Source organism: Natronorubrum tibetense GA33 (assembly GCF_000383975.1).
Classification (GTDB): domain Archaea; phylum Halobacteriota; class Halobacteria; order Halobacteriales; family Natrialbaceae; genus Natronorubrum; species Natronorubrum tibetense.
Window position 1 is genome coordinate 379,121 of the sequence record NZ_KB913017.1, and the last position, 55,653, is coordinate 434,773.

At 64.3% G+C, this 55,653-nt stretch carries 52 protein-coding genes and 1 pseudogene (1 of these 53 running past the window's edge); 23 read left to right on the plus strand and 30 right to left on the minus strand.

Annotated elements, in window-relative coordinates; all coding sequences use genetic code 11:
- From NATTI_RS25170 to NATTI_RS0102005, 3 genes and pseudogenes are all read right to left on the minus strand, one after another.
- Positions 1-482 (minus strand): annotated as a pseudogene (locus NATTI_RS25170) (Fe-S cluster assembly protein SufB); the annotation flags it as partial.
- A gap of 60 nt (positions 483-542) precedes the next feature.
- On the minus strand, positions 543-1,451 hold the full coding sequence (sufC, locus tag NATTI_RS0102000) for a Fe-S cluster assembly ATPase SufC (RefSeq protein ID WP_006091847.1): 909 nt from the start codon (positions 1,449-1,451) through the stop codon (positions 543-545).
- Positions 1,452-1,682: 231 nt separating this feature from the next.
- Complete coding sequence (locus NATTI_RS0102005) at positions 1,683-5,648, minus strand: intein-containing DNA polymerase II (protein WP_006091848.1); 3,966 nt, start codon at positions 5,646-5,648, stop codon at positions 1,683-1,685.
- Positions 5,649-5,789: 141 nt separating this feature from the next.
- Between NATTI_RS0102005 and NATTI_RS0102010 the strand changes: the two genes are divergently transcribed.
- The 3 genes from NATTI_RS0102010 (at position 5,790) to NATTI_RS0102020 (ending at position 7,157) form a co-directional block, all read left to right on the plus strand.
- Positions 5,790-5,972 (plus strand): DUF7331 family protein, encoded by a 183-nt coding sequence (locus NATTI_RS0102010; protein ID WP_006091849.1) that lies wholly within the window; start codon positions 5,790-5,792, stop codon positions 5,970-5,972.
- A 91-nt stretch (positions 5,973-6,063) separates the two neighbouring features.
- Positions 6,064-6,618: a DUF7322 domain-containing protein gene (locus NATTI_RS0102015; RefSeq protein WP_006091850.1), complete on the plus strand. Its 555-nt coding sequence runs from the start codon at positions 6,064-6,066 to the stop codon at positions 6,616-6,618.
- 68 nt (positions 6,619-6,686) lie between these two features.
- Positions 6,687-7,157: a DUF7346 family protein gene (locus tag NATTI_RS0102020; protein ID WP_006091851.1), complete on the plus strand. Its 471-nt coding sequence runs from the start codon at positions 6,687-6,689 to the stop codon at positions 7,155-7,157.
- An 83-nt stretch (positions 7,158-7,240) separates the two neighbouring features.
- Here NATTI_RS0102020 and rad50 read toward each other — a convergent pair whose 3' ends face one another.
- The 3 genes from rad50 to NATTI_RS0102035 form a co-directional block, all read right to left on the minus strand.
- Positions 7,241-9,934: a DNA double-strand break repair ATPase Rad50 gene (gene rad50, locus NATTI_RS0102025; RefSeq protein WP_006091852.1), complete on the minus strand. Its 2,694-nt coding sequence runs from the start codon at positions 9,932-9,934 to the stop codon at positions 7,241-7,243.
- Positions 9,931-11,421, minus strand: a complete 1,491-nt coding sequence (gene mre11, locus NATTI_RS0102030) for a DNA double-strand break repair protein Mre11 (protein WP_006091853.1) — start codon at positions 11,419-11,421, stop codon at positions 9,931-9,933. Before mre11 ends, rad50 begins: the two co-directional genes overlap by 4 nt.
- Before the next feature lie 720 nt (positions 11,422-12,141).
- A complete protein-coding gene (locus tag NATTI_RS0102035; RefSeq protein WP_006091854.1) occupies positions 12,142-12,411 on the minus strand; it encodes a winged helix-turn-helix domain-containing protein in 270 nt (89 codons plus the stop codon).
- 124 nt (positions 12,412-12,535) lie between these two features.
- Between NATTI_RS0102035 and pan1 the strand changes: the two genes are divergently transcribed.
- Complete coding sequence (gene pan1, locus NATTI_RS0102040) at positions 12,536-13,753, plus strand: proteasome-activating nucleotidase Pan1 (protein ID WP_006091855.1); 1,218 nt, start codon at positions 12,536-12,538, stop codon at positions 13,751-13,753.
- A 207-nt stretch (positions 13,754-13,960) separates the two neighbouring features.
- Here pan1 and NATTI_RS26375 read toward each other — a convergent pair whose 3' ends face one another.
- Complete coding sequence (locus NATTI_RS26375) at positions 13,961-14,098, minus strand: hypothetical protein (RefSeq protein ID WP_006091856.1); 138 nt, start codon at positions 14,096-14,098, stop codon at positions 13,961-13,963.
- An 87-nt stretch (positions 14,099-14,185) separates the two neighbouring features.
- Positions 14,186-14,359 carry a DUF7556 family protein gene (locus tag NATTI_RS26380; protein WP_006091857.1) on the minus strand — a complete coding sequence of 58 codons (174 nt, stop codon included), beginning with the start codon at positions 14,357-14,359 and terminating at the stop codon, positions 14,186-14,188.
- 241 nt (positions 14,360-14,600) lie between these two features.
- Here NATTI_RS26380 and NATTI_RS0102055 point away from each other — a divergent pair, with 241 nt between their 5' ends.
- The 3 genes from NATTI_RS0102055 to NATTI_RS0102065 all read left to right on the plus strand — a co-directional run bounded on the left by NATTI_RS0102055 (position 14,601) and on the right by NATTI_RS0102065 (position 17,786).
- On the plus strand, positions 14,601-15,152 hold the full coding sequence (locus NATTI_RS0102055) for a GMP synthase subunit A (RefSeq protein ID WP_006091858.1): 552 nt from the start codon (positions 14,601-14,603) through the stop codon (positions 15,150-15,152).
- 129 nt (positions 15,153-15,281) lie between these two features.
- A complete protein-coding gene (locus NATTI_RS0102060) occupies positions 15,282-16,595 on the plus strand; it encodes an MFS transporter (RefSeq protein ID WP_006091859.1) in 1,314 nt (437 codons plus the stop codon).
- A 285-nt stretch (positions 16,596-16,880) separates the two neighbouring features.
- Entirely contained in the window at positions 16,881-17,786 is a 906-nt protein-coding gene (locus NATTI_RS0102065) for an NmrA/HSCARG family protein (protein WP_006091860.1), read from the plus strand.
- A gap of 50 nt (positions 17,787-17,836) precedes the next feature.
- Here the strand turns inward: NATTI_RS0102065 and NATTI_RS0102070 are convergent, their stop codons facing one another.
- The gene (locus tag NATTI_RS0102070) at positions 17,837-18,340 is read right to left on the minus strand and encodes a hypothetical protein (RefSeq protein WP_006091861.1); all 504 of its coding nucleotides are present in this window, start codon (positions 18,338-18,340) and stop codon (positions 17,837-17,839) included.
- A 266-nt stretch (positions 18,341-18,606) separates the two neighbouring features.
- Between NATTI_RS0102070 and NATTI_RS0102075 the strand changes: the two genes are divergently transcribed.
- From NATTI_RS0102075 to NATTI_RS0102090, 4 genes are all read left to right on the plus strand, one after another.
- The gene (locus tag NATTI_RS0102075; protein WP_019991563.1) at positions 18,607-18,786 is read left to right on the plus strand and encodes a hypothetical protein; all 180 of its coding nucleotides are present in this window, start codon (positions 18,607-18,609) and stop codon (positions 18,784-18,786) included.
- Positions 18,783-20,102, plus strand: coding sequence for a hypothetical protein (locus NATTI_RS0102080; RefSeq protein ID WP_006091862.1), 1,320 nt, complete (start codon positions 18,783-18,785; stop codon positions 20,100-20,102). Before NATTI_RS0102075 ends, NATTI_RS0102080 begins: the two co-directional genes overlap by 4 nt.
- 130 nt (positions 20,103-20,232) lie before the next feature.
- Complete coding sequence (locus tag NATTI_RS0102085; protein ID WP_006091863.1) at positions 20,233-20,736, plus strand: LUD domain-containing protein; 504 nt, start codon at positions 20,233-20,235, stop codon at positions 20,734-20,736.
- Positions 20,737-20,741: 5 nt separating this feature from the next.
- On the plus strand, positions 20,742-23,090 hold the full coding sequence (locus tag NATTI_RS0102090) for an LUD domain-containing protein (protein ID WP_019991564.1): 2,349 nt from the start codon (positions 20,742-20,744) through the stop codon (positions 23,088-23,090).
- 70 nt (positions 23,091-23,160) lie between these two features.
- Here the strand turns inward: NATTI_RS0102090 and hflX are convergent, their stop codons facing one another.
- The 10 genes from hflX to NATTI_RS0102140 all read right to left on the minus strand — a co-directional run bounded on the left by hflX (position 23,161) and on the right by NATTI_RS0102140 (position 28,810).
- Entirely contained in the window at positions 23,161-24,489 is a 1,329-nt protein-coding gene (gene hflX, locus NATTI_RS0102095; protein WP_006091864.1) for a GTPase HflX, read from the minus strand.
- A gap of 325 nt (positions 24,490-24,814) precedes the next feature.
- The gene (locus tag NATTI_RS0102100; protein WP_006091865.1) at positions 24,815-25,069 is read right to left on the minus strand and encodes a DUF3194 domain-containing protein; all 255 of its coding nucleotides are present in this window, start codon (positions 25,067-25,069) and stop codon (positions 24,815-24,817) included.
- A complete protein-coding gene (locus NATTI_RS0102105) occupies positions 25,070-25,471 on the minus strand; it encodes a prefoldin subunit beta (RefSeq protein WP_006091866.1) in 402 nt (133 codons plus the stop codon).
- 94 nt (positions 25,472-25,565) lie between these two features.
- Positions 25,566-25,829 carry a KEOPS complex subunit Pcc1 gene (locus NATTI_RS0102110; RefSeq protein ID WP_006091867.1) on the minus strand — a complete coding sequence of 88 codons (264 nt, stop codon included), beginning with the start codon at positions 25,827-25,829 and terminating at the stop codon, positions 25,566-25,568.
- A gap of 9 nt (positions 25,830-25,838) precedes the next feature.
- Entirely contained in the window at positions 25,839-25,973 is a 135-nt protein-coding gene (locus tag NATTI_RS0102115) for a DNA-directed RNA polymerase subunit P (RefSeq protein ID WP_006091868.1), read from the minus strand.
- Between the two features lie 14 nt (positions 25,974-25,987).
- Complete coding sequence (locus NATTI_RS0102120; RefSeq protein ID WP_006091869.1) at positions 25,988-26,251, minus strand: 50S ribosomal protein L37ae; 264 nt, start codon at positions 26,249-26,251, stop codon at positions 25,988-25,990.
- 39 nt (positions 26,252-26,290) lie between these two features.
- Entirely contained in the window at positions 26,291-26,503 is a 213-nt protein-coding gene (locus NATTI_RS0102125) for a hypothetical protein (RefSeq protein ID WP_006091870.1), read from the minus strand.
- Positions 26,504-26,612: 109 nt separating this feature from the next.
- Positions 26,613-27,368 carry a DUF2103 domain-containing protein gene (locus NATTI_RS0102130; protein ID WP_006091871.1) on the minus strand — a complete coding sequence of 252 codons (756 nt, stop codon included), beginning with the start codon at positions 27,366-27,368 and terminating at the stop codon, positions 26,613-26,615.
- Between the two features lie 68 nt (positions 27,369-27,436).
- Entirely contained in the window at positions 27,437-28,279 is an 843-nt protein-coding gene (gene surE / locus NATTI_RS0102135) for a 5'/3'-nucleotidase SurE (RefSeq protein ID WP_006091872.1), read from the minus strand.
- Positions 28,280-28,366: 87 nt separating this feature from the next.
- Entirely contained in the window at positions 28,367-28,810 is a 444-nt protein-coding gene (locus NATTI_RS0102140; protein ID WP_006091873.1) for a zinc ribbon domain-containing protein, read from the minus strand.
- Between the two features lie 138 nt (positions 28,811-28,948).
- Here NATTI_RS0102140 and NATTI_RS0102145 point away from each other — a divergent pair, with 138 nt between their 5' ends.
- A complete protein-coding gene (locus NATTI_RS0102145) occupies positions 28,949-29,470 on the plus strand; it encodes a hypothetical protein (RefSeq protein WP_006091874.1) in 522 nt (173 codons plus the stop codon).
- A 41-nt stretch (positions 29,471-29,511) separates the two neighbouring features.
- Here NATTI_RS0102145 and NATTI_RS0102150 read toward each other — a convergent pair whose 3' ends face one another.
- Positions 29,512-29,811 (minus strand): hypothetical protein, encoded by a 300-nt coding sequence (locus tag NATTI_RS0102150; RefSeq protein WP_006091875.1) that lies wholly within the window; start codon positions 29,809-29,811, stop codon positions 29,512-29,514.
- A gap of 130 nt (positions 29,812-29,941) precedes the next feature.
- The gene (gene truD, locus NATTI_RS0102155) at positions 29,942-31,291 is read right to left on the minus strand and encodes a tRNA pseudouridine(13) synthase TruD (RefSeq protein ID WP_006091876.1); all 1,350 of its coding nucleotides are present in this window, start codon (positions 31,289-31,291) and stop codon (positions 29,942-29,944) included.
- A 265-nt stretch (positions 31,292-31,556) separates the two neighbouring features.
- Between truD and NATTI_RS26385 the strand changes: the two genes are divergently transcribed.
- Complete coding sequence (locus tag NATTI_RS26385) at positions 31,557-31,718, plus strand: hypothetical protein (protein ID WP_006091877.1); 162 nt, start codon at positions 31,557-31,559, stop codon at positions 31,716-31,718.
- A 116-nt stretch (positions 31,719-31,834) separates the two neighbouring features.
- Positions 31,835-32,077, plus strand: coding sequence for a hypothetical protein (locus tag NATTI_RS0102165; RefSeq protein WP_006091878.1), 243 nt, complete (start codon positions 31,835-31,837; stop codon positions 32,075-32,077).
- Between the two features lie 24 nt (positions 32,078-32,101).
- Here the strand turns inward: NATTI_RS0102165 and NATTI_RS0102170 are convergent, their stop codons facing one another.
- The 3 genes from NATTI_RS0102170 to pth2 all read right to left on the minus strand — a co-directional run bounded on the left by NATTI_RS0102170 (position 32,102) and on the right by pth2 (position 35,816).
- A complete protein-coding gene (locus NATTI_RS0102170; RefSeq protein ID WP_006091879.1) occupies positions 32,102-32,359 on the minus strand; it encodes a hypothetical protein in 258 nt (85 codons plus the stop codon).
- Positions 32,360-32,515: 156 nt separating this feature from the next.
- Positions 32,516-35,248 (minus strand): hypothetical protein, encoded by a 2,733-nt coding sequence (locus tag NATTI_RS0102175; RefSeq protein ID WP_006091880.1) that lies wholly within the window; start codon positions 35,246-35,248, stop codon positions 32,516-32,518.
- Positions 35,249-35,477: 229 nt separating this feature from the next.
- Positions 35,478-35,816 carry a peptidyl-tRNA hydrolase Pth2 gene (gene pth2 / locus NATTI_RS0102180; protein WP_006091881.1) on the minus strand — a complete coding sequence of 113 codons (339 nt, stop codon included), beginning with the start codon at positions 35,814-35,816 and terminating at the stop codon, positions 35,478-35,480.
- A 91-nt stretch (positions 35,817-35,907) separates the two neighbouring features.
- On the opposite strand from pth2, the gene NATTI_RS0102185 reads away from it, so the two are divergent.
- Complete coding sequence (locus NATTI_RS0102185) at positions 35,908-36,474, plus strand: YIP1 family protein (RefSeq protein ID WP_006091882.1); 567 nt, start codon at positions 35,908-35,910, stop codon at positions 36,472-36,474.
- A 76-nt stretch (positions 36,475-36,550) separates the two neighbouring features.
- Here the strand turns inward: NATTI_RS0102185 and NATTI_RS0102190 are convergent, their stop codons facing one another.
- On the minus strand, positions 36,551-37,366 hold the full coding sequence (locus NATTI_RS0102190) for a hypothetical protein (protein WP_006091883.1): 816 nt from the start codon (positions 37,364-37,366) through the stop codon (positions 36,551-36,553).
- 208 nt (positions 37,367-37,574) lie between these two features.
- Between NATTI_RS0102190 and dcd the strand changes: the two genes are divergently transcribed.
- The 3 genes from dcd (at position 37,575) to NATTI_RS0102210 (ending at position 40,080) form a co-directional block, all read left to right on the plus strand.
- Positions 37,575-38,177 carry a dCTP deaminase gene (dcd, locus tag NATTI_RS0102200; protein ID WP_006091884.1) on the plus strand — a complete coding sequence of 201 codons (603 nt, stop codon included), beginning with the start codon at positions 37,575-37,577 and terminating at the stop codon, positions 38,175-38,177.
- A 303-nt stretch (positions 38,178-38,480) separates the two neighbouring features.
- Positions 38,481-39,380, plus strand: a complete 900-nt coding sequence (locus NATTI_RS0102205; RefSeq protein ID WP_006091885.1) for a thiamine-phosphate synthase family protein — start codon at positions 38,481-38,483, stop codon at positions 39,378-39,380.
- Position 39,381: 1 nt separating this feature from the next.
- Positions 39,382-40,080 carry a class I SAM-dependent methyltransferase gene (locus tag NATTI_RS0102210; protein ID WP_019991566.1) on the plus strand — a complete coding sequence of 233 codons (699 nt, stop codon included), beginning with the start codon at positions 39,382-39,384 and terminating at the stop codon, positions 40,078-40,080.
- A gap of 78 nt (positions 40,081-40,158) precedes the next feature.
- On the opposite strand, the gene NATTI_RS0102215 is transcribed toward NATTI_RS0102210, so the two are convergent.
- The 4 genes from NATTI_RS0102215 to NATTI_RS0102235 form a co-directional block, all read right to left on the minus strand.
- Entirely contained in the window at positions 40,159-40,569 is a 411-nt protein-coding gene (locus tag NATTI_RS0102215; RefSeq protein WP_006091887.1) for an acyl-CoA thioesterase, read from the minus strand.
- Between the two features lie 96 nt (positions 40,570-40,665).
- Positions 40,666-41,427: a DUF7001 family protein gene (locus tag NATTI_RS0102220; RefSeq protein WP_006091888.1), complete on the minus strand. Its 762-nt coding sequence runs from the start codon at positions 41,425-41,427 to the stop codon at positions 40,666-40,668.
- Between the two features lie 79 nt (positions 41,428-41,506).
- Complete coding sequence (locus NATTI_RS0102225; protein ID WP_006091889.1) at positions 41,507-42,397, minus strand: NAD-dependent epimerase/dehydratase family protein; 891 nt, start codon at positions 42,395-42,397, stop codon at positions 41,507-41,509.
- Between the two features lie 479 nt (positions 42,398-42,876).
- Positions 42,877-43,806 carry a sulfide-dependent adenosine diphosphate thiazole synthase gene (locus NATTI_RS0102235; RefSeq protein WP_006091891.1) on the minus strand — a complete coding sequence of 310 codons (930 nt, stop codon included), beginning with the start codon at positions 43,804-43,806 and terminating at the stop codon, positions 42,877-42,879.
- Between the two features lie 193 nt (positions 43,807-43,999).
- On the opposite strand from NATTI_RS0102235, the gene NATTI_RS0102240 reads away from it, so the two are divergent.
- Both NATTI_RS0102240 and NATTI_RS0102245 read left to right on the plus strand, forming a co-directional pair.
- The gene (locus NATTI_RS0102240) at positions 44,000-44,389 is read left to right on the plus strand and encodes an FxLYD domain-containing protein (protein ID WP_006091892.1); all 390 of its coding nucleotides are present in this window, start codon (positions 44,000-44,002) and stop codon (positions 44,387-44,389) included.
- A 106-nt stretch (positions 44,390-44,495) separates the two neighbouring features.
- Positions 44,496-46,136 carry a flippase gene (locus NATTI_RS0102245; protein WP_006091893.1) on the plus strand — a complete coding sequence of 547 codons (1,641 nt, stop codon included), beginning with the start codon at positions 44,496-44,498 and terminating at the stop codon, positions 46,134-46,136.
- A gap of 169 nt (positions 46,137-46,305) precedes the next feature.
- Here NATTI_RS0102245 and NATTI_RS0102250 read toward each other — a convergent pair whose 3' ends face one another.
- Positions 46,306-47,748: an MATE family efflux transporter gene (locus NATTI_RS0102250; protein WP_006091894.1), complete on the minus strand. Its 1,443-nt coding sequence runs from the start codon at positions 47,746-47,748 to the stop codon at positions 46,306-46,308.
- A 415-nt stretch (positions 47,749-48,163) separates the two neighbouring features.
- On the opposite strand from NATTI_RS0102250, the gene NATTI_RS0102260 reads away from it, so the two are divergent.
- From NATTI_RS0102260 to NATTI_RS0102270, 3 genes are all read left to right on the plus strand, one after another.
- Positions 48,164-50,707 (plus strand): DNA topoisomerase I, encoded by a 2,544-nt coding sequence (locus tag NATTI_RS0102260; protein WP_006091896.1) that lies wholly within the window; start codon positions 48,164-48,166, stop codon positions 50,705-50,707.
- 284 nt (positions 50,708-50,991) lie between these two features.
- A complete protein-coding gene (locus tag NATTI_RS0102265) occupies positions 50,992-55,281 on the plus strand; it encodes a HEAT repeat domain-containing protein (RefSeq protein ID WP_006091897.1) in 4,290 nt (1,429 codons plus the stop codon).
- Positions 55,282-55,345: 64 nt separating this feature from the next.
- Positions 55,346-55,653, plus strand: the 5' portion of a protein-coding gene (locus NATTI_RS0102270) for a class I SAM-dependent methyltransferase (protein ID WP_006091898.1). Its footprint extends 307 nt past the window's final position; the window shows 308 of its 615 coding nt (coding positions 1-308); its start codon is at positions 55,346-55,348; its stop codon lies beyond the right edge, outside the window.

Sequence of the window (55,653 nt, forward strand, 5' to 3'; positions counted from 1 at the left end):
TTGACGGCCTGNTCCATGTTGCAGAAGATAACACCCTTCTCCTCCCACTGGTCCTGCATGTTCTGGTAGACGATCTCGGACTCGTACTGCGCGCCGACGCCCGAAAGGGCGTTCTTCTCCGCTTCCGGGATGCCCAGTTTGTCGAACGTGTCCTTGATCTCTTCGGGCAGCTCCGTCCAGTCGTCGACGCCTTCGCGCTTGTCGACGTCCGGGCGGATGTACGGAACGATCTCTTCGACGTCGAGTTCGGAGAGATCCGGCATGCCGGGCCAATCGGTCGGCATCGGCATGTTCTGGTACTGCTTGAGCGCACGTAGGCGTCGCTCGAGCATCCAGTCGGGCTCGTCCTTGTCCTCGGAGATCATGCGGATGACCTCTTCGGTCAGGCCTTTGCCGGATCGGACTGCGGAGTTCTCCTCTTTCTTGAACTCGAACCGGGCTTCAGTGTCTGTCTCTTTTAGGTGGTCTTGATCGGAACTCATGATGTGTTGTGTTTATGGTTACGGCTGTAGCGTTATTACCGTTGTTCTAGCCGAATTCGGTTACGCCGTGCCGTAGACCTCTTCGCGGACCCAGTCGTACCCCTTGTCCTCGAGTTGCTCGGCGAGCTCCGGACCGCCGCTTTTGGCGATTCGACCGTCGATCATCACGTGGACGTGATCGGGTTCGACGTAGTCGAGGATTCGCTGGTAGTGGGTAATCTGGAGGACGCCGGTGCCCTCCTCGTCGCGCAGCGCGTTGATGCCGTTCGAAACGTCTTGCAGGCGGTCGATGTCGAGCCCGGAGTCGATTTCGTCGAGGACGGCGACCGAGGGCTCGAGGATGGCTGCCTGGAGCACTTCGTTCTGTTTTTTCTCGCCGCCGGAGAAGCCGGCGTTGAGGTAGCGCTGGGCGAACTTCTCGTCCATGTCCAGCGCTTCCATCTTCTCCTGGAGGATCTGCTGGAACTCGGCGACGCCGACATCGCCTTCGTCGACGTTGCCTTCCATCGGCGAGGTCTCAAAGCCTGCGTCTTCCGCTTCTTCTTCCTCGGCGTCGTCGTCCTCGAAGAGCTCTTCTCGCTCTTCGATCTTGGCGTTGAGCGCCGTACGCAGGAAGTTCGTCATCGTGACGCCGTCGATCTCGGCCGGATACTGGAAACCGAGGAAGACGCCGAGCGCGGCGCGCTCGTTTGGCTCGAGTTCGAGCAGGTTCCAGGTTCGCTGGTCCTCGTCGATCTCGATCTCGTCACCGAACTCGCCCTCCTCGAGGTGGAGGAGGACCTCGCCTTCGGTCACCTCGTACTCCGGGTGACCGGCGACGACCTTCGCAGTCGTCGACTTCCCGGAGCCGTTCGGCCCCATCAAGGCGTGAATCTCGCCCGACTTGACCTCGAGGTCGACGCCCTCGAGAATCTTCTCGTCGCCCTCAGCCACTTCCGCGTGCAGGTTGCGTAGTTCGAGACGTGCCATAGTACTCTGTCGTCTGAATGGTGGGTCGTATGACTGATAACGGTTTCGTATCCAATTGGATACGGTCTCTCATTGCCAAAATAATTTGCTAAAAGGGAAACGACGGCGGGGGCGATCTGAAGGTGTTGCGAGCGAATTGGCGGGAGTTCTCGGGGCAGTCCAGACCGTGTTTCAACTCCTGTCTGCGTTCTGCGATTGAATTCCCGAAGCGGTCTCAAATCGCTTCAAATGCTACATGAAGCTGTCTAGCCCCTTCTGCTCTTGGCCGCTTTTTACCTCGTCCCACGAGACGCCCAACGCCTCGAGGATCCGCTCGATCGGGCCCTGTAGCGTCTTCTCGAGCATCTTGTCGTAGTCGACCTCGAACTCGTCGGGGATCTGGTCGTCGTACTCGAAGCAAATCACGTCGGGATCGCGTTTGAACGCGCCGTAGAGGGGATCCGTCTGGGGGTTGAACCCTTCCTCGCTCTCCATGCGTCGGAAGAAGGCGGGGTCGACCCGGTCGAGGTAGAGTCGCTTAGGCTTGCTCCCGCGCTGGAAGTTGGTTCCCAGCAGCAGGTTCGCGTACTTCGCACCCCGAACCTGCGCCGTATCGGTGTCGTAGTTGTCCAGTCGCTTGCCGATGCCGCCCGGGATGGCGATCTGCTCGAGCGAGATCTCGCCCGACTGAACGTCCTCGATGACGCCGTTGACGTACTCCTTCGTGCCCTCGATGTCGCCGTCCCTGACGATCATCTCGATAACCTTGTGCTGAACTTCCTTCGTGATCGGGGCGATGTCCGAGCGCTGGTACTCGAAGCCGACGATGTCGATGGTGTCGACGTCCTTCCCCTCCTTCCAGGTAATGTGGCCCGCGTAGCGTTTCTTCTTGCCTGCCTGGAAGAACCGCCGGTAGAGCTTCTCGAACTCGATCTGGAAGCGGTGGAATTCGGCATTGAGTTCGTCGCGCGCGAAGTCGTCGTACCGATCGTTGATGTACTCCTCGATCTCGAAAGACTGCTCGAGGGCGTCTTCTTTCGGGATATCAGGTCCGAGTTCGAGCATGACGCTGTCGGTGTCACCGTAGGCAACCGTATAATCAATCTCGTTTGCGGCGGTTTCCGTGAATTCGATTACTTCTCGGCCAGTTGCAGTAATCGCAGACGCTGCCTCTTTGTCGTAGAGTCGGAACTGCTCCCAGCCCGAGACGCCGTACAATGACTGGCCGACGAACTGGAACTTTCCGTTTCGTCCTGCAAGCAGCGTGTGATTGTCTTCGACGGTGACACAGTAGACGCCATCGTCGGCAGTACTTCGAGACGAACTCCGATGCATCCGAAGCGTGTTCTTCGACTCTTCAGTGACATAAATTCGCCACGAGCCGCTATCTCGGTTATAGTTCGCCGTGAGACCGAGATGTGCACAGAGACGGAGGACATCGTCTCGAAGCCGGTCGCTAGAGGTGGAGTAGCGCCACGAGTTCACCTGCCGATCGCCGTCTCCGTCGATGAGAACCTCGAGGAATCGTCGCTTCTGCCGGCGGCTACAGTCGAAGACGAAATCAGGGATTCGTTTCTCGAAGCTATCTTCGCCACAGATCGACGTTAGAAACTCCCCAAGCAACTTCGACGTGACAGTATAGGACCGATCGTCGACGTAGTAATCGAATCCCATACCGTCGAGCAGTTGACCGATCGTCGCGTGGTGATCGACGCCGCCGTCAGCGATCGGCAGTTTATCCTGGGCTAGTTTCACCGTTGTCGCTGATCCACGGAAGTTCTCGCCGAACTGCTTGTCTTCGGACGTGTAGACGTTCCCTTCAGTCACGAACCACGCGAGCACGTCGAGGAAGTCGTCCCCGTCGTAGGTCCGGGGGATCCATTTTCGGCCGGATTCGCGGTGGATGAAGCTTAGTTCACAGACATCTTCAATATACTCGCGGTGTTCGTCGAACTCCTCGGCGGTGAAGACGTAGCCAACTTTTCCGACATCCGCCTTCGGGACTCGACGTGGCGTCCACCCTAACTCTGCGGTGAACGTCCGGCCGTGAACGGACGGTCGAACCCAAACTTCGTATTCGCCGTCGATCAGTTCCGTTAGGTCGACGCTCTTCAGTTCGTCACCGTCTGGCCCCTCCCAGTCGTGAGGGAGTTCGTAGTTCGTCGCTCGGTCGAGGTTTCCAGCCTCGACGAATCCGTATTCGTCTTCGGTAATGCCGTTCGTCTCGTTCTTCCGGACGAGCATCCGGTGATTCGGGGTGACGCTGAAATCGATCTTGTCCGTCTCGATGTCGATCAGCTCGTCGTCGTAGTCGGGATAGGCATGTGTCTCAACGACGGGTTTAACCTCCATTTCCTCCGTTTCCGGGTCGAGCGAGTATACATCGTCACCGATCTCGAGGTCGGTAATATCCCGGACACCGTCGGGCGTCAGCACCTCCGTATCCGGCGTAAAGCAGTTCATGATGACCTTTACTGCCCCTTGCTGGCGGTCGTACTGCTCGTACTCGAGGCTCCCGGGTTCGTACTCGTTTCGCAGGGATTTCTTCTCCTCGCGCTCGGCGAGCAGTTCCGTGATCATCTCGCGCATGACGCCGTCAGGTTCCTTGCGGAAGTGGATCGGCTCCGGTTTGGTGGGTGCGACGTAGGTCTCCCCGTCGTATGTCTCGGGATCGACCTTCGTCTCCGGTGAGGCGTTGACCGTCGTCATGCACATCGGGTACAAACTTTTCAGGTCGAGCACGGTGACGTTCTCCTTGACGCCTGTGATCGGATCGAAGACGGCCCCGCCCTCGTACTCCTCGCCGGCTTCCTGTTGGCCCTTCGAGGGCAGCGAGAACCGGCCGTGGGCCTCGTGAAGGACGTACATGTCCACTGCGTCGCCCGGCGTGGGGGCGTCCTCTAACTTACAGCCGACGAAGGAACGCACCTCGTCCCAGAAGGTGATGATCTCCTGTTGACGGTCGAGTTCCACGCAGAGTTCGACGTCACGGAGGTTGTACTCGAGCAGTTTCGTGGGGTCGACTTCCCAAAGGTCCCCGATGTCGCCGGTATAGCGCTCCTTTCCGACCCCTAACTCGGACTCGCCGACCGCATCCAGGCGGTAGGAATCGAGTTCGGAGAAGACCATCCGCTGGTAGCCATAGAGCAGGTCGAAGACGACCCGGCCCTTGATGTCGGGGCCGCCCCAGTTGCTGCGCCAGACTTCGTCGACCCGCGAGAGTCGGTCGATCGAAAGGTCGTAGTCGTGGTGGGAGCCGGCGAGTTCCTCGAGGCGGTCTAAGAAGTACGGCGCGTCGAAATCCTCGAAGTTCCAGCCCGTGAGGACGTCGGGATCCGTTTCTCGGATGTAGTCGACGAACGCCTCGAGCATCGCCTCCTCTTCCTCGAATGCCCGAACCTCGTGATCGATTTCGCCCTCGATCGGTTCGTACTCCTCGATCTCGGTGGGTATCTCCCCGTCGCCGACAGGAGCCTCGTAGAGCCACATGATGTACTCGTCGCGGTAGGAGTCGTGGCTGGTGAGACAGACGATCGGCTCCTCGCCGTCTTCGGGAAAGCCCGCGCGGTCGTTGACCTCGATGTCGAAGGTGTTGACGCGCGGATCGGCGTCGACGTCAACTGCCTCGAGTTCGTCGTGGGGGACGACCAGCGAGCCGTCGTCGGCCCGCCGTTCCGGCACCCGAACACCGCTGCGGATGTCCTTGTCGATCAGGAGCCGATTTGGAAAGAGAATGTCGGCCTCGAAGTGCTGAAACTCGTCGCGCACCTGTCCGACGTCGCGGGGCGTCTGACCGAAGATTTTGGTCAATTTCTCGCCGCGGATACTCTCGTAGGGCTCGCCGTCCTCGCCGACCTCGCGGCTGCCGGTCAGCCGGTCGTACTGTTCTTCGGGTGGTCGCTCGAGGGTGTCAGTCGGCGCGTAGAAGTACGGCCGGAAGCCGACGACCTGCACGTGCTCGAGTTCGCCGTCGACCGTTCGGCCGAAGACGTGCACGATCGGTCGCTCTTCGTCGCCGTAGCCGGCGATGGTGTAGTCGACCTGCATGACGGCGAGTTCGAGTTCGCCGTCGGCCTCGGGAACCGCCTCCTCGACGACGTCGATCACGTCGGTACCGCTCGAACCGCCGTTGCCGGCGATGGCTTTCGCTTCCTCTACCGGTCGCTCGGCGGACTCGTCGGAAAATGCCTCGAGTCCAGTTTGGCCCGCCTCAGTCATGGTATCGGGGTTCGAAGCGGTCGAATAAAAACCCCCATACTTCGGCTGGTCGGCCCGCTCGCCACAGACTGATGGGTCGCGCCGAGTTTTGCAGGGGCAACAAGACATATAATGTGGTAACACATACCATAGCATCAGGTGATGAAAGTGTCCACCGAAGTAAACGACGATACGACGGATCGGAGCGAGCCGCGTAGTGAACCCGAGGGCACCGCGACAGTCGAGTCCTACGAGACGGAAGACGGTGTCGTGTTCTATGACGCCGAGAATCCGCTCGCGTGGGTGGAGACCTCCCAGACGCTCACGCTCACGGAACTCGCCTGATCGATCTATCGACTGCACTGAACGCCGCCGAACGCGAACCGCCCCGCCCCGAACGCGAACGTTTTTTGACTTACTCGCCGACAATTCGAGTGTGGGACTCGACCGGAGCGAACACGAACCCGATGAGTACGACCCCGAAGAGGAGTTCAGGGATCCGGACAGTGACTCCCTGACGATTCCACAGGTCCCGACTGAGAACGCGGGGTCGGATCTGCGCTCCGATCTGAAATCGGAGTTCGAGGAGGACGCGATCCCGGAGCCCGAGTTTTCGGCAGCGGAAACCGACGTCGACGGAGAGACGCTCAAGAACTTCTGGGCGCTCGTGCTCGTCATCAACGCTGCCGTACTAGCGTACGCGCTCGGAGTGCTGTTCCTGGTCTTCGAAGGGGCGACGACCTACGCAAGCTACCTGTTCGCCGCTGGACTCGTCCTCACCGGGTTCTGTATTCAACGATATCGAGCCTTTCGGCGCGATGTCGGGTCCGACTCGAGCACGACCGATCCAGTGGGCGACTCGGCCGAGGGATCGTCGACAGACGACAGAACCGATGAGACGACGACAAACAGTAGAGGCAGGGAGTCGACGGCGGCTATCGACGCCGATCAAACGGACGAAACGACGGACGACGACGCCGACCCGAAATAGTTGATGGCAGGCGAAACTACTTCACGATCAGTCACGCAACAACAATCATCGGCCGATCACGACCGATCATGAAAACCGTCCAAGACGACACCGGCAAACGATATCTGCTTCTCAAACGGTCCGAACACGCGAGCCTCGTCCGTGATCCACAGAACGGCAACGAGTGTTACGTCCAGAACGATCGTCTCGAGGATCTCGAGAGCGAATCCGCACTGGAGACGGCCGCAGGTTGCGTGAGCGATCCGGTCAAAACGCTCCTGACAAACGTCCACGACGAGACAACGCTCGGGCTGCTCGTCGAACTCGAGGAGCGCGGCCCGCTCGGTGTTCGTACCCTCCTCGACGCCTACGACTTCTGCGAGAGCGATCTCCACGGGCGACTTACCGTATTGACGGCGGCCGGGCTGCTCGAGGAGACCGAGGTCGCCGGCGAGCGCGGCTATCGCGTCACGGAGACCTGTGGACGTGCACTCGAGGTGATCCGCGTCGACGAGGGCGACGAACCGACCGCTACAGCGGAGACGTCCGACGTCTCGTAGAGTGAACTGAACGAAAGCCAATCCTGACGCGCCCTACGATCCACTCCTCGCTTAGGGAAGACCAACCCTCGAGCAGCTCACTCTCAGTCGGAGGCGAGCAGTTCGATCTCCGGCGGCGCACCGCGCTCGAGGCGCGAACGGTTCGACGTCGCGTCCTTTTCGACGCTGACCAGCGAGTCGGCCGCGCCGACGAGTTCCTCGTCGTGGCTGACGACCACGATCTGTTCGACGCCCAGGTCGCGCATGGATTCGACCAGCGAGACGAGTTGCGTGACGTGGCCCGAGTCGAGGAAGACCGTGGGCTCGTCCAGAATCAGCGGTGGCATCGGCGCCGCACCCTCGACCCCCTCGGCGAGGAGCCGATAGATCGCACAGCGCAAGCTGAGGTTGAACAGCGCGCGTTCGCCGCCCGATAACTGTTCGGGCTCGAGCGCTTCACCGTCTTTCTGATAGACGGTCAGTCGGTACTCGCCGTCCAGATCGATCGCCGCGTAGGAGTCGTTCTGGTAGACCAAATCGAACGTCTCGTTGAGCAACCGCTCGAGGGTCTCGACGTTGTGTTGGCGCAGTTCCGACCGCAGGTCGGCGTAGGTCGCCTGTAGCGTCTCGGCCTCGTCGTACAGCGACTCGAGGCGCTCACAGCGCTCCTCGAGTCCCGCCAGCTCTTCGCGTCGCTCCTCGAGTTCCTCGAGTTCGCGTTCGACGGCTCCGATGGCGTTCTGGAGGTTCGTCCGCTTCGCCTCGAGGTCCTCGAGCTTTGCGTCGACCTTCTCGAGGTAGTTCTCGGCGTTTTGCTTGTCCTCACGGGCGGTCTCGACGCGCTCCTCGTCGAACTCGGACTCGAGGTCGCGCTTGCGCTCGCGTTTGCTCGAGAGCGTCTCGCGGCGCTCGTCGTTCATCGTCTGCCAGTCCTGACGCCGTTCGCGGCGGTTCTCGACGTTCGTCGCGAGATCGGCGCGTTCGGCGTCGATCTCGGCGACGCGGCGCAGCGACTCGAGCGTCTCCTTGATCTCGCCGCGCTCGCTGTTGATCGCACCGAGTTCGGATCGAATGTCGTCGACCTCGCTCTCGAGTTCGTTGGCTTTCGCGCGGTTTTCTTCGGCGTCGGTCTCGTACTCCTCGGCGTCCTCGCGCAGTCGGTCGCGCTGCTCGCGTCGATCCGTGAGGGTCTCGCGCTTTTCGGCGACCAGCGTCTCGATGTTGTCGCGGTTCTCCTCGAGTCGGTCGACCGTTCGTTCGGCCTCGCGGAGTTCCTCAGCGTGCTCGATCCGCTCGTCGAGGTCGTCGCGCTCGGCCTCGAGATCCTCGCGTCGCTCCTCGAGGTCGGCGAGTTCCTCCCGCTTCTCGTCGAGTACGTCGACGTGCGGCGAGTCCTCGACGGGCTGACCACACTCCGGACACTTCCCCTCCTCGAGCAGCCGTTCGCCCTCCTCGATCGCGTTCTCGACGGTTCGGATGTCAGCCGTGATGTCGCCGATATCGTTCGTTAGTTTCTGGCGGTCAGTCTCGAGGGAGTCGAGATGGTCGGCTGCCTCGCCGAACTCGATCGGCGCGCTGTCGAACTGTTCGCGTGCGGTCTCAATCTGCTCCTCGAGATCGTCGAGGTCCGATTCGCGGTCCTCGATCGCTTCTTCGTCGGTCTCGAGCGTCGCTTCGAGTTCGTCGGCCTCCTCGCGTGCAGCTTCGGCCTGAATCTCGAGGTCGTCGGCCTCCTCGCGAAACCGTTCGATCTCCCCGTTAGTCTCCGTGATCGAGACGCGAACGTCCTCGAGGTCGTCCCGCAGTTCCTCGTCACGAGCTTCGAGATCCGCGATGCGTTCGTCGACCGCGTCCGCTCGGTCGCCGCCGTCCGATCCGGCGTCGAGGTCGACCTCTATCAGCAGTTCCTCGCGCTCGGCCGCGAGTTCCTCGCGTTGCTCCTCGAGTTCGCGTATCTCCGCTTTCGCGTCTTCGCGCTCGCGTTCGGTCTCCTCGATCTTCGATCGGAGATCGTCGATATCCGTTTCGAGCGTTTCGATCTCCTCGCGCGTCTCCTCATGGCGCTCGAGGACGTCTTCGGCGGTCTCGAGCGTTTTTCGAGCCTGTTCACGCTGGTCTTCGAAGCGATCGATATCTTCGGTCACGTCGGCCTGATTGGACTCGAGGCTGTTGAGGCGCTCGTGGAGGTCCTTGTCTTCCTTCTGTTCGACCTGCTGGCGGACGTTCTCGAGGACCTCCCGCTGGCCGTCGAGCACCGATTTGACGCCTAGCCTGGCCTTACTGGCCCGTTCGCGGTAGTCCTCGAGGGCCCCCAGCTGGAGGAGATCGTCGATCATGTCCTGGCGGTCGCTCGGCGAGGCGTGGATCAGTTTGTTCACCTCGCCCTGACGGACGTACGCACAGTTGACGAACGCCTCGGCGTCCATTCGCAGGAGTTCGGTGATCTCCCGGCGAACGTCGCGTGCACCCTCGATCGTCTCGCTTGGTGTCTCGAGGACGCATTTCGTGGTCGTCGCCCGATCGCCCCGGAGTTTGAGGTGGCGCTCGATGTGGTACTCGCGGCCGTCGTGGGTGAAGTGGAGTTCGACCTCCGCCTCCTCCTCGCCGGTCGTGATCACGTCGTCGAGTGTTCGGTCGTCCAGCGCCTTCGAACCGTAGAGGGCGAAGAAGACGGCCTCGAGCAGCGTCGACTTCCCGCTGCCGTTGACGCCGTGGACGACGGTGACGCCGTGCTCGAGGCCGAGGTCGGCCTCGCCGTAGCACTTGAAGTTCAGCAGGCGGATGCGATCGACTTTCACGCGAAATCACCCAGCGAGGCATCGGCGTCAGCCGGACCGTCGCTCTCGGACTCGGCGTCCGTCTCCGTGGTCTCCGCGGGCGGTTCGTCGATATCCGTCTCCGGTTCGTCGGTATCCGTCTCCGAGCCGTTCGACGACGGTTCGTGCTCGTCGGGATTCGCCTCGGTCGCGTCCGCAGTCGGCTCGCCGCCGTCGGTGTCGGCGGCCGCCGCGTCGATCACCGCTTCAACCGCGCTCTCTTCGATGTCATCGCTCCCGTCGATGTTATCGATCTCGGTCGCGGCCGGTTCTTCGGCCTCCGCACCGCCCTCGAGTTGGTCCGCGACCGTCGTCACGTCCTCGTCGTCAGGGCTGCGTTCCGGTGCGGGGTCGAACGCCGAGGTGTCGTCCTCGAGTAAGTCCCGTACGCGGCGTTCGACGGTCTCGCGGACGTTCGCGTCGACGAGACCGTCGTCCCGGACCGTCTCGTCGATGTTTCGTGCGGCGTCGCTCAAGCCGAGTTCTCGGACCCGCTCGCGGACGGCGGCGTCGGGGTCGGCGAAACTCACCGACACTTCCTCGTCCTCGTCGGGTAGCTCTCGGCGGTCGTTCACGCGAGCGACGAGCGCGCCGCGATCGATGGCAGCCCCCTCGATCGTCGCCGGCGTGATCGGTTTTCCGTCGCCCTCGACCGTGACGACCACCACCGCGTCCTCGAGGTCGTACTCCCGAACCCGTTCCTGAATTCGGTCGACGCCCTCGCCGGCCTCGAGGTCGACGTCGACGAAGACGAACTCGCGGGTGTCGGTGAGGCCGCGGCGACTGATCCCCACGGCGTCGTCCTCGAAATCGACGAGGTTGTAGCCCCGGTTCTCGCGTTCGCTGGCGCTCGCGCGTTCCGTCGATCCGCAATAGGTGACCCAGGTGTCGAGTACTTCTGCCGTGTCCGGCTTGTGGTTGTCCCCGAGGAGGACGGCATCGAAGTCGATCGTCGACTCCTCGAGTAATCGTTCGGTGTCCCAGTCGGCGTGGGCGAACGGCTGGAACAGGCCGTGGCTCACGAGCGTCGCGTGTTCGGCCTCGTCGGGGACGGGTGCGAAGTCGTACTCGAGATCGTCGCGTCTCGAGCGCGGGACGAAATCCAGGCCGTAAACGGCCACGTCGTCGACGACTTCGGGTTCCGCACCGAGTCGCGTCGCCAGTCCGAGATCCGCGAAAAGGTCGAGCCACTGGGCGTCGCGTTTCGACTCGTGGTTGCCGACGACGGCGAGAAAGGGGATGTCGGCGTCGGCGAGCGTACGGAGGATTTCGACGGTGCCCTGCAGATCGATCAGCCCCGGTCGCCGGTCGTGAAAGAGGTCGCCGGCGTGGATCACGGCGTCGACGTCGTCCGCGACCGCGTCGTCGACGACGGAGCGAAAGGCCTCGAGAAAGTCCTGTCGTCGCTCGGGCGCGTTGTACTGCTGGTACCCGATGTGGGTGTCGCCCGTGTGGATAACCCGCGTCATTGTCGCCTCGTTGGCAGGCCCGCCCTAAAGGGGTTCCGCGACCGAAGTGGAAGTGAAACGAAGTGTGTGCAGTGGGTGGGTGTATCGTGGCAGCGAGGAAAGACACCACAACAGCAGATCAGTTTCGTGCAGTGGCGCGCGCCGAGTCGCGGCGAGGTAAACGAGGCGCGACTCGAGACCGTTCGAGGTCGTCGTGAGTGTAACGAGCGACGTCGTTCGAAACGGCAAAGCCGTTTCGTGATGCCGAAAACGCGTCACGTTTTCGAGCAGCCTGGAAGTCGCAAAGCGTCTTCCAGTGGATGAGTGAAGGAGCGTCGCGACTGAACGAATCGGTTGGGGAGGACGTGGCAATCATAGTGTTCACGGTAGCAGGACGCTCGTCGGTGTCTTTCCGTGTTCTCGAGGACGTATGGAAACGAGACATATACTGCTCTCACACTGGCAACGAGGATTGCCACGTCCTCCCCAACCGATTCACTCGCTCCCTTCGGTCGCTCGCTCATCCCTCGCACGGTGGTATCGTCCGCCCTCACTACCGTTCGGACGGACGACAGCGCGCGCCACCACCCAACGCTAACCCGGCAATGCTACTCTCACCGTCGGAAAACGGGCGTCGGTAGACGGTGGTACCGATCGATATTGGCGACTGGTCTGGGCGACAAACGGGAGAAAACGGTGAGAAGATCGAACCGCCGGAGCGATGATCGTTCGGGAATCCGGTCAGGCTTCGATATCGAGACTGTACAGGCGCTTCCGGGCGTCCGAGAACGAGAAGCGCGAGTCGATCACGTGCTCGTCATCGAGGCGATTCAGCGCGTAGCGCACCGTCCGCGAGGGAAGCAGCGTCTCGTCGGCAATCTGCTGTTGGGTCATCGTTTCGTTGTACTCGAGCACCTTCGCGACGAGTTTGGCGCTCGGTGGAAGCTCCCGCACGTCGTCCCACGTTCCCCGCTTGTCGGTCTCGTGTCGCAGCGACTCTGAAGCACTCATCACTACCCCCTAGCCGATACAGCGTGATAATATTTTCTGTTTCAAAAAATGTCTGTTGGTTATACATCTGGCGGGGGTACACCGACCCGAAGTCTCTTATGAACCAACACCCAAAGGACGGGTGATGAGCGACACCGTGGACGACGTCGACCTCCCATACGACGAGGACGAGGCGTCCCAACAGGAGAAGATTCAGGCACTCGAGGACCAGCTTGAGATCCTCGAGGCGCAAAACGAGGAGATGCGGGACAAGCTCCTCGATGCCAACGCCGAGAACAACAAGTACCAGCAGAAACTCGAGCGGCTGACCCACGAGAACAAGAAGCTCAAGCAGTCCCCGCTGTTCGTCGCCACCGTCCAGGAGATCACGGACGAGGGCGTCATCATCAAACAGCACGGGAACAACCAGGAGGCCCTCACCGAGGTCACCGACGAGATGCGCGAGGACATCGACCCCGATGCCCGCGTCGCGGTCAACAACTCCCTTTCTATCGTCAAGACGCTCTCCAACGAAACTGATGTGCGCGCTCGCGTGATGGAAGTCACTGAGAGCCCCGAAGTCAGCTACGAGGATATCGGCGGCCTCGAAGAGCAGATGCAGGAAGTCCGCGAAACCGTCGAGATGCCACTCGAGAAGCCCGACGCGTTCAAAGATGTCGGGATCGACCCGCCGAGCGGCGTCCTGCTCTATGGCCCGCCGGGCACGGGCAAGACGATGCTCGCCAAAGCCGTCGCCAACCAGACCGACGCCACCTTCATCAAGATGGCTGGCTCGGAACTGGTCCACAAGTTCATCGGCGAGGGTGCCAAACTCGTCCGCGACCTGTTCAAGGTCGCCCGCGAACACGAACCTGCCGTCATCTTCATCGACGAGATCGACGCCATCGCCGCCAAGCGAACCGAATCCAAGACCTCCGGCGACGCCGAGGTCCAGCGGACGATGATGCAACTCCTCTCGGAGATGGACGGGTTCGAGGACCGCGGCGAGATCCGCATCATCGCTGCGACGAACCGATTCGATATGCTCGATCGCGCCATCCTCCGCCCCGGCCGGTTCGACCGCCTCATCGAGGTGCCGAAGCCGAACGAGGAGGGTCGCGAGATTATCTTCCAGATCCACACCCGCGGCATGAACGTCGCCGACGACGTCGACTTCGCCGAGTTGGCGCTCGAAGCCGAGGAGGCCTCCGGGGCCGACGTCAAGGCCATCTGTACGGAAGCCGGAATGTTCGCCATCCGCGACGACCGCACGGAGATTCGGATGGAGGACTTCCGTAACGCCTGGGACAAGGTCCAGGCCGACTCCGAGACCAACGACGAAGTCTCGAAGACCTTCGCCTGAACCGGGCGGTTTCTCCTCCTGTTTTGCCAGCATCCGACAGCACCAGCGTCAGCTCAGTAATTAGCCCAGCGTCCCCGCTCGGCGCTCGAGGACGCGACAAAATATCGGTAGTACCAACTCAGCGTATCGATACTGTCGGATCAGTGCTTCGAGACGCACGAAACGACCCGTTCGAAGCCGACCGTTTTCAGTGCCGAATCCGACCCGCTACAGGGCCGCAAAGATCAGCCACGGGACGATGAACAGGGCGACGGTCAACACCGCGAGGATCAGTAGATAACCGATACCGGTTCCGACCGCGGTGAGCCACGCCGGATGCTCGAACTCGTTGAGATCGACTGCCATACTGCTACCGTCCGGTGAGACGAGTATAAACGTACCGAAAATTGGGATCGATCGGCGACTTCAGCGCGATGGCGGCACTGACGACAGTTACCGCCACGCCTCGAGGGAGGCGGCATCTCGCTCGACCATCGAGAGCCATGTCTTGTCCCGCGCGATATCGGCGATGACGAGGTGTGATTGCCCGTCGATCTCGTCGACTGCAGCGACGACGTCGCCGTCGTCTTCGGTCTGACTCCCGACTGCTTCGGCCTCGAGTGTCATAGTTACTGATTGATCTTCGAGAGCATGAACGTTTTGGTATCACCACACGCTGTGGTTGAAGGTATCGAAATACGGAGGGAAACACCGAACAAATGATTCTATTGCCGGTACTAATTTGAAGGACGGAACTACCGCTGTTGCACACCCTCTCGCGGTGACCGGGTCGACTCTCGCTCGAGTCACGCCGACCCGAAAACGCGTTCCGGACCGTTTTTACCGGGTGACTGGCTAGGGACCGTCAATGACGACGATCGTCGTGGTGGACAATCACGGACAGTTCACCCACCTCGAGCGCCGGGCGCTTCGCGACCTCGGCGTCGACACGGACCTGATCGACAACGAAACGCCTCCCGAAGAGGTCGACGCGGACGGTATCGTCCTCTCCGGCGGACCGGATATGGACCGAATCGGCCGGTCCGCAGAGTACCTCGAGGGAGACGTTCCCGTCCTCGGAATCTGTCTCGGCATGCAGCTGATCGCCGAGGAACTCGGCGGCCGCGTCGGTAGCGGCGAGTACGGCGGCTACGCCGACGTCACCGTCGATATCGTCGACGAGGAGGATCCGCTGACCGGCTCGCTCCACCCCGAGACCCGCGTCTGGGCGAGCCACGCCGACGAAGTGAAGGAACTCCCGGAGGGGTTCGAACTCACCGCGAAAAGCGATGTCTGCGGCGTCGAAGCTATGAGCGACACCGACCGCGACCTCTACGGCGTCCAGTGGCACCCCGAGGTCGCCCACACCGAGGAAGGCGACGAGATCTTCGAGAACTTCCTCGAGATCTGCGAGCAGTAAGGCTCGCTTGAGACGGGAGCGTTCGTCGACCCGGTTGGGACCGACCACGGAGTGTCGCAACCGTCCGAACCAATTTCCAGTATTTTCTGGTTCACGAGTTTCTTAACCACCTCCGTCCAATCTTCGATCATGGCCGAAACGCAGGGAGAAACGACGGGTCCGGCAGATGTCTACCGGCAGTTCTTCTCGCTCGAGCGCGACGTGTTGGTGCTCTCGCTCGCGATGTTCGCGTTCAGTCTGGGCTTCCAGATGACCAACCGGTTTCTGCCGGACTACCTCGTCTTCCTCGGGGCAACCGGCTTCGTCGTCGGCCTCTACGCCACGCTCGGGAACGTGATCGGGGCCGTCTTCCCCTACTACGGTGGCGTCGTCTCCGACCGGTTCGGTTCGCGGCTTTCGCTCACTCTTTTCGGCCTGCTCTCGACGCTCGGCTTCGGCATCTGGCTGGCCGGCGCGTTCGTCCCCGCGATCGATCTCGGCGTGATCGTCGTAGAGCCCTGGATCTGGGTGTTCGTCGGGCTCCTCTTCGCACAGGGCTGGAAGTCCTTCGGCGTCGGCGCGACCTACGCCATCGTCAAGCAGAGCGTGCCCCCTGACCGGCTGGCGCGCGGGTTCGCCAGTACCGAGACGTTCCGTCGATCGGCGTTCCTGCTCGCGCCGCTGATCGTCGCGGTGCTCGTCGCCGACAGCCTCATGCCGGGCTTTCTCTTCGTGCTCGCGATCGCGGTCGTCTTCGGCGCGCTCGGGACGCTCGCCCAGCACTTCCTCTACGAGGCCGAAGACACCATCGGCAAGGAGTTCGAGGGCTTCGGCCAGATCCGCTCGGATCTGCGCGCGATGCCGGCTCCACTGCGACCGCTGCTGGTCGCCGACACGTTCGTCCGCTTCGCGAACGGGATGGTCTACGTCTTCTTCATCCTCGTCATCACCCAGCTCATGGGGATCGGACTCTCGATCACGCTTCCGTTCGTCGGCGCGATCTCGCTCTCGCCGGCGGCCTTCTTCGGCGTCCTGCTCGCCGTCGAGATGTTCGTCGCGCTGGTCACGATGGCACCCACGGCGAAGGTCGCCGAGTACACCGGGCTCAAGCCGGTCGTCGGGCTGGGCTTTTTCGTCTACGCGATCTTCCCCGTCCTCCTGATCTTCGCTCCCGAAAACGCGACCATGCTCGTCCTGCTCTTTGCGTTTTCCGGGCTTCGATTCGCCGGTCTACCGGCCCACAAGGCGCTGGTCGTCGGACCCGCAGAACAGGACGCAGGCGGTCGGGTCACGGGCTCGTACTACTTCTTGCGGAACCTGATCGTCATCCCGAGCGGCGCGCTCGGCGGCCTCCTCTGGGAGTTCGCCAGCCCCGAACTCTCCTTCGTCGTCGCCTCGGTTATCGGAATGGTCGGCGTGGGCTACTTCGCGCTGTTCGGCCAGGAGTTCGAGGCTTACGCCTGAGTTCGGCGTGAGAGTCGATCGGACTCTCGCCGCTCCGATCCGCGATCGGCCCGATCCTCGAGAACTCGACCTTCCCCGATCCGCAGTATCCGGTAGTCTGCTGTCTCGTCCGCTCTCGCGGACGCATTGGTAACACCGGTGTAAGCTGGTATCGCTCGTGTCGCCAAGCGTATATGTAGTTCGCAGGCGAATCAGGTAACGTGATGAAACCAGCTTCGAGCAGCGTTTCGAGCGTGACCGTATCAGCGACAACTACCCGGAAATTCACGTCGGAGGTGAACTGAGATGACCACGAGCGTCCTCGTCACCGGCGCGACCGGCAATCAGGGCGGCAGCGTCGTCGAACACCTCCTTGCATCCGACACCGAGTTCGACGTCTACGGACTCACGCGCGATGCGTCGGGCGACCGCGCACAGGAACTGTCCGAGCAGGGCGTCTCGATGGTCGAAGGGGACCTGAACGACAAAGATTCCCTCGCGCCCCACGTCGCCGAAGTCGACGCGGTCTTCGCCGTTACCAACTTCTGGACGGAAGGCTACGAGCAACAGGTCCAGCAGGGTGAGAACATCGCGGAGGTCGCGAGCGAAGAAGGCGTCGACCAGTTCGTCTTCAGCGGCGTCGGCAGCCACGAGAAGGACACCGGCGTACCCCACTTCGACTCGGCCGAGGAGATCGACCAGCACGCACAGGAGCTCAACCTCCCGCTAACCGTCCTCCAGCCCGTGTTCTTCTTCCAGAACTTCGAGGCCTTCGCCGAGGACGTCGTCGAGGACGGCCAGATCGCGCTCCCCCTCGAGGAGGGCGTTTCCCTCCAGATGATCGACGTCGACGACGTGGGCCACGCCGCCGCAGTCGCACTCGAGAATCCCGACGAGTTCGTCGGCGAACACGTCGAACTCGCGGGCGACGAGTTGACGCTCGCCGAGACGGCCGACCTGCTGAGCGAGGTCACCGGCCAGGATGTCGATCCGGTCCACGTCCCCATCGAGGACGCCTACGAGAGCTTCGGCGAGGAGTTCACCGTCATGTGCGAGTGGTTCAACGAGGTCGGTTACAGCGCCGACATCCCCGCGCTCGAAGAGCAGTTCGGCTTCGAGTTCACGGATCTCGAGTCCTCCCTCCGTGCGAACGGCTGGGAGGACAAGGAGGGCATGGCCTCGGTTCCCGGCTGGGTCAAGGCGATGCAGTAGTCACTCGCCGTAAGTACAACGGCCGGACGACACGTTCCGCCGATAGCAGTTTAGTAGTGATGTTGTATCCGGCCGTCTGTCGGCAGTTCTCCGTCGTGTTCGACGAGAAGACCGATGGACATCGTCGTTACTACGTCGTTCGGCGGCGATTCTGGCCGTTCGGGTGTGCACACGTGCAATTCGATCGTCCCTTCGGCGTACTGATCGACTCCGATCACGTGATGAGAGCCCCAATTTCCGTGCAGTGAGCGTTCTACAACCACGCCGTACTGCGTTGCGAAGTCCACCGACTCCATCGCTTCCGGAATAGTCGTCTCCTCGAGGAACTGTTCTACCTCTTGGCGACTCGTGAGGATTTTCACTACTTCCTCCTCGTCCGTCTCTAGAACTCCCCCCTCGAAATCGAACGCGTCGTACTCCAGTGGACCTTCCAGGTTCAGGTCGGGACACTCGCTCGAGGCGCTTTCCTCGGTGAACGAGAGGCTTCCGAGGCACCCGGCGAGGACAATCGAACCGGCGGTACCCACGGAAGCGAGGAACGCGCTTCGTTTCATATCCCACCCACCATATACCGTAATAAATAGCTTTTCCGGACTGATCGCAAATCACGACAAACAGTGTTTAATGGGTCTGGCTACAGCGTCGATATCGATGCACTCGAGGAGGTTTCAAATTCGAGTTTCCGGACTTCGAGTCCTCCCTCCGCGAGAACGGCTGGGAGGACAAGAAGGGCATGGCCTCGGTTCCGTTCGCCAGTCTCCGTTCCCGCAATTCCCCTTCGAAAGAAAGGTTTTAATTGACTGAGTCATTGGTAGGTACAATGACGAATTGGGGCCGCTGGGGTGTTCTCTGCGGAACGGGCGGGTTCCTCGCGAGCGCCGCGGGTTGTCAGGATCTGACAGCCCTCGAGACGGAATCCGTGGAACGGAAGCCGAGTTGCAGCGTCGACTGCGGCGAAAGTGCCGGAAACGAGACGTCTACCGACGGTGACGACCGATGAGCCGGAGTCGGGATCCACTCGAGCGATCGGCTTCGACGAGACGCGGTCTCCTCGCGGCGATCGGGTGTCTTCCGCTGGCTGGCTGTACCGAACTCTGGTCCCGGTCGTCGCCCTCGATCAACGGTGACCGGCTCGCGGCGATCGTCGACGACACCGACGTGCCGACCGTCGACCACGAGTACCCGCTTCCGGTATCGGACGACCACGTCGAAGCGAGCGTCCAGCAGGTCGGCGAATTGATTGAGTCGATCCCACAGCCTATCGACACTGAAACGATTCCGAACGAAGCGGTTCGCGAGCGGATCGAACGGCGGCGAGAACGTGCCTCCGAGGACCTCGAGGCCGCTCCCGACGAACCGACGAGCCGCGACCTCCTCGAGCGGCTTCGAAACGCACACGGGAGCGGCGCGGAGGCTGCGGGTATCTGGGAGGCGGTCGACGACGAGCAAACGCGAGACGATGTCTCCGAGTCGGTTGCCGATCTGCGGACAGCACGACTGGAGTTCGATCAGGAGTGGGAGTATCACGTCGGCGACGATCCGCTCGAGGCGGTCTTTACTTACGCCGACACCAGTCGGCTGACCGACGAGGCATTCGAGGAGATAACGGCAGTCACCGACATCGACGAACCGGTCGAGTCACTGGCCGTCGGCGAGATGGCCGCTCATCGTGAAAAGGGACGTGTAGCCCTCGAGGATGCAGTACACGTGTATTCGCGGTACGTCGACTCGCTCGAGGAAACCGACACCACGGTCATCGCCGAAGCTGCCGAGACGCTCGAAGCGGAACTGTCCGGCGAGTGGTGGATGCTGCAACCGGAGTACGACGCGCACGAACTCGTCGACCGAGATATCGACCCGGATTCGACGTCGGCATCCGTCCTGGCGAACGTGCGCTGGGATTTGCGCGGTGAGAGACGGGGAGCACCCTCGATCGACTTCGAACCGGCGCGGTACGTCCAGTACGCCCACGGCGCACTCCTCGCCCTCGACGGCTTCGAACGAGTTCGAGCCCGGATCGATGGGGGCGATTCGATCGAGATCGACGACGCCGACGACGTGGACGCCTACCGTATCGAGGCAATCGACGGGATCAAATCGCTGCTCGAGGAGGACTCGCGGCCACTCGAGCGACAGACCGCGTTCGATCTGACAGCACGGTTCGATCAACCCGATCGGTCACTTCGATCGGCTGCAGGCGAATCGATCGATTCCGAGTCGGTGACCTATCCGGTAGCCCAGTACTGCTGGTTTGCCGGGATGGCCGAAGCGACACCCGAGGTAGTCGATACCGTTTACGAAGCGCTTGAGGCGTAACGCCCGTCGACACCCAGTGCTACGACCGTGCCCGATCACGCCGTCGCTAACCCTCGCATTCGTTTTCCGCGCGTTCGTCGACCGAAACCGACCGCCAGTATATTGACTGTCGCCCCAAATGCGATAGACGATGACAACCGACACAGTCAGCCGATTCGAACGCGAACTCGAGGACCTCGAGGTCGGTCTCGAGCGCGCGTCGGCGGCCGACGCGAGCGAGCGGATCGCATCGGTGGTAGAACCACCCGCGGTCGGAACGCCACTTCTGTTCGACGGCGTCTCGCAGCCGGATTCGGTGACGACGGAACCGACCAACGGCGACGTCGCGACGGCGCGGACGGGCGTCACCCCCGCGACGTTCGCGATCGCCGAGTACGGGAGTCTCGCGATCGAGTCGCGGCCCGCGGGCGACGAACCGATCAGCGTCTACCCCGACCGACACGTCGCCGTCGTCGCTGCGAGCGACGTCCTCCCGGATCTCGAGGCCGGATTCGATCGGCTCGAAACGCAGTTCGCCGATCGCAACAGCGTCGTCTTCGCGACCGGTCGGAGCGCGACGGCTGACATGGGCGACCTCGTCCACGGCGTCCACGGCCCCGGAGAAGTCAACGTGATCGTCCTGGAGGATCGGTGAGCACGATGGCGGAGCGCACCCATCCACCCGAGACGCGGTCCGAGACTGCCGCGCGGCTTCGTCACCTCCTCGAGACCGAAGGCGAGGCAGTTCACGCACACGTAAGCGTGTCGAACCTCCGTCGCGAACAGGCCTACGAGGCGACTGACGACATCGAGGCCCTCCGAACTGAGGCGCGGGCCATCAAGGAAGACGCCATCGATCGCCTGCCCGAGTTGCTCGAGACGGTCCGCGAGGCGGTCGAAGAAAACGGCGGGACCGTCTACGTGGCCGACGATGCCGCGGACGCGAATCGGTACATTTCCGAGGTGGTCGACGGAAAGGCACCGCCGGACGCAGACCCCTCGGTCGTCAAATCCAAATCGATGACCACCGAGGAGATCGATCTCAACGACGCCTTGGAGCGCGAGGACATCGACGTCTACGAAACCGATCTCGGCGAGTGGGTGCTACAGGTGGCCGACGACACGCCCTCTCACATCGTCGGACCGGCGATGCATCTCACTCGAGAGGAGATCGCCGACCTGTTCAACGAGCGGTTCGATCCCGACGAGCCGTTCGAGACGGCCGAGGAGCTCACCCGGTTCGCTCGCGATCACCTCGGCGAGCGCATCCGCGAGGCGGACGTGGGGATCACGGGCGCGAACTTTATTGCCGCGGAGAGCGGGACGATGACCCTCATCACGAACGAGGGCAACGCCCGGAAGTGCGCCGTCACGCCGGACACGCACGTCGCGGTCGCGGGCGTCGAGAAGCTGATCCCGTCGGCTCGCGACCTCGAGCCGTTCGTCGACATCATCGCCAAGAGCGCGACCGGCCAGCCCATCTCTCAGTACGTGACGATGCTGACGCCGCCGACCGACTCGCCCACGCTCGATTTCGACGAGCCTGACGAGCCGCTCGCGAACGCCGGCCCTGATCATGAGTCTGTCGACTCGAGCGCCACGGGCGATGGTCCCGAAAGCGACCGCGAGTTCCACCTCGTCCTGCTCGACAACGGGCGGCTGGACATGCGCGAGGACGACCAGCTTCGGGAAACGCTGTACTGCATCCGCTGTGGCGCTTGTTCGAACTCGTGTGCGAACTTCCAGGCCGTCGGCGGCCACGGCTTCGGCGGCGAGACCTACTCCGGCGGGATCGCGACCGGCTGGGAGGCCGGCGTCCACGGCCAGGACTCTGCAGCCGAGTTCAACGACCTCTGTACGGGCTGTACGCGCTGCGTCGACGCCTGCCCGGTGAAGATCGACATTCCGTGGATCAACACCGTCGTCCGAGACCGGGTTAACCGCGACGCAGAGCCCGAGGCCTACGACTTCCTCGTTGATGGGTTGACTCCGGACGCCGAAGCGGGCGGGCTCGACCTCGGAAAGCGATTCTTCGGCAACGTCGGGACGGCCGCGAAACTCGGCTCCGCGACGGCTCCCGTCTCGAACTGGCTCGCCGAAACGGGTCCGGTCCGCACGCTGCTCGAGCGAACCCTCGGAATCGACCGCCGTCGCGAGCTGCCGACCTTCCAGCGGGAGTCCCTCGTCGACTGGTTCGAGACGCGAGGGGGCGCGGACGCCTCGAGGAAGCGAGCGGAACGAGCCGCAGTTCGCGGCGACGGGAGCGATATCGACCGCGAGGTCGTCCTCTACCCCGACGTCTACACGAACTACGTCGACACCGACCGCGGAAAGGCCGCCGTCAGGACACTCGAGACTCTCGGCATCCCGGTCAGCGTCCCAGACCTTCCCGAGAGCGGGCGCGCGCCGCTGTCACAGGGGATGGTCGCGACGGCGGACCGACAGGCCAGTCGACTCTACGGCGCCGTCGCCGAGGACCTCGACGCCGGCCGCGACCTCGTCGTCGTCGAACCCTCCGATCTGGCGGCGTTCCAGCGAGAGTACGAGCGACTCCTGCCCGAGCGGTCGTTCGAGCGGATTCGGGACAACAGCTACGAGATCTGCGAGTACGTCTACGGATTGGTCGAGAACGGCGCCGACGCGGAGCTTCTGTCAACCGGGAGCGACGCGGGAGACGATCACGCGGACGGCGACCGCGGCGAACCGATCGCCTACCACTCCCATTGTCAACAGCGCACCCTCGGCCTCGAGGCCCCGACGACGGCCCTGCTCGAGCGCTGTGGCTACGCCCCCCAGACCTCGAGCGTCGAGTGCTGCGGGATGGCCGGCTCCTTCGGCTACAAGCGGGAGTACTACGAGGTGAGTATGGACGTCGGCGACCGGCTGGCTCGGGAGTTCGAGGGGGCGGAGACGGTCGTCGCTTCGGGGACGTCCTGTGGCGACCAACTCGAGACCTTGCTCGAACGTACCGTTCCGCATCCGATCGAGATTCTGGCACCCGACCGCTGAGACGCCGGCCGCTGAAAACGGTGTCTCGCGTCGGTGTCCGCGCTCACCCCGCGTTGCGAGTGCAGGGTCGCTACGATCGAGCCGTCTCGAGTTCCCTGGCCCGACGTCGGAGCTGCGTAAGCACCGACGGTCGACCACGACACTCGAGTCGTACCTCGGCTCCCTCGTAGTCGACTGTCTCCACGGACGTCCGATCGTAGGCCCGCGAGACGAGCGCCATCGCCTCGTCGCAGTTGGGCATTCGTATCGTCGCGGATTCCTCGGGGAGCCGATCCCGAATCGCCGTCCGAAGCGCTTCGAGGTTCGTCCCTTCGAGCACGCTCACCGGAATCGGCTCCGGTGTCGATGGGGACAGCGATTCCGAGGCAATCTCGAGCCGGCACTCTCGCTCGTTCGCCGAGAGCTGATCGACCTTGTTCAACACGGGGACGATCCGCTCGTCCGCAATGTTCTGCGCGGAGAGCACCTCGTCGGACACCTCGAGCCGTCGGCGAAACCGCTCGAGCGGATCGCTCGCGTCGGCGACGAGAACGACAACGTCCGCCGTCGCGGCCTCCGAAAGCGTCGAACTGAACGACTCGACGAGGTCGTGGGGCAGGTCGTCGACGAAGCCGACCGTATCCGTCGCGAGCACGGGTCGACCGCTGATTGTCGCCCGCCGAGTCGTCGTCTCGAGCGTCTTGAACAACCGATTTTCGATCGCTGCGGTGGCGTTCTTGTCCGAGCTATCCGGGTTCGAATCGTCGTCGGTCCGCGATTGCTCGAGCGAGAGGTCGTCGGCGAGCCGATGCAGCAGGGTCGATTTGCCGGCGTTCGTGTAGCCCGCGATCGTGACGAGATCGAACCCTTCATCGCGGCGGCGTTCGCGGAACTGTTCGGCCGGGTTCGGGAGGTCGGCGAGTTTGCCTTCGAGACGGTCGATCCGGTCGCGAACGTCGTAGACGGGCGACCCCTTCTCGGTTTGTTTGTTCAGTGCGCCTTCGTCCGCGGACTCGATGATCCGTGGCAGGTCGTATCTGAGCTGTGCCAGTTCGACCTGCAGTTGTGCGCGTCGCGTGCCGGCCTGCTCCTCAAAAATATCGAGTACGAGCCGATATCTGTCGATGACGACCGTTTCGTCGGGCAACAGTGACTCGAGGGTGTGGTGCTGACTCGGCGTCAGTTCGCCGTCGACGACCACACACTGGGCGTCGTGGCTGGCGACGGTTTCGGCGAGTTCGTCGACTTTGCCACGCCCGAGGTACGTTCCGGAATCCGCCGGGCCGGTCTGGGTTAGTTCGGCGACGACCTCGTCGCCGGCGGCACGGGTGAGGGCCCGTATCTCGCGGGTCTCTACGGGGGTGGTTGTCGATCGGTTCGCGACGACTGTACGACGTCCTGTGCTGCGATTTCGTGACATAGTGGTGGTGTTGTGTTCATCACTGTTTGCGATCGGTGCCGAGCCCCGCCGCTACGGGGTCAGGGGTCATCAGAACGAATACGAACCGGCTGCTCACGCGCGTCGCAACTCGTCGATTCCGTCGGCGACACGTCGGTCAAGCGGACCCGGCTCAGTGGGAAGAACAGGTCTCCATCGGCCTACATCGAACATACTCCGTCAGCTACAAATTAGTTGTGGCTGGCATCACGGTGAGCGTGAGGACAGCTACCCGACGACGTGATCCCTGGTGTAGCAACTCTCGTTCGAATCGGTGACGGCCCCGCAAAAACTGCAGCCGAGAGCGTTACTCGCCGAACAGTTCGTCGACCGCCTCACGCGCGGTGAGCGCGGCGTCGTCCGCCACCTGTTCGGCGTCGGGTCCGTCCTCGGTCTCGGGTGCGTTCAGATAGACGTCGACCTCGAGGACGCCCTCCTCGAAGGTGACGGTGACGTCGAGGTCGCGCACCGCGGACTGCTTGTACTGCGAGAAGACGTAGCCTTCCGCAGCGTCGGAGGCCGTCTGGACGACCTCGTCGTCAGTCGGCTCGCCGGTCGACATTTATGCGCCGCCTGCGCCCGGACCGCCTGGGCCTGCTGGGCCGCCCATGCCGCCGCCCGCGCCGCCGAGGAGCTCCTCGAGTTCGTCCTGAAGGCTCTCGAACTGCTCCTGGACTCGGTCTTCCTGCTTCTCGAGGGTCTCGAGGCGGATCTCGAGGGAGTCGACCTTGTCCTGCAGGTCTTCCTCGGCCGCGTCGTACTCGGTCTCGACGAGGAGTTCGCCGACCTTTCGGTACATGCCGGTTTCCTCGTCGATGTTCTCGAGTTCGTCGAGGGCGTTCTCGGCCTCGGAAAGGCTCGATTCGGCCTCCTGTTTCTGCATGGCGACGGTCTGGGCCGTCTCCTGAAGGTCCTGCAGTTGTTCGATTTTCTCCTGTGCTTCCGGTGGGAGATTGCCTTGCATATCTCGACCGTCGCCCTCCGCACTGATAAAGCCAAGCTTTGTCGTCGGCGAGCGGGTCCGACGGCGAGAATCAATAGACGAAAGCCGGCTACTGCTACGACTCGAGTACCGAATCGCCGAGTTCGGCCGTTCGTTCGGCGACGTCGACCAGCGTGAACCAGGTGTTGAGCGCGGCTCGGAGGGCGATCACGTCCGCGGCCACGACGTCGACTCGAACGGTCGCGCCGTCGCGCTCGATCGTCGTACGCGAGCGGTCGTCGTCGATCTCGCCGATCTCGCGGGCGACGCTCTCGGCAACGAGCGCGGCGCGAGACGCGGTCTCGTAGTCGAACTCGAGAGTCGCATCGTGAGAAGACACGCGCGGTCGTTAGTTGACGCCGACTTCCTTGACGTCGCGGCTGCGCTCTTTCAGGAGCACGCGGTGGCCGCAGTACGGACAGCGGACGCCACCGTACTCGTCGATCTGGACGTCGCGTTTACAGCGGGAGCACTTGTAACTCATACAGGGTAATGGGATTATTCGCCGTCTTCGGCGAGTGCAGCGCGGATCGAGCGCTTGACGGTTCGGCCGGCAGGGGTCTCGGGACGGTAGGCACCGCCGGTGAAAACCTCACCGGTCTCTTCGTTCTTCCAGATACCGGTTCCGACGCGCTTGACGTCGTCGCCGTCGACCTGGGCGCTGTTCATGTCGTCTTCGATCTCGCTGACGCGACGTCGGGCGACGCGACCGTAGCGCGCGCCGAAGCGGCCTGCACTCCCGACATCTCCTTTATCAGACATGGTGGTAGCTATCGTCAGCGGATTCTTAAACCTGTTGAGTTACGCCGATCCGTTCTCCGCCTGTTCGGCGACCGGACCGGTGAGCAACTCCCGAAAGACCAGCGCGAGCGCCGCGAGGTAGCCGACGGGCGCTAATGGTGCGGCGAGGAGCCCCGTTCCGGCACCCGTCACCGCGATGACCGTACGGAGGGCGAGTCCACTCATGGCGAGCAGCGGAATCGCAGCCAGGACGGCGTCGGGTCGTTCGAGCATGGCTAATTATATCTCATTACTCCCGGTCGGAAAAGGGCCTGACAACCAGCAGCCAGTGTCACTTCCACGAGGTCGTGACAGTTCTTGTACGACAGTAGTCGACGGACGGCTACTGGAACTCCGCGTTGGACAGCACGTCGTTCAGATCCTCACGGATCCGTTCGCCCATCTCTCGGTCTCGAGCCGTCGTCACGACTCGGTTTTCCTGTACGCTCGAGCCGTCTCGGAGGAGCATGCGAACGTTACCGCCGTCGTCGGCGCGGGTGACTTTCGCCCGCAATCCCGACTGGGAGCCCTTCCCGCCAGCGTCGATGGGTCCCGGGATGACCTTCTTGACGTGGGGGTGATCCGCGACGGTGTGGATCGCCCGCATGCCCGTACGGCCGCCGATGAGCGTGGTGTGACTGCCCCCGATCTTGTCGGCTGGCGGCGTCTCGACGACGTCGAGTGCGGGTTTGCCGCGACGTTCGAGGACCGCCTCGACGGGGTCGTCGTCCGCGACGCGGTAGAACGGGTGGTGGATATCCTCGCGGACGGCCTGAATCACCGCCCGTTCGCCGCCGGCGTAGACCTCCTCGGGGCGCTTGCGGCGGATTTCGTCGCCGATCAGCCCCGCGAAATTTCGTAGCTCGACGACCTCGTTTTCGCCCTCCTCGGGCGTCGTCGTAATCGTCGTCTCACCCAGTACCGGATCGGAAGGTTCGCTCGCCGACTCCGTGTCCTCGTCGCCGTCGTCTGCAAGCATCGTCAGTGTCGTCCGTTCTCGCCCCGCCTCGAGAACGATCGCCGCGGTATTTTGCTCCCGGCAGACTAGACAGAAATCGCCGGGTTTCTCGAGCGGCGAGGCGCAGTGGCGACACTCCATAGCCGTGGTTCGAGGGACGCGTGTAAAATGACGGTGTTTTCGATCGCGTCGCTCGGGAACACCGGGCGCTACAGCAACTTCTCGAGGATCGTCCGAACCTCCGGCGTCTCCACGATGTCGTAGGGAACCCGCATCGGGGAGATCGAGACCTCTCCCTCGAGTACAGCGTGGCGGTCCGTATCATCGGGATCGGGGATGTCCCGATTGGCCATCTGCTGCCAGAGGCGGTTGGTCAACTGGAAGCCGCCGTCCTCGACGGTGGCGTCCATCTCGTAGACCTCGGTCGGTCGAGTGAGCGCGAAGCCGTCGGACGCCACGTCGGGCCGTGGGACGTTGACGTTCAGGTAGTCCACGCGGTCGAACAGCCCCGTGCCGGGCGCGCCGCTCGCGAGTTTCGCCGCGATCTCGCCCGCGCGTTCGAAGTCCGCGGGCTCGAGGTCGCGCTCGATGCCCAGCGTGTCCATCGAGATCGCGATCGAGGGCGTCCCGAGAAAGGCAGCCTCCATCGCGGCGCTGACGGTCCCCGAGCGCGAGAAGACGTAGGCCCCGAGGTTCGCCCCCTTGTTGCAGCCCGAAACGACGATATCGGGTTCGGGGTCGAGCGCGTTGACGCCGACGATGGCGCAGTCACAGGGCGTCCCGCGGACGGCGTAGCCGAGTTCGTGGTCGGCGTGGGGAACCGGCGAGGTGAACAGCCCATCGGCCATGCTCGTCGTCAGCTCCGGATCGTCGGCGTCCGTCGCCGTCCGTCCGTACGACAGCGACCGACCGACGGCGCTCTGGTTGCGGTCGGGTGCGATGACGGTGACCGAGCCGACCTCGGAGAGCGCGTCGTACAGGGCTCTGATACCCGGCGCGTCAATCCCGTCGTCGTTCGTCAGGAGAATTTCCGGTCCGTCGTCCTGGTCCATACCCTAACTTCGGATTCGGGCTGGATACGAGTACCTATTCGGCGCGCTCCGCCGCGTCGGCGTCGGCTCGCGGTCCCCAGCGTCGTATCAGCTCGCGGTTCCCATCGCGTCCGCCAACTTCGTCCCGCAGGAGCGACAGTATCGCGAGCCTTCGGCGACGACCGCGTCACACTCCGGACAGGGCATCGTGTCTCCAGCACCCGCTGCCCGATCCATTCGAGCCTCGAGATCCTCGCCGCAGGAACGACAGTACGCCGCGTCGACCGAGACGTCCGCCCCGCAGGACGGACAACCCGTCGTCTCCTCCCAGAGAACCTGTCGCCTCGAGTTCGAGACGTAGTTGTACGCTCCCCAGAGGACGTTGCCGATCCCCATCGTCCACCAGACGGTCAGTATCGCGACGAGGATGTGCGAGCCGACCGAACCGAACTCCCGATCGACCATCACGACGCGGTCGCGGTCCTCGTCCTCGATCTTCCAGCCCTGGGCGACGAGGTCGTCGATCTGGCGTTGCAGCCGAGTGCTTCTCATGGGAGATGCGAGGACTCGAGCGAACAAAAGCCTATCAGCGCGGACGACGCAGCACGAAAACGGTGTGGCGGTCCACGTCCGGACACCCGAGAGGATCGATAGGGCCGTTTATTTGGTTGCGGCGGATCCTCAGCATTCGTGATAGAACCGACACAATCCGTACTGGCCGGGCTACTGGTCGCACAGACGTATCCGGGAATCGGCATCGAAATCGACGCGACCGACGGCCTCCTCGGCGGCGCCGTCAGCGCTTTCCTGACGACGCTGATCGTCGGTGCGATCATGATCGCAGTCGCGCCCGCGTTCACCGAGCGCATGATGGCCGACGCGCTTGAGAACCCCGTCGGCTCGTTCGTCTACGGCATCCTCTCTATCGTGGGAATCGTTATGCTGGCGTTCCTTCTGTTCATCACGCTCGTCGGAATCCTCGTTGCCATCCCGCTATTGCTCGTCGCGTACCTGCTGTGGGCGATCGGAACGGTCGTTGGCTACCTCGCCATCGCCGACCGGCTGGTCGGACACGAGGACGGCTGGCTGAAGCCGGTACTCGTTGCGGCTGGGTTCAACGGCGCGCTCGCGCTCACCGGGATCGGCGGTCTCGTCTCGCTCTGTGTCGGCGCCGTCGGCTTCGGTGCGGTGCTCCGCGACGTTCTCGACTGAGTCGCTATCTTTGCAATTCAGCGCTCGACTCAGGCTCGAGTCTACCACGGCAGATATTCCAGACATCGATCTAGCAACGACGGCGACTCGTGACGGACTCGGAGCGTGGTTCCCTCGGTCTCGTAGGTCAGTTCGGTCGCGGGAAGCCGTTCGCCGTCGGGTAACTCGACGTATTGATCGCCCGCCGGAACCGTCCCGCCGCTGCTCGCGCCGAACAACGTCCGCGGCCGGCCCGTCGGTGCCGAGACGGGACCGTCGTACTCCAGAATGTACACCGGAACCCCGTCGTCAGTCGTCTTCTCCCAGTCGATTAGCTCGGTGTCCTCGTCCGTTCCGATCATCTGTCTCTCGGCGATCCATGTATGGCCCACGGTGTCTCGTAGCGCGGTTTTACCTCCCGAGTGACTATTCGCGGTATTGGCATGAATCTACTGTTCAGTGTGATCTGAATCGATCCGACGGCCGTCGACCTCAGCCGAGATCAACGGGATCGACCTTCAGATACTCCCGAAGGACGACCGTGGCGTACGACCCCTTCGGGAGGGCAAAGGAGAGCGTGAGCGGGTCGGTCTCGACCTCGAGATCGGTCCGAACCAGCATCGCTCGCCGGGTGCCAGTTGAGTGGAACTCGCCAGGGAGGTCGAAGTCTTCGGGCGCGAGACCGAGGTCGTCGAGCACCGCCCGTTCGATCTCGCCCTGCTCGCCGTCGGCGAGTTCGGTTTCCGTACCCACCAGCGGAGCGGTGACAAACGCTCGGCCACGCTCGCAGTGGCGCGTCACGGACCGAACGCGACGCTCGTCGACCCGCTGGAGGCGGTCGGTGTCGGGCAACTCGAGCCCCTCCGGCGCGTCGGTGTCCGCGAAGCAGACCACGTCGCCCTCGACGGGTTCGTCGAACGGCAGTCCGCGCTCGAGGCGCTCGGAGAGCATCAGGTTAAAGGCGTACGACTGTGCGGCGTGGACGAACAGCCGCTGGAGGTTCGAGGGGACGCGCTCGAGGGCAGCCCGAAAGTCCTCGGGACCCGGCTCGCCGTCGCAGTCGACGACCCCGTGGAGCATCGAACGTTCGTAGCGCAGGCGATTGGGAAACCGCTCGAGGGCTTCCTGCCAGTCGCGGGTCTCCTGGACGAACGCGCGGGCTTCCTGGGTGGACTCCGGCTCTTCGTCCGTCGGATTGCCGAGGTAGGCCATCACGGCTCCCTCCCAGCTTCCGCGGGCGATCTCGAGGCCCACTTTATGCGTAACTGGGCGACGACTGCCGAAGCGCTGCTGGCCGAAGAAGTTGGGGACCCCGACCGACACTCCAGCAGCGTTGGGAGAGTCGAGGCCGCCGAATTCGTGAAGCTCGTCCGTAATCTCGCTCGCGTTGTCGGGTCGGTCGGGCTCGCTGACCACGAGTTCGAACGCGTTGCCCGCGAGGTCGCCGAACTCGAGGTTGCGGCCCGCTCGTCCGAGTACCTCAATCTCGGCCCCGTCGACGTCCGGCAGGTCTCCGGGATCGGCACCGTAGACCGAAAACAGCTGCGTCGTCACCGCGTACTTGTCTTTCGTCCCGGCCCAGTTGACACGCTCTCGAGACATCTCGAGCGCGTTGGAGAGTCGAGACGCGAAGTCGTTCGTGTCCCAGCCGGACAGCGTCACCCGAAAGACGAGGTGGGGGTAGGCGTCAGTGGGCGCGTCGACCGGTTGTGTCGAGAATCGCTCGAGTTCGCGCACGCGAAAGTGCTCGTCCTCTTCGCGGAGGTGGCCGCCGACGCCGTCGGCGTCGCTGACGTAGTGGTCCATCCCGACGGCCTGCTCTGTGGGGTGTGCCGGACGCATGCTGATTGGCGACGTTTCGGCGGCTGGAGGTAAATCGGTTCGTTCTCGCGACGGCGAGGGCTCGAGCGACGGTCCCCGTCAAGCACTCGCATTCGCCCGACCACTGAGGATTTCTGCTGTCTGTTCGATCCGTCGAGAACACTATCTCGTTTCTACCACGACGAATCATCGTAGCCATCCGCCACGGTGATGGCCGCGGATCGACGCCAACAGGTGAGCGTATGCAGGCTGTTTCGGTTTGTCCGCCGAGTCTGAACAGTAAACCATGACATTCCAGCTGCCGACCACGTGTCCGATCTGTCAGGAGACGCTGGCTCCCGACCGCAGTCTCGACGACCATCTCGTCGGGAGCCACACGCACCGCGAGGTCGTCAGTCACTTCGTTTCGGAGTACGACCTTACCGGCGAGCAGTCCGTCGCTGACTGACCAGTATCCCGTGGAAAACGACGTTCGATCGCGATTGCGCAGGTATCGCGCCCGTTCACTCGAGTCCGCGCTTCCGAAACCAAACTCGCTATTGACAGGTCGATCGAACGGAACGTATGGACGGAAAAGACGTCCGACCGGCGCTCGCGTTGACGGTCGGACTCGCTGTCGGCATCGGTCTCGTTTCGCTCGTGTCGGGGGACGGTCTCAGACCGGGGTTCGTAGTCGGTACGCTGCTCGTTTTCCCCGTCGTACTCGCGCTGTCGGCTATCAACGGCCCGCTCGAGGTGCGGACGGCTCGCGCGGGTGCCGTCGTCCTGTCCGCAGGACTGCTCGGGGCCGCGTGGTGGCTGTACTGACCCCCATGGCCTCGATGTTCGCGATCAGGCGTCGCTGCTGAGATCGGCGTCGACGCGGACCTCCGAGTCCGTGATCGTCTCGATGTTGTCGCTCGGAATCTCGAGGTCGTCCTCGCCGGCATCGCCGCGGCCGAGGCTCTGAATCCACGCGTTCGTGAGCGTCGGTTCGGGATCGACGTAGGCGACCTGTTCGATCGGATCGACTTCGGTGACGATCCCGATCTGTTCGCCTCTGACATCCATCAGAAACTTTCCTTCGTCTTCGGTCGAGAGGACAGACATTGTAGGTGTCTCCTCGGCGACGCCAATTATATGCTTTCTGTTCTGTTACGAAGAAATCACGATCGGCTCTCCGTCCACACAGTGGCGAGCGGAGGGAACGGACGAGAACGGCCCACGGTTCGTGGGCCATCGCTTAGCACGGCGATGAGTCGGCGATCAGTCGTCGAATTGCTCCTCGTAGAGAATTTCGCGCTCGCGGAAGACGACGAAAACGAACTTCGGATCGTCGTCGAGTTCGACCGTCCGGCTGTCCCCCTTCTCGATGGTGCCGTCGTCGTCCCACACCACCGGATCGGCTCGAGCAGGCTGAGCGTACAGTTGAACGTCGGCGGCGGCGAGCTCGTCGCCGCCCTCGTGGGTGACGGTCAGGACTCCGTCCTCGTCGAAGGCGACATCGAAGGCAGCGTCGGGGGCAATAACGTGGTCGCTCACCTCGACCGAGTCGTCCGGAACGGTCCACTCGACGACGAGTTCGGTCCCCATCTCAAACGTACCGAGGTCGATCTCGTCACCGCCTTCGAGTTCGTCGTACTCGTCGGCCGGCTGCACGTCGGTCGCGTCGCCGTCCGCGAGAACGCGGAACGCGTCGGCGCTGCGGGCTACTTCGTCACGGTAGACGGCCACGATCTCTCCCTCCCGAGACTCGAAGGAGAACGCGAATCGCGGTTTCGGTGTGAAGTTGAAGATGTGGTGGCGGTACCGCCCTTCGTCGTCGTTGAGGACGACGTTGATGCGCTCGTCAACATCGACGTCTCCCAGCACGACCGTATCACCCGTGGTCAGCGTATCATGCTCCTCCGCGAACAGTGGCTGTGGTTCGTGAACGCCGGTGGACTCCGGAACCCGACGAACGACACCCAGGCGTTCGGGGTCGGCCTGCTGTTCGCCGGTGTAGGCCAGTTCTACCTCGGCCGAATCGGCGTCGTACGCCGCCTCGAAGCGGTCTGCGGCGGTCACCGTCCGACCAAGCGTGTACTCGCGGTCGGCGTCCTCGACGGACCACGCCAGGGTGACCTCCACGAACGGTTCCGCCTCGACCGTCAGTTCGTCGCCCGGCTCGAACCGATCGTACTCGTCAGCCGGCTGTACATCGGTCATATCGCCGCCGACGCGCAACTCGAGGTCCCCGACGTCCACGGCATCGCCCTCGTTGTGACCGATCGTCACCTCTCCGTCGTCGGCGTCGTACTCCATGTCGACCCGCACGTTCGGGCGCACGATCAGGTCGCCAATCTCCATCGGTTCGTCCGGCTCGGTCCACTCAACGGTGAGCGTCGTGCCAATATCGTAGTCGCCGAGTTCGACTTCGTCGCCGGGATTGAGATTGTCTGTGAGATCTTCGAACTGCGTCTCGGCTTTCTGATCGTTGACCAGCAGACGGAACGCCGCGGCGTCGCGCTCGTGCTCGTCGTGATACTGCGCGACGACGCCGCGCTCCCGATACCGACGGAGGAAAAGCCGCGGCGGACGCACTCGGTGGCTGACCAGTTGGGTCGGCGACCGGCGGGGTTTGTTCGGCACGTCGAGTTGCAACGAGACGCGGTCGTCGACGCCGACGCCATCGACGGTGATCGCGTCGCCCGCGGTCAGCGTGTCGTACTGGTCGGCGAAGCCGTCGAGCGACCCCACATCGACGCCGGAGTACGACTGGAGGATCAGCTTCGACGGGTCGGCCTCACGATCACCGACGTACTCGAGCGCCAGTCGCTCCGCGTCGAACTCGTGATCGACCTCGAACGAGTCCCGTCCGACGAGGTAACTATCGTACGTGTAGAACGCGTTCGCCTCCTCGTCGAACCAGCGGAGGGTGACCGTAGCGAGCGGGTCGGTGGCGACGGTCAGCTCGTCTCCCTCCTCGAAGACGTCGAACGCGTCGGCCGGTCCATCGTCGGAGAGGTTACCGTCGTGCCACAGCTCGAGATCGTCGGTATCGATCGCTTCACCGCCGCGATGGCGGAAGACGACGACCTCCTCGTCGTGATCGACCTCGGCGACGATTTGTGCGTCGGGTGCCGCCTCACGATCGCGTTCCGGCGGCGCCTCGGCGACCACCGTCGTGTGAACGAGGTCGTCCTCGCGGTCGACATCCATCTCGACGACGATGCCGGTCTCGAGTTCGGTGACGATTTCCTCGACGGTCTCGTCATCGAGCTCGCTGCCGTCGGCCGGGAACAGGACGTACCGGTTCTCGGCGGTTTCCTCGATCAGATTCGGATCGCCGGCGAAGCCCGCCGCGAACGCCTCGAGGGTGTCCGAATCGATGCCGGGGAAGCCCATCTCCTCGACGCTCTCTGCGAAGTAGACGAGCGGCTGGTCGGCAAGCAGTTCGAACGCCGTCGCGGCGTCCTCGCGGCCCGCGAGGAACGGCTCGGCGTCGCCGGCGGCGACGTCGACGGTCGCGTTCGTCAGCGCCGCGGCTTCCTCGCCGTGAGCGACCGCTGCGCGGTCGTCGGCGGTTGCGTACGCTCGATCGTTGGCTTCCGCGAGGCGCCAATCGTCCTCCTCGTCGGTCTCCTCGCCCGGGGTCGGCCGATCGAAGGAGCCGGCCGCGACACCGAGCCGTCCGTAGGGATCCATGCTGTGACCCGCGGCGACGTGGGAGACGTCACCGACCTCGAGGTCGTCGAACGATCGAAGTACGTCTCGCACCTCGTAGCCGTACTCGTCCTCGTCGTCAACCTCCGTAACATCGGCGAGGAGCACCATTCGGAAGTCGGCGTCCGCGGTCGACTGCGACGGAACCAGCGCGAGTGCGTTCGAAGCCCCGTCGGGGACATCGATGTCGAGACTCTCGAGTTGCTGTGCGTACGATCCGCCCGTGATGCCGGCGAAGCCGACTGCCGTGACGGCGCTTCCGGCGAGGAAGCCCCGTCTGGAGGGACGTTTCACGGCTAGTACATCTAAGAGTTCCTGTATATATTTTTCTATGACATTCGGGGCCAGAAATAGCGGGAGTGAACTCCCTCACGGATCGACAAGCACCATCGGGGGTCGGTAGCGGGACGGGCCCACGGCTCTACGGCGGGTCAGCGATTATCGCAGCGGAAAACGATCTGCCTCGAGCGATTCGGAGGCTGACTCCTCCGGTGCCCGACTCCCGCTGATCAGGACTCGTCGGTCAGAATAGCGACAGCTCGCCCGTCACGGCATCAACCCGGTCGTCCGCCGCCGGGCCGACGGCCAGCGTGGTGACGGTGCCGGGCTCGAGCTGGGTGTGGCCCGCATCCCGGACGACCGCGTTGGGGATCCCCTCGCTGTCCGCAATGGCCGAGAGTTCGTGCAGTTGGCGTTCGCTCTCGCCCTTGAGGACGACCTTCTTCTGGCCACCCTGTTTCCACTGGCTCCGGAGCTGATCGTCCGCCTTCTCGTAGGCCGACAGCGACGCGTGGGCGACCTGTGCGGCGAGTTTTCCCTGTCCCATGCCGATGTCCGTGCGGGCGACGATGGCCTGTTTCATGGCTCTACTGAGTGTGTCGACCCCTATAGCCGCAGCGAAACCAGCAGCGCGAATCCGAACGGTTTTGATGAACTAGTTTGTGCGTTGAAATATGGCGATGACACCGCTCGTCGATCCCGACGAGTACTTCACTCGCGTGGACGCCGGGTCCCTCCCGCGCGCGATCGGTCTCGTGCTCGTCTACTGGGTCGGCTCGCTCGCCGTTGGACTCCTCTGGCGAGCCACGGCTGAGATCAACGTCGAGCCCGTGACGCTACTGTATCTGCTCCAGACCCTCGAGGCGACGCTACTCTACTGGGTGGTCCCGACGATACTACTGTACGGGCTCGGCTACGCACTCGGTGCCAGGCTCGAGCCGGCCGACACCTTGGCGCTCGCGGCGTGGGGCCTCGTCCCCATGCTGGCCGGTGAGGCAATTTCGAACCTGCTCCTCTATGCGCTTTCGGCGCTCGAAATCGATCCGACTGTCGTCTCGCTCGAACCCGAAGTCTTGGTGTTCGTCCCGCTCACGCTCCTCGCCTGCGGCTGGGCCGCCTACATCTGGCGGGGCGGACTCCGGTACGGGTTTGGCCTCGAGCGCTCGACCGCGACGTCGACGGCGCTGCTCACGGCCGGGATCTGTGCGGGGCTGTTGTTGCTTCCAGTTGCACTCATGTAGCAGCGATTCGCACCGGAGCAGCGATTCACATCGGAGCACCGTTTATTGGACGACGGAGCGCTATGTTCGTCGACTATCAGTGAACGATTTCGTCGTCGAGTCCGAGCGCTCGTTCAGTTCGCCTCGCCTCCGCTCCCGCGTCGACGAGCGTCGGCTCGGTGGCTGGCTCCGAAAACCGGTCGGGGTCGGGTTCGACGCGTTCGACCACCGTCGAGAAGACCGACCCACGTCGACCCTCTGCCGAGACGATTCCGCCGTACTTCCGTTCCTCGAAGGACGTTTCGCCCGGATCGGGGAACTCCTCGCGAATCATCGCTGCGGCGTCCCTGACGTATTCCGCCGCCTGTCGCTGTGAGTACTGACTCTCCTCGTAGTAGGTCTCGACGTACTCGTCACCTAACTCCTCGGAAGCGTGTTCCGGCGACTCGTAGTGAATTGATTTCGGCGTAGTGTGTCCGCTGGCGAACCGAATGTTCAGCGTGAAGCAATCGGGATAGCGAACGAGCAGTGGAGCGTACACCATGTCGGTCACGGTGGTTCGTTGTTGAATTCGCCAGGCACCTTCGAAGTAGTACGCGGCGATCTCGGCGATTCGATCGTCGCGCTCGCCCCGATAGTACGCCATCGCCACCTCCTCGTAGTCGTCGCCCGCGATTCGCTCCAGTCGGCGCTCGAAGCCCTTGGCGGCGTGCTCGAGTTCCGCTTCGTAGGCGGCGAGCAGCGGCACGTCCGGGTCCGCGAGGAGATCCGCTTTCCGCTCTTTGGCCGCCGCGATCGTCATCATGTTCTCGTGAAACACACGCTCGGCGTCCGCGTCGGGAAGCGGTATTCTGACCGCTCGTTGGTGCAAGAGCTGCGTATCGCCGTTGAACCGCTCTTGTTGCCCCGCCATAGAACGAGTCTTCGAGATCCGTCGTAGTAACCGATTCGGCCCGAACGCGAGAGAGTCCGGATTTCTATTACGTCTCACCGTCGTCGGATCGGGGTGTGCTGGCCCGTCGGACGGACCGATCGAAAATCGGTCGTTCGAACGTTCGAGATCGATTGTGCGCTGACTCCGCTCCGACAGTATTAGGACCCCGTGTTCGCTCCTACTCGATATGATCCTCTCCGACGCGGACATCCTGCAGCGCCTCGAGGGCGGCGACCTCGTGATCGAGCCCATAGACGACCTCGACCTCCAGATTCAACCGGCGAGCGTCGACCTCCGACTCGGCAAGGAGTTCCTCGAGTTCCAGCGGACGAACATCCCCTGCATTCACCCGAACTCCGAACAGGAAGTCGACGAGTACGTCACCGAGACCATCGTCGAGGACGGCGACGACTTCATTTTGCACCCCGGCGATTTCGTGCTGGGGACGACCTACGAGCGCGTCGAGATCCCCGCGGATCTGATCGCCCACGTCGAGGGTCGGTCCTCGCTGGGTCGGCTCGCCGTGGTGGTGCACGCGACGGCGGGGCTGTGCGACCCCGGTTATCGGGGCCAGATCACGCTCGAGCTATCGAACCTTGGGACGGCTCCCGTGGCACTGACGCCCGGCATGCGCATCTCGCAGTTGACCTTCACGGAACTGAAAACCGAAGCCGAACGGCCCTACGGCAGCGACCGCGGCTCGAAGTATCAGGATCAGGACGGCCCGCAGGCTTCCCGGATTCAGAGCGACGACGAGTTCGGCGGAGACCAACTCGAGCGAAACGAGTAACGGTCGGTGCGCTGTCGCCCGTTCTACCGGTGTCTCGATGACGGCGGTGAACACGCTACTTTCGTGGTGACGAGGATTTCCACACGATCCCTAGCCGATTCGTTCGCTTTCCGAGGCCCTCGCGTTGCTCGCGCCTCGCTCCGCTCACTCATCCCTCGCACGGTTTGCTGTCACAGTTCGCTGTTCGCTCACTGCGACCCAGCGCACGCCTCAGCAGCGTGCAGAAGTGGGGTTCGGAAAAACCGAGCGAACACCGCTCTCGAGACCCACAAGTTATTTCGACGGCGGCCGTAGCCGCCGGTAATGCAATTCGTCGAAGAAATTGTCGTCGATGAGTTTCTCCCGACGGTTCGGTCGCTCCTGGCCGGAGCACTCCGGGACCGCGGGCTAACTCAGAGCGAGGTCGCCGACGTCCTCGGGATCAGCCAGAGCGCCGTCTCGAAGTACGCCCACGGCGACGTCGCGACCAACGACCGAATCGCCGACGACGAGCGCGTCGAGGCCCTCGTCGACGAACTCGCCGACGGATTGGCAGCAGGTGACACCACCCCGGTACAGGCGCTGATCGAAATCGAGGTGCTCGTCCGGGAACTCGAGACCGGCGGCGACCTGCTGGCACAGCTCCACGAGGACGCCGTCCCCGAACTCGCCGACCACGGCTCGAGTTTCCGCGTCCACGACCCCGAGAGCGACCTGCGAACGAGCGAGCGCGTGCTCTCTTCGCTCCGGCGCGGGCTGCGCATCCTCGAGAACGCCAGCGGCTTCGCGACGCTGATCCCCGCCGTCGGCTCGAATCTGGTCGCCTGCATCCCCGACGCCCGCGACGTCGACGACGTCGCGGGCGTCCCGGGCCGCATCTTCGACGTTAAAGGGAAGGCGACGGTGCCGTCGGATCCCGAGTTCGGCGTCTCCGAACACGTCGCCTCGGTGTTGCTCGTCGCGCGCGATCACGGCGCGGAGGTCTCGGCGGCGATCAACGTCACGTACGATCCGAAACTGCTCGCCGAACTGACAGAGCGCGGCCACGTCACCGCCGAGTTCGACGAGGGAAGCGACGTCGCCTCGAGCGTCGGTGCGGCCATCGAAGACGAACCCGATGCGACGGTGCTGTACCAGACCGGCGCGATGGGGATCGAGCCGCTGATCTACGTCCTGGGATCGGACGCCGAATCAGTTGCCGACACGGTCCGGTCGCTGATCTGAGATGGCGGACCTCCGATCGAAGCTTCCGCGGATGGAACCGGAGACCGCACAGGAGTTCTACGGCCGCTGGGCGGGCCTCTACGACGTTATCGCGCGTCGAACGCCCGGTATCCCGGCGCTGCGCCGGCGGGCGGCCGCCGCCTGTCGACTCGAGCCCGGCGACACCGTCGTCGAGATGGGCTGTGGAACGGGCGCGAACCTGCCGTACCTGCGCGACCGGGTCGGTCCCGAGGGGACCGTCATCGGGATCGATTTTACGGGGCCGGTGCTCGAGCGCGCTCGAGACCTGACGGCCGAGTACGACAACGTTCACGTCGTTCGTGCCGACGCAACCCAGCCACCGCTCGACGTCGAAGACATCGACGCCCTCCTCGCGACGTTCGTCGTCGGGATGCTCGAGGACCCCACTGGCGCGGTCGACGACTGGTGCGACCTCGTCGGTCCCGACGGCCACGTCGTCCTCGCCAACGCAGCCCGGAGCGACGAGTGGTACGCGCCGCCGGTCAACGCGGTCTTCAAGGCCATCGTCGTTCTCTCGACGCCGCCGACGACGAAACTGCGCTACGAGAACGAGCCGGATCTGCGACTCGACGCGAAGATCGATGCCGCACACCGACGATTGCGGGAGCGATCGGCCGCCATCGCCGACGAGACCCACGTCTTCGGCGTCGTTCGACTGACCGGCGGCCGACTCGAGTGACGGCGCACGAACCAGTCGAGGCTGACGGTCTCGAGGCGGTCGACGGCAGAGCGAGGATGAGCGAAACGGTCTCGAAGCCTACGCCGACGCTTCGACCCCCTCGTACGCCTCGATCGGCTCCCGAATCTCGTCGGGGAGCGGGGACGGCCGCTTCGTGTCGGGATCGATGTGGACCATCGTCGTCTCGGCCGTCGCGACCACGTCGTCGCCGACGCTGATCTCGTACTCCATGGTACAACTCGAGTTGCCGAGTCGACCGACCCGTAGCGAGACCTCGGGGTCGTCGCCCTTGACGATCGGCTGTCGGTAGTCGATCTCGAGGTTCGCGATGACAAAGGAGATGTTCTCGGCGGCGATGCCGACGACCTCCTCCAGGTAGTCCGTGCGGGCGGCCTCGAGATAACTCGCGTAGACGGCGTGGTTGACGTGGTTCAGCGGGTCGAGATCGCGGTACCGGACGGGGACAGAAACAGTAAACGGATCGTTCATTGTGTGTGGGAAACGGGCTGGTACAAAAGAGGGCTGCGGTTCTGGCAATCGTTCTGCCCTCGTGCGAATACGCGATCGTCCTCGAGAGACAAGCCGCTACTCGTAGCGGCGTGCGTGGTCCGTACAGAACGGCGGCTCGCGCAACTGGGCGTCGATCAGTTCCTCGTGGTAGTGGGCGTTGAAGAGCCGACAGTCCTCGCGGTCGCAGAACGCCTCCCCGGTCTCGAGGTAGTGCACGGTCTGCAGGACGTAGCCTTTGAGCGCGTCGGTCGTTCGGGGGTCGTCCTCGATCAGGAACTCGCCTTCCACCTGATTCTCGAGCACCTCTCGGGGCGGCGTATCCCCCGACAGGAGGGCGTGGCGTTGTTTTTCCTTGTAGTACGCCTCGGGCTTTGCCGGTGCCTCGTAGAGTCCCGGCACCGACACCAGCGCGGGCTGGCCGAGGACGTTCACGCGCTTGTGCCAGCGGCCGTCGTGGTCGCCCCAAGTGCCGATGGCCCGATCCAGAATCGGGACGTGAAGCGTCTCGAGGCCGCGTTCGTCGGCCGGTAACGCGCTGTTGAGGGCCCGCTGAACCTGTAGGCCGTCGTAGAGCACCCCGCCCTCGCGGTCGGGGTTCTCGAGGGCGCGTTCTTCGTAGCGGACGATTCCCAGCATCGTGTTGCCGGTGTCACGCTCGTAGGGGGAACTGACCCGTGCCTCGGCGAACCGTTCAGCGAGGTCTTCAGTTCGATGGACATCGAGAAACCGGTCGCGAATCGTCACCGAGGCATCGATTCGAGACTCGAGCCACTTCCCGATCTCGCCGACATCGGCGACCGTCGAGGGGGCGCGATAAAGAACGACGCTATCGACCATGTATTCACTAGTCGTACCACTCGGTGAAACGCTTACGGTCGCGGATCGCTCGTCGGGTTGGGACCTCGAAACCGGCGGTCTACGATTTCAGAAACGCCGGTCCGTCGACCGCCTCCTCCCGCGCCTCACGCCAGGAGTGTGCCGGCCCCCAGTCCAGTTCCCGACGCGCTTTCGCCGTCGAGAACGCCGACTCCTCGCCCTCGAGGTCGCAGTCGTCGGGCAGGCCGCCGAAAACGGACTCGACGACGTCCGCGGTCGACCGGCCGATGCCGTTCTCCGCAGCGGCCGCGAGGTAGGCCTCGTGGCCGTCGATATCGGCCTCGAGGGCGGCGTCGACGATCGAGACCACGTCGCGGACGTCGACGTACGACCAGAAACAGCCGCTCCGGTCTGCCGTCTCGGGATCGAACGGCGTCCACTCGTCGATCGCGTAATACTCGCCGGGGTACTGAATCCACGTCGGCCGGATCGAGGCGACCGAGATGCCGTACTTCCGGACCGTCTTCGCGGCGAGTTCCTCACCGACCAGTTTCGACGCGCCGTAGCCGTCTTCGGGCCGCTGGGGATGGGACTCGTCGATCGGCAGATAGTCAGGCAGGAACGGCTCTGCCGCGAAGGCCGTACCATAGAGACTCTCGCTCGAGGCCCAGATCACGTCCGCACCGGCACGGCCTGCGGCCTCGAAGACGTGGTAGGCGCTCGAGACGTTCGTCAGGAACGTTTCGGTACCGGTCGTGATTCCCATGCGCGGAATTCCCGCGAAGTGGATCACCGCATCCGGTTCGGGGTCGAGGATCGCCTCCACCGCCTGTCCCTGTTCAGTGAGGTCGGCCGCGAGGAAGGTCGCGTTCTCGCGCTCGCGCGGCGGTCGCTCGAGGTCGATCCCGATCACCTGGTGGCCGGCCTCCGCGAAGTGATCGACGATCCAGCTCCCCGCGGCGCCGGTCGCGCCGGTGACGACGAGTTTCATGCCGAAATGGTGCTCGCGAGTTGCGAAAACGGTGTGGATTCCGGTGTGCCGACGCCAACGCTGGGACCGCTCGAACGACCGTCTCGAGCGACCACTGGATCCGAAGAGTTACGATACAGTTCGACAAATAGACAGGATTCACGTGACAGTCTCGACGAACGAAATCGTATTTCTCGTCACCTCCAGCACCGCCGAATCGCTGGTGGCGGTCGCGGTACTAGCCGTGTTTGGAGTGCTGTTCTTGCTCCGAGTTCTCGTCGACTTCGAACTGCTGCACGCGGTCGCGAGTTCCGAGACGTCGTCCTCCCAGCCGTCCAAAACAAACTGTCCGTCGTGTGGCGCTCGTACGACGGTCGACGGCGTCTGTGATTACTGTGAGGAACCGTTAGCCGACGACTTTTCGACTACCGACCGGACGGACGAGACCGGCCGGTCCTGAGTCGAGCGCAAAAAATGCGGGAACGGAGTCGAGGGCCGACTCAGTCGTCGGCGGGCGCGGCGCGGCTGGTGAGTTGGACGGGTTCGGCGTCGACCTCGAGTTCGTCGAGTGCGACCTGGGCGGCGCGCTTGCCGGAGACGAGCATGGCCCCGAAGGTCGGGCCCATGCGCGGGAGGCCGTAGGTCGTCGCGGTGGCCATCCCGGTGGCGATGAGCCCTTCGTGGACGAGGCCGGTGTGTTCGACGACGGCATCCTCGGACTTGCCGACCCACATCGAGTCGTGACCGGGCGAGTCGTGGCCGGGCGCGCCGTAGCTGTCGTCGCCGGTCTGATCCATCCCCGTCGCGTTGGCCTCGGCGTCGGCGATGCCCGGGGCGTCTAAGACGCCGCGCTCGTCGAGTTTCTTGACGGCCATCGCGTCGTGGCCCGTCGCGTCGATGACGAGGTCGGCCTCGACCGCGATCGGGTCGACGCAGGTGATCTCGCGGGGCAGCGCGTGGACCGGCGTCCAGTTCATCACGATGCCGCCGACGCGGTGGTTCTCACGGATGACGATGTCCGTGAACTCGGTCATGTTCTGCATCTTCGCGCCGGCGTCGCAAGCGGCCTTGATGAGCCCGGAACAGGCCTCGGGGCCGTTGGCGACGTACAGCCCCTCGCTGTCCTGCGATTGCTTGTAGGAGACCTCAAGTTCGTCGAGGACCTGCTGGGCCGGGTCACGAACCGTGACCTTGTTCATCAGGAAGCCGCCGAGCCAGAACCCGCCGCCGAGGTAGTTGTTCTTCTCGACGACCATGACCTTCACACCGCGTTCTGCGAGTTCCTTCGCGGCCGTCAGCCCCGAGGGGCCGCCGCCGACGATGATCACGTCCGAGTCCGAGAAGTCCATGAACTCCTCGGTCCACTCCTGACCGATTGCACGCGTTACGTCGGCTTCGCCAACCTGACTGAACTGTTCGAATTCGCTCATACAACTAGGTGGTAACATTCAGTGGTGAAAAGTTTATCGGGACCGGTTAGTCGAGATCGAAACTCTCAGTAGCTGAACCGTCTGGGCACACGATTATTCGTGATGGGCGGGGTCGGTCACCGCCTGTGACCCGAGTCCGCTCGATATCGGGTCTCCAGAACGCTGAAGCCGCACCGCCACATACGCAGTATCGATGGATCGTCGTGCGTTTCTCGCGTGTGCCGCTCTCGTGCCGTTGTCGGGCTGTCTCGAGTTTCTCGAGGACAGTGGCGAGGATATCACCGAGCCCGGCGACGTCGAGATCGTCTGGCACGACCTCGTTCGCGACAATCCGGGGACTGACGACGAGCGGGTAGTCGTCTGGGGTGCGGTCAGGAACGTCGGCGATCGAGCGCTCTCGTACCTCGAGGTCCGGGCGACGTTCTTCGACGAAGAGGGGGAGGAACTCGAGACCGTTATCGAGAACGTCGATGCCGACGTCTCGTCGGGCGAGAAGTGGCCGTTCGAGGTCGAGTTTCCCAGATTCGGCGAGGACGCAGCGGCGGTCACGACGTACGAACTCGAGCCGGCAACGGGGGTCTGATGGTATCTCGCATGAGGTGGATGCACCGAACGCGCTCGCTTGCGAGGCGCTCGAGTGAGCCGTCGGGAGCCGAGGTCGCGACGGGCGGACGAAGGAGGGCCGTGTCATGACCGACGGCGACTCGGATTCCGACCGCGATTCCGATCCCGGCCGCGACGACGGTGTCGATCCCGATGGGGGCTCGGACGCCGGACTCGGTCTCGGCGCGGACGCCGATACCGAGACGGAGAGCGACCCGAACTCGGACCGCGACGAGGGGATTTCGACGCTCGCGAAACAGGGAAGCATCACGTTCGTCGGCAACCTCATCAACGGCGCGCTCGGGTTCGCGATCGTCATGCTGATGACCCGGTTCGTCAGCCCCTCGGTCTACGGGCTGTTCGTGCTGGCGACCTCGGTCATCTTGTTCATGCAGGTGTTCGCGAACCTCGGTCTGCCGCTGGCGATCGACTACTTCGTGCCGCAGTATTTAGACGAGGGCGAGCACGGGAAGGCCAAGGGCGTAATCGTACAGGTGACCGCGACCGTGCTGATCACGTCCTCGCTTGTCGCCTTCGCCCTCGCCGTCAGCGCCACGTACATCGCCGAACTCTTCCAGGAGCCGGCGATGGGGATCGGGCTCCTCTTGCTCTCGGTGACGATCCCGATGCTCGCCATCTACAACGTCCTGTTGACCTCCTATTACAGCATCAAGAAGCTCCAGTACCGCGTCATCATGCGCGATATCGTGCGGCCGATCGTCCGTTTCGTCGTCACCGCGGGGCTCTTACTCGTCGGCTACGGACTGCTCGGCCTCATCGCCGGCTACGTCGTCGGCCTCTTCGTCGCGATCACGATCGGCGCGGCCGTCTTCGTCTACAAGGCCTGGGGGCTGTTGACCGCCGAGATCGAACTCGTCGCGCCGGCCCCACTCGTCAAGTACTCCGTCCCGCTGGCGATGACCAGCGTCGTCTTCGTCCTGATGGGCCACGTCGACTACTTCGTCCTCGGCTTCTTCCTCGATTCCGACGACGTCGGCATCTACCGCGTCGGCTACATGCTCGGATCGGGGTTGATGATCATTTTCAACTCGCTGTCGCCCGTTTTCAAGCCGCTGATCGCCGAGACGCGGGACGACATCGATCTGGTCGAACAGCGGTTTCGGATCATGGCCCGCTGGATCGCCGCGATCACGCTCCCCGTCGCCATCTTCCTCTCGCTCGGTGCGAGTTCGTACCTCGCTGTGCTGTACACGCCTCAGTACTCCGAAGCGAGCGCCGTCGTCGCGCTGCTCGCCGTTGCGTTCCTCTTCAACGTCACCTTCGGCGGCCCTGACGGCTCGTTGCTACAGGGGCTTGGCTACTCGCGGGTCGTCTTCGGAAACACGCTCGTCCTCTTCGTCACGAACTTCCTCGTCTCGTTCACGCTCGTGCCCTTCATCGGGATCGAAGGGGCGGCGATCGGGTCGGCAACCGCGCTTTTTCTCGTGGGCTGTCTGACCCTCGTCGAAATCTACTACTTCGACGGTATTCATCCGTTTACCCGGGACTTTGCCAAAGTCGTCGGCGCCGGCGTGCCCGCAGCTATCGCCGGCGCACCGATCGCCTACTTCCTCGAGTCCGATCTACTCATCGCTGCCATGCTCCCCATCGTAGTCGTCGGCACCTACCTGCTCACGCTGATCGTAACGGACGCCTTCACCGACGCGGACGCCCAGATGGCCGCCGAGTTCAGTCCCACGCTCAGGAAGTGGATTCCGAGCCGGTAGGCGGCCCTCGAACGTCGAACTCTCGTCTCAATGCGTCAGCAGCACCTCGATGCAGTCGTCCTCCTTGTCGTGGATCGTGTGAAACCGTTGAACGGACGGTCAAGCGGCGAGTGACGCTGTCACCTGCCGCTGGAACGAGTCGGACTGAGCCACGAAGCCGTCCGGCTGTCTACGAGGTGTCTCCGCTCGAGGACCGATCCCGAGGTCCGTCCATCCCCTCAGCCGGCTCCTGATCCTCGCCGATGACACCCTCCGTCCACGTCCCCAGTCGGAACCAGCCGACGGCGACGACGAACGAAGCGACCATCCCGAACGAGTAGGCCCACCAGATCCCCTCGATGCCCCATTCGAGTCCGCTGATCTCGAGGCCGAAGACGGGCACCGTCACCGTCCAGGCGAACGCGAGCACGAGCGCGACGGGAACCCGGAAAATCCACCGCGAGAGGAACGAGAGGACCATCGCTTCGCGGGTGTTGCCCGCGCCGCGGAACGCGCCTTGGATGACCATCACGCCCGCGAAGAGCGCCCAGAAGGGGGCCATGATCCGCAGGAAAACGACGCCCTCGGCGATCACGTCGGGATCGGCGACGAAGATCCGCATGGCCTGTGCGGGAAAGGCGATCAACACGGCTGCGATGGCCGCGATCAATATCATCGTCCCCGCGGTCGCGGTTCGCGCGACGGCCGCCGCACGGTCCGGCGTCTTCGCACCGAGATTCTGCCCGACGCCGGTCGCGGTCGCGTTGCCGACGGCTCCCGAGACGGCCCACGTGACCGACATCAGTCGGACGCCAATCCCGTAGGCAGCCGTCGGGTTCGCCCCGAACCGGGCGACGAAGCCGGCCATCGCGACCGACGCGAAACTTCGCGCCCAGCCGTCGATCGTCGAGGGGTAGCCGATGTCGACCAGCTGTTTCAGGATGGCTACGTTGGGGGTAAGATCCTCGAGTCGCAGTCGAACCCCAAAACGACCATCGAGCAGGATGTAGATCCCGGCGACGGTGGCGAACGCGCGGGCGATGAACGTCGCGACGGCGGCTCCGCGGGTTCCCATCTCGGGGAACGGCCCCCAGCCGAGGATGAAGAAGGGGTCGAGGACGACGTTGATCCCGGCGGAGATGAAGACGAGCCACATCGCCGTCTTCGTGTCACCGGCACCCTGTAACGAGGACCGGAACGCGAAGAAGAGGAAGGTGAGCGGTAACGCGAGGAAGATCACTTCGATGTAGGCGAGCGCCTCGACGAACACCTGATCGCGCGCGCCGATCAGGGTCAGGAGGGGGCGTCGGAAGTAGAATCCGACGGCCGCGAGGACGCTCGAGACGGCCAGCGTGAGCAGGATCGTCTGGCCGACGACCTTGTCAGCCATCCGGTCGTCGTCCGCGCCGACGTACTGGGAGATCAAGGCGATGGTCGCCGCGGTGATCCCCATCGCCGTCGAGACGAACAGCCACGAGAGCGGGAACATGAGCGAGACGGCGGCGACAGCGTCGCTACTGACGCGGCCGACCCAGAACATGTCCGCGAGATTGTAGAACGTCTGGAGCAGGTTCCCGAGGACCAGCGGCCACGCGAGGTGTAACAGTTTCGGAGGAATCGCCCCCGTCGTCATATCGACGCGCTTGCGTTGTGAATCCGTTTCTGCCACGATATCGTTTCGTTCGTCCCTCTCCCGGGTCCGTGAAAAGGGCTCGGCTCTCGGGGTGGGTTGCCGGCTCCGCGATGCTCGAGCGCGAACGAGTCCACGCTGCCGATTCGGTACGGTGTCGGCTTCGCTGCGGTCGACACGGTTCGGCTTCGACGCAGTTCGACTCCGACGTGGTGCGGTCGACGCGGGGTGGTCTCCGACGCGGGGTCCTCTCGCACACGCGCATCGCTCGAGCGCGCTCGCTCGCCCACCGCACGCACACCCGCGCTGTCGGCGGGTTTTCGGCGAAAGCGTTATCAGATCCTCAGTCGTACCGGCCGACAATGCAGACCACTCGCCCGCACCGGCTGGCACCGACCGCTTGCGGAGGTGAGCCGTCGTGGAACTGATCATCACGGAGAAGGACAACGCCGCGCGACGGATCGCCGACATCCTGAGCGGGGGCACGTACGACTCGAGTCGCGAGAAGGGCGTCAACGTCTACGAGTGGGGCGGCAAGCGCTGCGTGGGGCTGTCGGGTCACGTCGTCGGCGTCGACTTCCCCTCGGAGTATTCGGACTGGCGAGACGTCGAACCCGTCGAACTCATCGACGCGTCGGTTGAGAAGACGGCCACGAAGGAGAACATCGTCGCGACGTTGCGGATCCTCTCGCGGAAGGCGACCCGCGTGACGATCGCGACGGACTACGACCGCGAGGGCGAGTTGATCGGAAAGGAGGCCTACGACATCGTCCGCGACGTCGACGAAGAGGTCCCGATCCGACGCGTTCGGTTCTCCTCGATCACCGAAAACGAGGTCCAGAACGCGTTCGACGAACCGGACGATCTCGACTTCGATCTCGCGGCCGCCGGCGAAGCCCGCCAGATCATCGACCTCATCTGGGGGGCCGCACTCACGCGATTCCTCTCACTTTCGGCCGGCCAGCTCGGAAACGACTTCATCTCCGTCGGCCGCGTGCAGTCGCCGACGCTCAAGCTGATCGTCGACCGCGAGCGCGAGATCGAAGCCTTCGACCCCGAGACGTACTGGGAACTGTTCGCCGACCTCCGGAAGCGCGAGGGCGAGACGGAACCCTTCGACGCGCAGTACTTCTACCGCGACGAGGACGGCAACGAGGCTGAACGCGTCTGGGAGGAGACCGCCGCGAGCGAGGTCTACGAGACCCTCGCCGAGCGCGACAGCGCGACGGTCGTCGACGTCAACCGCCGAACGCGCACCGACACGCCGCCGACGCCGTTCAACACGACCCAGTTCATCCGCGCGGCGAGCGCGATCGGCTACTCGGCGAAACGGGCGATGTCGATCGCCGAGGACCTCTACACGGCCGGCTACATCACGTACCCGCGGACCGACAACACCGTCTACCCCGACGACCTGGACCCGGAGGAACTGCTCGACGACTTCGTCGGCCATCCCACGCTGGGCGACTCGGCCGAGAGCCTCCTCGAGTCGGACGACGAAATCGTCCCCACCGAGGGCGACGAGGAGACGACCGACCACCCCCCGATACACCCGACCGGCGAGATTCCGTCCCGCGGCGGCGACGTGAGCGACGACGAGTGGGAGGTGTACGAACTCGTCGTGCGCCGATTCTACGCGACGGTCGCCGAGGCAGCTATTTGGGAGCACCTCAAGGTCGTCACCGAGGTCGACGACTACCGGCTCAAGTCCAACGGCAAGCGCCTCGTCGAAGCGGGCTACCACGACGTCTATCCCTACTTCAACAGCACCGAGAACTTCGTCCCCGGCGTCGACGAGGGGGAGGAACTCGACCTCTCGGAAGTCGAACTCGAGGAGAAAGAGACCCAGCCACCCCGTCGATACGGCCAGTCGCGGCTCATCGAGACGATGGAGGATCTGGGAATCGGGACGAAGAGTACTCGTCACGACATCCTCGAGAAACTGTACGATCGGGGCTACGTCGAGAGCGATCCGCCGCGACCGACGCGCCTCGCGATGGCCGTCGTCGGAGCCGCCGAGGACCACGCCGACCGCGTCGTCAGCGAGGAGATGACGGCCCAACTCGAGGCCGACATGGACGCCATCGCGAGCGGCGAGGCGACGCTCGACGACGTCACCGACGAGTCCCGTGAGATGCTCGAGGAGATCTTCGCCAATCTCGCGGAGTCGCGCGAGGAGATCGGCGACCAACTGCGCAAGTCGCTCAAGGACGACAAGCGGCTGGGTCCGTGTCCCGAGTGCGGCGAGGACCTGCTGGTCCGACGCAGCCGCCACGGCTCGTACTTCGTCGGCTGCGACGGCTATCCCGACTGCGAGAACACGCTCCCGCTGCCGTCGACCGGCAAGCCGCTGATCATGGAAAGCGAGTGCGAGGACCACGGCCTGAACGAGGTCAAAATGCTCGCTGGCCGCCAGACGTTCGTCCACGGCTGTCCGCTCTGTAAGGCCGAGGACGCCGGCGAGGGCCCCATCCTGGGGACCTGTCCCGACTGCGGCGAAGACAGCGCGACGACTCCGTCGTCGCGAGACGGAGGCGGTGAAACCGCCGAAGAAGGCGGCGAACTTGCCATCAAGACCCTCCAGAGTGGCTCGAGACTCGTCGGCTGTACCCGCTATCCGGATTGCGAGTACTCGCTGCCGCTGCCCCGGCGCGGCGATATCGAGGTTACCGACGAGCACTGTGAGGAGCACGAACTCCCCGAACTCGTCGTCCACAGCGGCGACGAGCCCTGGGAACTCGGCTGTCCGATCTGTAACTACCAGGAGTTCCAGGCCCGCGAGAGCGAGACCGGCTCGGATCTCGAGGCGCTCGAGGGCGTCGGCGCGAAAACCGTCGAGAAACTCGCCGACGCGGGAATTGAGAGTCTCGACGATCTGACGGATGCCGATCCCGACACCATCGCTGCGGACGTCGACGGCGTCAGCGCCGAACGCGTCCGGTCCTGGCAGGCCAAGGCCTGATACTGTCTACCGTGAGTCATTTTCGGTGGGACCGCAACCGTCCTGCGGTCTCACCGGGAGATCGGTACAGCAAACCGTATGAGACGCTCGCGACGAACTCGTTTTCGACGGAGTGAACGACGGATTCCGTCCTGTGCAACGCTCCCAGCGGCGCTATCGCCGGTGTAGCGTCCCGTTGGAAACCAGTCATTCAGAGATAGAATTAACTTGGTGTGTCCGTATGCACAACTATCTGCGCGACGACGTGTGGTTCGCTCACGCGCGTCGTGACACGGGTTGGATACATGACAGGGAACGACACGACGCCGACCGATCTCCAGTTGGACGACCAGGGCGACGGAATCGAAGTGACCGTCGGAATCACGCAACTCGAGGCCTTTCTGACGGCCGACGATCCCGAGGTCAGGGAGTACGCCGCCAAGACGCTGGCGAACGAGGCCACGGAGCGACCGGACGACGTCCGTTCGGCCGTCGAGGCGCTGACAGATCGCCTCGAGGACGATCCCGCCATCAGATCCCACGCGGCCGCGGCGCTGTCGGCTCTCGCTACGACCCATCCCGCGGCGATCCGAGACTCGGTATCGGCGCTGACCGATCGACTCGACGGCTCGACGACGATCCGAGCGGACGCGGCGGACGCGCTCGCCGCCGTCGCGGATGACGAGCCCCGGATCGTCGCCGACTCGACCGATGCACTCGGAACCCACGTCACCGACGAGAACGAACGCGTTCGCGTCCGGGCGACGGACGCACTCGCCGCGATCGCCGACGCCGACCCCGAAACGGCCGCGACGGTCGTCGTCGACGTGGCCGAGGCGACCGACGACGAGACGGCTGCCGTCCGCGAGAATACGACGGCGATCCTCGCCGCGGTCGCGACGAACAGCCCCGAGGACGTGCTCGAGACGATCACGCCGCTCGTCGACCGGCTCGACGACGAAGAGGCTATCAGAGCCAACGCAATGCGTGCCCTCCGGGCGATCGCCCTCGAGGCGCCGGAGGCGGTCGCGACCGAAGTCGACCCGCTCGCCGACAGGCTCGCGGACTCGCAGGTGGGAATCCGGACCGACACCGCAATCGCCCTCGCCGCCGTCGCCGCAGAGCGCCCCGATGCAGTGGGCGAGGCCGTCGAACCGCTTGCGGACAGGCTCGACGACGTCTCCGAGGTTCGTAGCGAGACCATCCGAGCGCTCCGTGATGTCGCGGAGAACGATCCCGTCGCCGGCGTTCCGGCGGTCCCGGAACTCGTCGAGCGACTCGAGGACTCCCGAGCAGGCGTGCGAACGGACGCGGCCGGAGCGCTGTCGGCCGTCGCGTCGAAGCGACCGACCGCGGTCACCGATGCCGTCGTGGCGCTTGCTGACTGGCTCGAGGAGGGGTCGCCGGAGCTCCGAGCGCACGGCGTCGCGGCTATCGCAGCCGTCGCGTCGAAGCGACCGACAGCCGTCGAACCCGTGGTAACCGACGTTGCGGGCGTTCTCGACGACGAAGACGAACTTGTCCGTCTCGACGCCGCTCGCGCCATCGCGGCCGTCTCCGAAGCCGCGCCCGATGCGGTCCGGCCGGTCGTCCCGGATCTCGCCGATCGACTCGACGATCCGCACGAACCGGTGCGCCACCGCGCGGCTGACGCCCTGAGCGCCATCGCGCTCGAGGCCGGCGAGGCCGACGACGACCCCGACGTCCCCGCGCTGGTCGACCGACTCGACGACGGCGACGAGTGGGTCCGTGGGTACGCGGCTCGCGCACTCGCCGAGGTGGCCAGCGCGCAGGTCGCCGACGCCCACCCGGCGATTCGGTCGCTGTGCCGACGGCTCGAGGACGACGCGGCCCCGGTTCGCCGGGCCGCAACGCGTGATCTGGTCACCGTCGCGTCCGAGGAGCCGAACGACGTTCGCGTCGCTGTGCCCGCACTCGGCGACCGGTTGAGCGACGACGACGCGACGGTCAGGAACAACGCGGCGATCACGCTCGGACGACTCGCGGAGCGCTATCCGGCCGACATCCGCGAGGCCGACGTACTGGTGTCGCTGTTCGGCGCGCTCGACGACGAAGACCGAACGATCGCGGCGACCGTCCGAAACATCCTTGGGACGATCGTCTCCGATGGGGGGGACGACTGTCGACCACCGCTGGCGCTCGCGATCGAGGCGACGACTGCCGACGAGGAACGGGTCCGGGTGGCCGCCTGCGAGGCGCTTGCAACCCTCGGCGCGGACACCGGTGAGGAAACCGTGGCCGTGATCGATGCGGTCTGTGAGTTACTGGTCGATCCCACGCCGGCCGTTCGCGCCGCCGCGCTGTCCGCGCTCGAGTCGACGCTCTCGGCGGATATCGACACCGAACCAACGCCGATCGACGCCGTCCTCGAGGTCCTCGAAGCGGGCGACGAGCGCGTGGCCGCCGTCGCCGACGGACTCGCCGACATCGTCCGGAGCGATCCGGAACTCGTCGGCGACGCCGCCACACCGCTGCTGGAGCGATTCGACGCGGCCGAGGGCCGCGAACGACGGGCGCTCCTGTCCGTGCTGACGACGGTCGTCGAAGCGGGCGACGGCAACCCCGTAACGGGACTGCTGCTCGACCGACTCGAGAGCGACGGGGATCGACGCGCGATCGCCGGTGAAATCGCTCGACTGGCCGCGACGACGCCCGACGATGTCGTCGCCGAACGGGACCGGTTGTGCGCCCTTCTCGAGGCCGGCGCGGCCGGAGACGACGCGAACGGTCGGTCTGGGCCCGGCCACGACGAGGCGATTCGCGGCTACGCCGCGCTCGCGCTCGGCACGCTCGCAATCACCGGCCACGACGACGGCGAGACGCTGGGATCGGCGCTCGAACACGTCGACGATCGCCTGCTCGACGCCGCCTCGCTTGCGACCGGCGGCGAGACGCCGACCCACACCGACGGCATCAACAAACAGCTCTCGGGGATGGGACGGCGGCTGGACGGCGATCCCTGGGCGGCCGGCCTCGCCGTGCTTGCACTCTCCGTGCTGGCCGACGAGTCCGACAGTCTCCGACCGACCGGCGTCGCGAAGATCGCTGACGGACTCGGGGTCGAGAACCCGGTCGTCCGGGTCACCGCCGGACGCGTCCTCGAGACAATGGCGGCCGACGATCCGACGGGGTTCGAGGAGGCGCTCCCTGCGCAGGTCGACGCGCTCGAGGACTCCGACGGCGACGTCCGGGCGACCGCGGCGGCCGCGCTGGCCGCGTGCGCCGAAGCCGACGCCGGGCCCAGTCTCGAGGACGCGACCGGCGACCACCTCACGCCGCTCCGTCGATCGCTCGCCGATCCCGACGGCCGCGTTCGAGGCCGTGCCGTTCGGATGCTCGCGGCGCTCGAAGATACCGACTCGCTGCCGGCTATCGAGGCGCTCGCCGACGATCCCGTGCCGAGCGTCGCCGAGGCGGCGTCGAACGCGACGACGCGACTCGAGGCCGTACAGGAGCGCGACGCCGACGAAGACGACGAGGTTGGCACGCCAGACTGGCCGATGGTCCGCGGGGGACCGACGCGTACCGGCCACGTCGCCGGCGAAGCGCTCGACCGGCGAGCGAGCGAACGGTGGCACGTTGACTGCGACGACGATGTCGACATCGAGACCGCGCCCGCGCTCGTCGGCGAGACGGTCGTCGTCGGGCGCGACGACGGCAGCGTGAGCGCGCTGGCGATCGAGGACGGCCACGAACACTGGCGGTTCGAGGCCGGCGGCCCGGTCAGATCCGAACCGGCGGTCGTCGACGGGACGGTGTACGTCGGCAGCGACGACGGCGCCGTTTACGCGCTCGACGCCGAGACCGGCGAGCGCGCCTGGCGCTATCAGACCGACGGTCGCGTCCGAACCGCACCGATCGCCGTCGACGGGACGGTCTACGTAGGTAGCGACGAACTCCACGCGATCGACGCCGAAACCGGCCAACCCGTCTGGACCGTCGATCTCGAGGCCGGCACCGAACGCGAGGCGCTCGTGGGGCCGACGATTGCGGACGGAACGGTGTACGCCGCCGTCGACGACCGGCTGTTCGCGGTCGCGGCCGCCGACGGGAGTCCGCGCTGGGAGACGACCCTCGAGACAACCATTGGAACGACGCCGGCCGTCGACGACGGCCGGGTGTACGTGACCTGCGGCGAGACGCTGGTGGCGGTCTCGAGCGCCGACGGCTCCCGCGAGTGCCGGTTCGACACCGGCGGTCGGATCGAGACTCCACCCGCCGTCGCCGACGGGACGGCCTACGTCGCCAGTTCAGACGCTAGCGTCTACGCCGTCGACGCGGCGACGGGAATCGAGCGCTGGCGCGTCCCCGTCGGTCAGGTTACGACCGACCTCGCCGCGATCGACGGAACCGTATATCTGGGCGTCGAGGGCGAGAGTCTCACCGCGCTGGGGACCGCAGACGGCACGCGACTGTGGCACCACCAGTGTGAGGGTCCCGTCTCGTCGCTCGCCGTCGCCAGCGGTCGGCTCTGCGTCGTCGGCGAGGCCGGGATCACGACGATCGGTGACTCGAGCGCGTCGCTGACGGACTCCATTTCCGGGCTGTTCACGCGGCTCGGTGGGGATCGATAGGACCGCTCACGCAGTCGAGTGCGGGAACTGAACGACCAAGTAGTGCTCACCCGTTTGGACGACCATGAGCGACGACCGCGAGCGGTGGAACGAGAAGTACAACCGGGTCGAGTGGAGCCTTCCTGACACCCCAATCCCCGAACTCGAGCGACGGCTCGCGACCCTGCCGGACGGGCGCGCACTCGACGTCGCGACCGGTACCGGGCGGAACGCACGGTTTCTCGCCGCCAACGACTACGACGTCGACGCCGTCGATATCTCCGACGTAGCGCTCGATGACGCACGGGCCCGCGCCGAAGAACGCGACCTCGAGGTGAACTGGATCCGGGCCGACCTGGCCGAGTTCGATCTGGAGACCGACGCCTACGACGT

Excerpts from the sequence above, each read along its gene's own strand:
- hflX (WP_006091864.1), bottom strand. The coding sequence starts at position 24,489 with ATGTCACGAAATCGCAGCACAGGACGTCGTACAGTCGTCGCGAACCGA.
- NATTI_RS0102185 (WP_006091882.1), top strand. The coding sequence starts at position 35,908 with ATGGCGATGACACCGCTCGTCGATCCCGACGAGTACTTCACTCGCGTG.
- NATTI_RS0102250 (WP_006091894.1), bottom strand. The coding sequence starts at position 47,748 with ATGACGACGGGGGCGATTCCTCCGAAACTGTTACACCTCGCGTGGCCG.
- NATTI_RS0102020 (WP_006091851.1), top strand. The coding sequence starts at position 6,687 with ATGAAAACCGTCCAAGACGACACCGGCAAACGATATCTGCTTCTCAAA.
- pan1 (WP_006091855.1), top strand. The coding sequence starts at position 12,536 with ATGAGCGACACCGTGGACGACGTCGACCTCCCATACGACGAGGACGAG.
- NATTI_RS0102080 (WP_006091862.1), top strand. The coding sequence starts at position 18,783 with ATGAGCCGGAGTCGGGATCCACTCGAGCGATCGGCTTCGACGAGACGC.
- NATTI_RS0102215 (WP_006091887.1), bottom strand. The coding sequence starts at position 40,569 with ATGAACGATCCGTTTACTGTTTCTGTCCCCGTCCGGTACCGCGATCTC.
- NATTI_RS0102220 (WP_006091888.1), bottom strand. The coding sequence starts at position 41,427 with ATGGTCGATAGCGTCGTTCTTTATCGCGCCCCCTCGACGGTCGCCGAT.
- NATTI_RS0102140 (WP_006091873.1), bottom strand. The coding sequence starts at position 28,810 with ATGAGAAGCACTCGGCTGCAACGCCAGATCGACGACCTCGTCGCCCAG.
- NATTI_RS0102265 (WP_006091897.1), top strand. The coding sequence starts at position 50,992 with ATGACAGGGAACGACACGACGCCGACCGATCTCCAGTTGGACGACCAG.
- NATTI_RS0102010 (WP_006091849.1), top strand. The coding sequence starts at position 5,790 with ATGAAAGTGTCCACCGAAGTAAACGACGATACGACGGATCGGAGCGAG.
- NATTI_RS0102065 (WP_006091860.1), top strand. The coding sequence starts at position 16,881 with ATGACCACGAGCGTCCTCGTCACCGGCGCGACCGGCAATCAGGGCGGC.
- NATTI_RS0102225 (WP_006091889.1), bottom strand. The coding sequence starts at position 42,397 with ATGAAACTCGTCGTCACCGGCGCGACCGGCGCCGCGGGGAGCTGGATC.
- sufC (WP_006091847.1), bottom strand. The coding sequence starts at position 1,451 with ATGGCACGTCTCGAACTACGCAACCTGCACGCGGAAGTGGCTGAGGGC.
- NATTI_RS0102240 (WP_006091892.1), top strand. The coding sequence starts at position 44,000 with ATGGATCGTCGTGCGTTTCTCGCGTGTGCCGCTCTCGTGCCGTTGTCG.
- pth2 (WP_006091881.1), bottom strand. The coding sequence starts at position 35,816 with ATGAAACAGGCCATCGTCGCCCGCACGGACATCGGCATGGGACAGGGA.
- NATTI_RS0102085 (WP_006091863.1), top strand. The coding sequence starts at position 20,233 with ATGACAACCGACACAGTCAGCCGATTCGAACGCGAACTCGAGGACCTC.
- NATTI_RS0102205 (WP_006091885.1), top strand. The coding sequence starts at position 38,481 with ATGCAATTCGTCGAAGAAATTGTCGTCGATGAGTTTCTCCCGACGGTT.
- NATTI_RS0102035 (WP_006091854.1), bottom strand. The coding sequence starts at position 12,411 with ATGAGTGCTTCAGAGTCGCTGCGACACGAGACCGACAAGCGGGGAACG.
- NATTI_RS0102210 (WP_019991566.1), top strand. The coding sequence starts at position 39,382 with ATGGCGGACCTCCGATCGAAGCTTCCGCGGATGGAACCGGAGACCGCA.
- dcd (WP_006091884.1), top strand. The coding sequence starts at position 37,575 with ATGATCCTCTCCGACGCGGACATCCTGCAGCGCCTCGAGGGCGGCGAC.
- NATTI_RS0102165 (WP_006091878.1), top strand. The coding sequence starts at position 31,835 with ATGGACGGAAAAGACGTCCGACCGGCGCTCGCGTTGACGGTCGGACTC.
- NATTI_RS26385 (WP_006091877.1), top strand. The coding sequence starts at position 31,557 with ATGACATTCCAGCTGCCGACCACGTGTCCGATCTGTCAGGAGACGCTG.
- mre11 (WP_006091853.1), bottom strand. The coding sequence starts at position 11,421 with ATGACGCGGGTTATCCACACGGGCGACACCCACATCGGGTACCAGCAG.
- NATTI_RS0102115 (WP_006091868.1), bottom strand. The coding sequence starts at position 25,973 with ATGAGTTACAAGTGCTCCCGCTGTAAACGCGACGTCCAGATCGACGAG.
- NATTI_RS0102245 (WP_006091893.1), top strand. The coding sequence starts at position 44,496 with ATGACCGACGGCGACTCGGATTCCGACCGCGATTCCGATCCCGGCCGC.
- NATTI_RS0102120 (WP_006091869.1), bottom strand. The coding sequence starts at position 26,251 with ATGTCTGATAAAGGAGATGTCGGGAGTGCAGGCCGCTTCGGCGCGCGC.
- NATTI_RS26380 (WP_006091857.1), bottom strand. The coding sequence starts at position 14,359 with ATGACACTCGAGGCCGAAGCAGTCGGGAGTCAGACCGAAGACGACGGC.
- NATTI_RS0102235 (WP_006091891.1), bottom strand. The coding sequence starts at position 43,806 with ATGAGCGAATTCGAACAGTTCAGTCAGGTTGGCGAAGCCGACGTAACG.
- NATTI_RS0102170 (WP_006091879.1), bottom strand. The coding sequence starts at position 32,359 with ATGTCTGTCCTCTCGACCGAAGACGAAGGAAAGTTTCTGATGGATGTC.
- NATTI_RS0102060 (WP_006091859.1), top strand. The coding sequence starts at position 15,282 with ATGGCCGAAACGCAGGGAGAAACGACGGGTCCGGCAGATGTCTACCGG.
- surE (WP_006091872.1), bottom strand. The coding sequence starts at position 28,279 with ATGGACCAGGACGACGGACCGGAAATTCTCCTGACGAACGACGACGGG.
- NATTI_RS0102150 (WP_006091875.1), bottom strand. The coding sequence starts at position 29,811 with ATGATCGGAACGGACGAGGACACCGAGCTAATCGACTGGGAGAAGACG.
- NATTI_RS0102090 (WP_019991564.1), top strand. The coding sequence starts at position 20,742 with ATGGCGGAGCGCACCCATCCACCCGAGACGCGGTCCGAGACTGCCGCG.
- NATTI_RS0102130 (WP_006091871.1), bottom strand. The coding sequence starts at position 27,368 with ATGGAGTGTCGCCACTGCGCCTCGCCGCTCGAGAAACCCGGCGATTTC.
- NATTI_RS0102005 (WP_006091848.1), bottom strand. The coding sequence starts at position 5,648 with ATGACTGAGGCGGGCCAAACTGGACTCGAGGCATTTTCCGACGAGTCC.
- NATTI_RS0102055 (WP_006091858.1), top strand. The coding sequence starts at position 14,601 with ATGACGACGATCGTCGTGGTGGACAATCACGGACAGTTCACCCACCTC.
- NATTI_RS26375 (WP_006091856.1), bottom strand. The coding sequence starts at position 14,098 with ATGGCAGTCGATCTCAACGAGTTCGAGCATCCGGCGTGGCTCACCGCG.
- NATTI_RS0102075 (WP_019991563.1), top strand. The coding sequence starts at position 18,607 with ATGACGAATTGGGGCCGCTGGGGTGTTCTCTGCGGAACGGGCGGGTTC.
- NATTI_RS0102190 (WP_006091883.1), bottom strand. The coding sequence starts at position 37,366 with ATGGCGGGGCAACAAGAGCGGTTCAACGGCGATACGCAGCTCTTGCAC.
- NATTI_RS0102070 (WP_006091861.1), bottom strand. The coding sequence starts at position 18,340 with ATGAAACGAAGCGCGTTCCTCGCTTCCGTGGGTACCGCCGGTTCGATT.
- truD (WP_006091876.1), bottom strand. The coding sequence starts at position 31,291 with ATGCGTCCGGCACACCCCACAGAGCAGGCCGTCGGGATGGACCACTAC.
- NATTI_RS0102100 (WP_006091865.1), bottom strand. The coding sequence starts at position 25,069 with ATGTCGACCGGCGAGCCGACTGACGACGAGGTCGTCCAGACGGCCTCC.
- NATTI_RS0102105 (WP_006091866.1), bottom strand. The coding sequence starts at position 25,471 with ATGCAAGGCAATCTCCCACCGGAAGCACAGGAGAAAATCGAACAACTG.
- NATTI_RS0102125 (WP_006091870.1), bottom strand. The coding sequence starts at position 26,503 with ATGCTCGAACGACCCGACGCCGTCCTGGCTGCGATTCCGCTGCTCGCC.